Origin of the sequence: Aeromonas lacus, assembly GCF_000764665.1 — a bacterium.
Lineage (GTDB): Bacteria > Pseudomonadota > Gammaproteobacteria > Enterobacterales > Aeromonadaceae > Aeromonas > Aeromonas lacus.
In genome coordinates this window covers 1-48,189 of the sequence record NZ_JRGM01000149.1, presented here as the reverse complement: position 1 = coordinate 48,189, position 48,189 = coordinate 1, and the positions used below count along the sequence as shown (strand labels likewise).

General features: G+C 61.6%; 40 protein-coding genes, 1 tRNA gene and 1 pseudogene. 24 read left to right on the top strand and 18 right to left on the bottom strand.

From position 1 onward, the window contains the following. Positions 1-199 precede the first annotated feature (199 nt). Together dbpA and LG31_RS0116770 are read left to right on the top strand one after the other, a co-directional pair. Positions 200-1,579, top strand: a complete 1,380-nt coding sequence (gene dbpA / locus LG31_RS0116775) for an ATP-dependent RNA helicase DbpA (RefSeq protein ID WP_033115578.1) — start codon at positions 200-202, stop codon at positions 1,577-1,579. A gap of 81 nt (positions 1,580-1,660) precedes the next feature. Then, positions 1,661-1,951, top strand: a complete 291-nt coding sequence (locus tag LG31_RS0116770; RefSeq protein ID WP_033115577.1) for a YkgJ family cysteine cluster protein — start codon at positions 1,661-1,663, stop codon at positions 1,949-1,951. Here the strand turns inward: LG31_RS0116770 and LG31_RS0116765 are convergent. Continuing rightward, entirely contained in the window at positions 1,944-2,360 is a 417-nt protein-coding gene (locus tag LG31_RS0116765) for a hypothetical protein (protein WP_033115576.1), read from the bottom strand. The two genes, LG31_RS0116770 and LG31_RS0116765, sit on opposite strands and share 8 nt — an antisense overlap. 267 nt (positions 2,361-2,627) lie before the next feature. On the opposite strand from LG31_RS0116765, the gene LG31_RS0116760 reads away from it, so the two are divergent. After that, positions 2,628-4,022 (top strand): PepSY-associated TM helix domain-containing protein, encoded by a 1,395-nt coding sequence (locus tag LG31_RS0116760; RefSeq protein WP_033115575.1) that lies wholly within the window; start codon positions 2,628-2,630, stop codon positions 4,020-4,022. Positions 4,023-4,095: 73 nt separating this feature from the next. Here the strand turns inward: LG31_RS0116760 and LG31_RS0116755 are convergent, their stop codons facing one another. Further along, entirely contained in the window at positions 4,096-5,001 is a 906-nt protein-coding gene (locus tag LG31_RS0116755) for a 1,4-dihydroxy-2-naphthoate polyprenyltransferase (RefSeq protein WP_033115574.1), read from the bottom strand. 207 nt (positions 5,002-5,208) lie between these two features. Here LG31_RS0116755 and LG31_RS0116750 point away from each other — a divergent pair, with 207 nt between their 5' ends. The 8 genes and pseudogenes from LG31_RS0116750 to LG31_RS0116715 form a co-directional block, all read left to right on the top strand. After that, positions 5,209-6,528, top strand: a complete 1,320-nt coding sequence (locus LG31_RS0116750; protein ID WP_033115573.1) for an isochorismate synthase — start codon at positions 5,209-5,211, stop codon at positions 6,526-6,528. 32 nt (positions 6,529-6,560) lie between these two features. Then, positions 6,561-8,309, top strand: a complete 1,749-nt coding sequence (gene menD / locus LG31_RS0116745) for a 2-succinyl-5-enolpyruvyl-6-hydroxy-3-cyclohexene-1-carboxylic-acid synthase (protein ID WP_050513481.1) — start codon at positions 6,561-6,563, stop codon at positions 8,307-8,309. Next, on the top strand, positions 8,269-9,063 hold the full coding sequence (menH, locus tag LG31_RS0116740) for a 2-succinyl-6-hydroxy-2,4-cyclohexadiene-1-carboxylate synthase (RefSeq protein ID WP_033115572.1): 795 nt from the start codon (positions 8,269-8,271) through the stop codon (positions 9,061-9,063). Before menD ends, menH begins: the two co-directional genes overlap by 41 nt. Further along, a complete protein-coding gene (gene menB, locus LG31_RS0116735) occupies positions 9,056-9,916 on the top strand; it encodes a 1,4-dihydroxy-2-naphthoyl-CoA synthase (RefSeq protein ID WP_033115571.1) in 861 nt (286 codons plus the stop codon). The genes menH and menB overlap by 8 nt, the downstream gene beginning before the upstream one ends. Continuing rightward, complete coding sequence (menC, locus tag LG31_RS0116730) at positions 9,916-10,845, top strand: o-succinylbenzoate synthase (RefSeq protein ID WP_033115570.1); 930 nt, start codon at positions 9,916-9,918, stop codon at positions 10,843-10,845. The genes menB and menC overlap by 1 nt, the downstream gene beginning before the upstream one ends. Continuing rightward, positions 10,838-12,238 (top strand): AMP-binding protein, encoded by a 1,401-nt coding sequence (locus LG31_RS0116725; protein WP_033115569.1) that lies wholly within the window; start codon positions 10,838-10,840, stop codon positions 12,236-12,238. The genes menC and LG31_RS0116725 overlap by 8 nt, the downstream gene beginning before the upstream one ends. Positions 12,239-12,498: 260 nt before the next feature. After that, positions 12,499-15,246, top strand: coding sequence for a collagenase (locus tag LG31_RS0116720; protein ID WP_033115568.1), 2,748 nt, complete (start codon positions 12,499-12,501; stop codon positions 15,244-15,246). Between the two features lie 176 nt (positions 15,247-15,422). Further along, a pseudogene (locus LG31_RS0116715) lies at positions 15,423-16,205 on the top strand (SanA/YdcF family protein); the annotation flags it as partial. Between the two features lie 105 nt (positions 16,206-16,310). On the opposite strand, the gene LG31_RS0116710 reads toward LG31_RS0116715, so the two are convergent. Continuing rightward, the gene (locus LG31_RS0116710; protein ID WP_033115567.1) at positions 16,311-17,327 is read right to left on the bottom strand and encodes a chemotaxis protein; all 1,017 of its coding nucleotides are present in this window, start codon (positions 17,325-17,327) and stop codon (positions 16,311-16,313) included. 204 nt (positions 17,328-17,531) lie between these two features. On the opposite strand from LG31_RS0116710, the gene LG31_RS0116705 reads away from it, so the two are divergent. Continuing rightward, positions 17,532-18,251, top strand: a complete 720-nt coding sequence (locus LG31_RS0116705) for an SDR family NAD(P)-dependent oxidoreductase (protein WP_033115566.1) — start codon at positions 17,532-17,534, stop codon at positions 18,249-18,251. On the opposite strand, the gene LG31_RS0116700 is transcribed toward LG31_RS0116705, so the two are convergent. Beyond that, positions 18,238-20,304: a tRNA(Met) cytidine acetyltransferase TmcA gene (locus LG31_RS0116700; RefSeq protein ID WP_033115565.1), complete on the bottom strand. Its 2,067-nt coding sequence runs from the start codon at positions 20,302-20,304 to the stop codon at positions 18,238-18,240. The two genes, LG31_RS0116705 and LG31_RS0116700, sit on opposite strands and share 14 nt — an antisense overlap. Then, positions 20,301-20,612, bottom strand: a complete 312-nt coding sequence (locus LG31_RS0116695) for an HlyU family transcriptional regulator (RefSeq protein WP_033115564.1) — start codon at positions 20,610-20,612, stop codon at positions 20,301-20,303. Before LG31_RS0116695 ends, LG31_RS0116700 begins: the two co-directional genes overlap by 4 nt. Positions 20,613-20,749: 137 nt before the next feature. Between LG31_RS0116695 and LG31_RS0116690 the strand changes: the two genes are divergently transcribed. The 3 genes from LG31_RS0116690 (at position 20,750) to LG31_RS0116680 (ending at position 22,147) form a co-directional block, all read left to right on the top strand. Next, positions 20,750-20,956, top strand: a complete 207-nt coding sequence (locus tag LG31_RS0116690; protein WP_033115563.1) for a bacterioferritin-associated ferredoxin — start codon at positions 20,750-20,752, stop codon at positions 20,954-20,956. Positions 20,957-21,039: 83 nt separating this feature from the next. After that, on the top strand, positions 21,040-21,516 hold the full coding sequence (gene bfr, locus LG31_RS0116685; protein WP_033115562.1) for a bacterioferritin: 477 nt from the start codon (positions 21,040-21,042) through the stop codon (positions 21,514-21,516). Positions 21,517-21,688: 172 nt separating this feature from the next. Further along, positions 21,689-22,147, top strand: a complete 459-nt coding sequence (locus tag LG31_RS0116680) for a methylglyoxal synthase (protein ID WP_033115561.1) — start codon at positions 21,689-21,691, stop codon at positions 22,145-22,147. A 268-nt stretch (positions 22,148-22,415) separates the two neighbouring features. On the opposite strand, the gene LG31_RS0116675 is transcribed toward LG31_RS0116680, so the two are convergent. Then, positions 22,416-23,567: an iron-containing alcohol dehydrogenase gene (locus LG31_RS0116675; protein ID WP_033115560.1), complete on the bottom strand. Its 1,152-nt coding sequence runs from the start codon at positions 23,565-23,567 to the stop codon at positions 22,416-22,418. A gap of 143 nt (positions 23,568-23,710) precedes the next feature. Further along, entirely contained in the window at positions 23,711-24,166 is a 456-nt protein-coding gene (locus LG31_RS0116670; protein WP_033115559.1) for a hypothetical protein, read from the bottom strand. 465 nt (positions 24,167-24,631) lie between these two features. Between LG31_RS0116670 and LG31_RS0116665 the strand changes: the two genes are divergently transcribed. Next, positions 24,632-26,104: a C69 family dipeptidase gene (locus tag LG31_RS0116665; protein WP_033115558.1), complete on the top strand. Its 1,473-nt coding sequence runs from the start codon at positions 24,632-24,634 to the stop codon at positions 26,102-26,104. Between the two features lie 61 nt (positions 26,105-26,165). On the opposite strand, the gene LG31_RS0116660 is transcribed toward LG31_RS0116665, so the two are convergent. The 3 genes from LG31_RS0116660 to LG31_RS0116650 are packed head-to-tail and all read right to left on the bottom strand — an operon-like array spanning position 26,166 to position 27,691. Then, a complete protein-coding gene (locus LG31_RS0116660; RefSeq protein WP_033115557.1) occupies positions 26,166-26,912 on the bottom strand; it encodes an SDR family oxidoreductase in 747 nt (248 codons plus the stop codon). Between the two features lie 57 nt (positions 26,913-26,969). After that, on the bottom strand, positions 26,970-27,215 hold the full coding sequence (locus LG31_RS0116655) for a DUF3624 family protein (protein ID WP_033115556.1): 246 nt from the start codon (positions 27,213-27,215) through the stop codon (positions 26,970-26,972). Continuing rightward, the gene (locus LG31_RS0116650; protein WP_033115555.1) at positions 27,212-27,691 is read right to left on the bottom strand and encodes a GNAT family N-acetyltransferase; all 480 of its coding nucleotides are present in this window, start codon (positions 27,689-27,691) and stop codon (positions 27,212-27,214) included. The genes LG31_RS0116655 and LG31_RS0116650 overlap by 4 nt, the downstream gene beginning before the upstream one ends. 186 nt (positions 27,692-27,877) lie before the next feature. On the opposite strand from LG31_RS0116650, the gene LG31_RS0116645 reads away from it, so the two are divergent. After that, positions 27,878-29,320, top strand: a complete 1,443-nt coding sequence (locus LG31_RS0116645) for a RimK family protein (protein WP_033115554.1) — start codon at positions 27,878-27,880, stop codon at positions 29,318-29,320. 27 nt (positions 29,321-29,347) lie between these two features. Then, positions 29,348-29,881, top strand: coding sequence for an MgtC/SapB family protein (locus LG31_RS0116640; protein WP_033115553.1), 534 nt, complete (start codon positions 29,348-29,350; stop codon positions 29,879-29,881). Positions 29,882-29,954: 73 nt separating this feature from the next. Here LG31_RS0116640 and LG31_RS0116635 read toward each other — a convergent pair whose 3' ends face one another. The 3 genes from LG31_RS0116635 to LG31_RS0116625 form a co-directional block, all read right to left on the bottom strand. Continuing rightward, positions 29,955-31,583 carry an alpha-amylase family glycosyl hydrolase gene (locus LG31_RS0116635; RefSeq protein ID WP_033115552.1) on the bottom strand — a complete coding sequence of 543 codons (1,629 nt, stop codon included), beginning with the start codon at positions 31,581-31,583 and terminating at the stop codon, positions 29,955-29,957. Positions 31,584-31,692: 109 nt separating this feature from the next. Further along, positions 31,693-33,660, bottom strand: a complete 1,968-nt coding sequence (locus LG31_RS0116630) for a TonB-dependent copper receptor (RefSeq protein ID WP_033115551.1) — start codon at positions 33,658-33,660, stop codon at positions 31,693-31,695. A gap of 245 nt (positions 33,661-33,905) precedes the next feature. Beyond that, the gene (locus LG31_RS0116625; protein ID WP_033115550.1) at positions 33,906-34,163 is read right to left on the bottom strand and encodes a DUF2442 domain-containing protein; all 258 of its coding nucleotides are present in this window, start codon (positions 34,161-34,163) and stop codon (positions 33,906-33,908) included. A 259-nt stretch (positions 34,164-34,422) separates the two neighbouring features. Between LG31_RS0116625 and LG31_RS0116620 the strand changes: the two genes are divergently transcribed. Beyond that, positions 34,423-36,417: an LTA synthase family protein gene (locus tag LG31_RS0116620; RefSeq protein WP_050513480.1), complete on the top strand. Its 1,995-nt coding sequence runs from the start codon at positions 34,423-34,425 to the stop codon at positions 36,415-36,417. Between the two features lie 39 nt (positions 36,418-36,456). On the opposite strand, the gene LG31_RS0116615 is transcribed toward LG31_RS0116620, so the two are convergent. Beyond that, positions 36,457-36,927 (bottom strand): Lrp/AsnC family transcriptional regulator, encoded by a 471-nt coding sequence (locus LG31_RS0116615; protein ID WP_033115549.1) that lies wholly within the window; start codon positions 36,925-36,927, stop codon positions 36,457-36,459. A 143-nt stretch (positions 36,928-37,070) separates the two neighbouring features. On the opposite strand from LG31_RS0116615, the gene LG31_RS0116610 reads away from it, so the two are divergent. After that, on the top strand, positions 37,071-37,589 hold the full coding sequence (locus tag LG31_RS0116610) for a phosphatase domain-containing putative toxin (protein WP_033115548.1): 519 nt from the start codon (positions 37,071-37,073) through the stop codon (positions 37,587-37,589). 1 nt (position 37,590) lies between these two features. Here LG31_RS0116610 and metA read toward each other — a convergent pair whose 3' ends face one another. Next, on the bottom strand, positions 37,591-38,538 hold the full coding sequence (gene metA, locus LG31_RS0116605; protein ID WP_033115547.1) for a homoserine O-acetyltransferase MetA: 948 nt from the start codon (positions 38,536-38,538) through the stop codon (positions 37,591-37,593). Between the two features lie 144 nt (positions 38,539-38,682). Between metA and LG31_RS0116600 the strand changes: the two genes are divergently transcribed. The 4 genes from LG31_RS0116600 (at position 38,683) to yidA (ending at position 43,994) form a co-directional block, all read left to right on the top strand. Next, on the top strand, positions 38,683-39,927 hold the full coding sequence (locus LG31_RS0116600) for an HD-GYP domain-containing protein (RefSeq protein WP_033115546.1): 1,245 nt from the start codon (positions 38,683-38,685) through the stop codon (positions 39,925-39,927). A gap of 54 nt (positions 39,928-39,981) precedes the next feature. Further along, a complete protein-coding gene (locus LG31_RS0116595; protein WP_033115545.1) occupies positions 39,982-41,145 on the top strand; it encodes a CinA family nicotinamide mononucleotide deamidase-related protein in 1,164 nt (387 codons plus the stop codon). Positions 41,146-41,402: 257 nt separating this feature from the next. After that, positions 41,403-43,070, top strand: a complete 1,668-nt coding sequence (locus tag LG31_RS0116590) for a FapA family protein (protein WP_033115544.1) — start codon at positions 41,403-41,405, stop codon at positions 43,068-43,070. A gap of 114 nt (positions 43,071-43,184) precedes the next feature. Next, positions 43,185-43,994, top strand: coding sequence for a sugar-phosphatase (gene yidA / locus LG31_RS0116585; protein ID WP_033115543.1), 810 nt, complete (start codon positions 43,185-43,187; stop codon positions 43,992-43,994). A gap of 83 nt (positions 43,995-44,077) precedes the next feature. Here yidA and LG31_RS0116580 read toward each other — a convergent pair whose 3' ends face one another. The 3 genes from LG31_RS0116580 to LG31_RS0116570 form a co-directional block, all read right to left on the bottom strand. Continuing rightward, positions 44,078-47,161, bottom strand: a complete 3,084-nt coding sequence (locus LG31_RS0116580) for a transglycosylase domain-containing protein (protein WP_033115542.1) — start codon at positions 47,159-47,161, stop codon at positions 44,078-44,080. A 209-nt stretch (positions 47,162-47,370) separates the two neighbouring features. After that, the gene (gene tmaR, locus LG31_RS0116575; protein WP_033115541.1) at positions 47,371-47,688 is read right to left on the bottom strand and encodes a PTS system regulator TmaR; all 318 of its coding nucleotides are present in this window, start codon (positions 47,686-47,688) and stop codon (positions 47,371-47,373) included. Between the two features lie 308 nt (positions 47,689-47,996). Continuing rightward, positions 47,997-48,073, bottom strand: a tRNA-Asp gene (locus LG31_RS0116570). Between the last annotated feature and the right edge of the window lie 116 nt (positions 48,074-48,189).

The following is a 48,189-nucleotide window of genomic DNA, read 5'->3' as shown; positions in this document are numbered from 1 at the left end:
TAATTAAAAACACGTTTAAAAAATGCCTGCTATTTATTCCCGGTCTCTCGTGTTTGTTACTTTGGCGACAAATGACCCCGAAATGACCCGATGCGGGCAAGTCGTTCAAATTTCCGCCACATCCTGCGCCGGATTCTGGTATGATGCGCGCCCCTGGCGCCATGGCGCTGCCCGTTTTTCTCCGAAATAGAGCCTTTTTGTGAACAACAGCGAATTTAGCAGCCTGAACCTCTCCCCCGCCCTGCTCGAAAACCTCACCACTCTGGGTTATCTGCAGATGACCCCGATCCAGGCTCAGAGCCTGCCTCTGGTACTCGACGGCAAAGACTTGATCGCCAAGGCAAAAACCGGCAGCGGCAAGACCGCAGCCTTCGGCCTCGGCCTGCTCTCCAGCCTCGACGTCAACCGGCTCGAGGTACAGGCGCTGGTACTCTGCCCGACTCGCGAACTGGCGGATCAGGTGGCGACCGAGATCCGTCGTCTCGCCCGCACCCTGCCCAACGTCAAACTGGTGACCCTGTGCGGCGGCACCCCGACCGCACCGCAATCCGCCACCCTGAGCTTTGGCGCCCACATCGCCGTCGGCACCCCGGGCCGCATTCTCAAGCATCTGGAGCAGGGCACTCTGGAGCTGGACAGCCTCAAGACGCTGGTGCTGGATGAAGCGGATCGCATGCTGGACATGGGCTTTGGCGAAGATATCAACCGGGTCATCAGCCATGCCCCGCGGGATCGTCAGACCCTGCTCTTCTCCGCCACCTATCCCGAAGGGATCGCCCAGATGAGCCGCGGCGTGCAGCGCAATCCGGTCGAGGTCAGCGTAGAGGCGCTCCATGAAGAGAGCGCCATCGAACAGAAGCTCTATGAAGTACCGGCCGGTCAGCGGCTCGACGCGCTCACCTGGCTGCTGAGCCACTATCAGCCAGGCTCCTGCGTGGTGTTCTGCAACACCAAGCGGGCCTGCAACGATGTCGCCGACCATCTGGCAGCCAAGGGCTTCTCGGCACTGGCGCTGAACGGCGATCTGGAGCAGCGCGAGCGGGATCAGGTGCTGGTGCGTTTTGCCAACGGCAGCGCCACCATTCTGGTCGCCACCGACGTGGCGGCCCGCGGTCTCGACATCAAGGAGCTGGGCGCCGTCATCAACTACGAGCTCACCTATGACCCGGAAGTACACGTACACCGTATCGGTCGTACCGGCCGCGCCGGTCAGCAGGGTCTGGCCCTGAGCCTCTATCAGCCGAATGAAGCGCAGCGGGTAAACGTCATCGAGGAGTACCAGCAGGCACCGATGCCGCTGGGGGATCTCGAGGCCATCGGCCGTGCCATCAAACCGCTGGCGCCGCAGATGGTGACCCTCTCCATCGATGCGGGCCGCAAGACCAAGGTGCGCGCTGGCGATATCCTGGGTGCCCTGACCGGTGAAGGCGGCATTGCCGGTGCCGACGTCGGCAAGATCCAGATCTCCGAGCAGTACTCCTACGTCGCAGTCAAACAGAGCGTGGCCAAGGCAGCTCTCAAGCGGCTGCAGGAAGGCAAAATCAAGGGCCGCAGCTACCGCGCCCGCAAACTGGGCTAAGGTTCATCCTGCCCGGACACAGGCGCCGTCACGGCGCCTGTTTCATATCCATCAACGCCGCTATCCGGCCAGAGAGACAACATGCCCCGGACAACCCAGCCAGTCGTCAGCTGCCAGAATTGCGAAGCCTGCTGCTGCCGTCTCGAAGTGATGATCATTACCGATACCGGCGTGCCGGATCGCTATATCGAAGAGCGGGAAGGCGAGGTGCCGGTCATGCACCGACTGGAAGATGGCTGGTGCGCGGCGCTCGACCGCAACACCATGATGTGCCGCATCTATGAAGTTCGGCCGCTGATCTGCCGCGATTTCGAGATGGGGGAGCCCGACTGCATCGACGAGCGGGACAAGTGGTTTATCAACCTCAGTTGACGTGAGTGACTCGGCTGTTCACTTCGCAGAGCGATAACTCCTGCTCCAGCCAGCGGATGGCGGCCCCCTCCTGCTCGAAATAGCTCACCGCCCGAAACGGCAAGCCTTTGAAGATTTGATCGGCCAGATAGCGCTTGAATTCCCCCGACAACACAACCGCCAGAAAGAGACAGCCGTTCTCGGCGCACCAGCCAAACTGGCGGCGAAAACGGACCAGCACCTCGGGCCCGGCAGCTTCAAACTCGGTCTCTACCTCGACGATTCCCCAGGGATGCGCCGCCACCCCGGTCAGCTCACGGGCAAAGTGCGCTTCATAGCCGGCTGCCCCCGCCAGATTGAAGGGGCCGCTCGGCCGGCAGATCATCATCTGTCCCCTGCGCTCCATCTCGAACTGACCGTGCGGCTGCATCCTTGCGTCCCTCTTTTTATTGGCATCCGAAATCTGATTGTTACCATAACGTAATAATTTATATGGGAAAGTCCAGATAAATCCCGCCACCGTCCAGCCCTTGCAGGCCATGTTCTGTCGCGAATATCGCGCCAGCAGCACCGTCTCGAATGGTCAGACGAATAGCCAGAATGTGTGATTGCAGTTAACAAAACGTTGCTGCTATTATCCGCGCCACCACAAACCTTCCACCTACAGAAATGTTTGATCACTCAACAAGGACGGGCAATGAAAAGCAGGGATTCTAACCATTACCAGCGGATCTGGCGCTGGCACTTCTATGCAGGGCTCTTTGTCGCCCCCTTTCTGATCCTGCTGTCACTGACCGGGATCGTCTATCTGTTCAAACCCCAGCTCGACAACCTGATGTATCCCGAGTTAATGAAGGTTGCCCCTGTCAGTCAAACCCTGAGTGCCGACCAGCTGCTGGCCAAGGCGATGATCGCCATGCCGGACGCCAGCCTGCGTAAATACCTGCCGCCCGCCAGCCCGGATGCCAGCGCCCAGTTCATCGTCAATCAGGGGGAGCGCGAACTGACCCTGTTTCTCGATCCCGCCAGCGGCGCCCTGCTCGGCACCATGGATAACAAGTGGAATCTGCAAGCGGTCGCCCGAGCGCTACACGCCGAGCTGCTGCTCGGTACCACCGGAGATCGGCTGATCGAACTGGCTGCCGGCTGGGGCATAGTGTTGCTGCTGAGCGGCCTCTATCTCTGGTGGCCGCGCAAGGGGCCCGGCGTGGGCGGGATTCTCTGGCCCAGAGTCAGCCAGCGCGGCCGCCTCTGGTGGCGCGATCTGCACGCCGTAGTCGGCTTCTGGGGCGCAGGTTTCCTGCTGCTGCTGCTCTTGAGCGGCATGACCTGGACCGGCTTCTGGGGCGACCAGTTTGCCGCGGTCTGGAACCGCTTCCCGGCCGCCATGTGGAACGAGGTACCCAAATCGGCACCGCTGGCCCGCAGCCTGAATCAGGCCCATGAGCAGACCGTCCCCTGGGCGGTGGAGAACACCCCCATGCCCAGTTCGCAGCCGGTTGATGAGGGACACGATCACGGCGCCATGAACCACGGCGAGCACGAGGGAATGGTGATCGCCAGCCAGCGGATCCCGCTGCAACAAGTGGTGGATATCGCCAGTGCCCGGAAGGTGAGTCCGGGGTACAGCATCACCCCGCCGGTCGGCACCACCGGTGTCTATACCATCGCGATCTTTGCCGATGATCCGCACAACGACGCCACCCTGCATATCGATCAATACAGTGGCAAGGTGCTGGCCGATGTGCGCTGGCAGGATTACGGCCCGGTCGCCAAGACGGTGGAGAGTGGCGTCATGCTGCACATGGGCAAGCTCTACGGCTGGCCCCACCAGCTCGCCATGCTGCTCATCTGCCTGATGGTGCTGGCCAGTGCCGTGAGCGGCCTCTGGATCTGGTGGTGCCGCCGCCCGCAGGGCCGTCTCGCCGCACCGCCGCTGCCCGCCAAACTCCTGCCGATGCGTGGCGCCATCGCTCTGCTGATCCTGCTGGGCATTGCCTTCCCGCTGGTGGGCGGCTCGCTGATCGCCATCTGGCTGCTGGATACCCTGCTCTTCTCCCGCCGGACTCCGGCGCTGGCCAAGGCCAGCTGAACTGCGTCGATAACGATCAAAAAGGGCTCCCGTTCGGGAGCCCTTTTCATTTATCGCCGTTCCATCCAATACGTCAGGAGAGCGCCAACCCGATGGAGAGCAGCAGGCTGAACAGAAATGCGCTGATGGCGGTCTTCTTGAGCGCACCGGTCAGCACCTCGCCATCGAAGCTCTCGCGCAGGGTTTTGGCGGCATCGGTGAGCGGCTTCATGGCGGGCAGGAAGATCCACGGCCAGAAGCTGGCGGGCAAGGTCAGGATAAAGGCGATGGTCGCCAGCAGCGCCGCCCCCAGCAGAACCCAGTGATAGGCGATGGCACGATTGCGGCCAAGGCGTACCGCCAGAGTGATCTTGCCGCTGGCGGCATCGGTCTCGATATCGCGCACATTGTTGATGTTGAGCACCGCGGTCGCCAGCAGGCCACAGGCTGTCGCAGGGAGCAGCAGATCCAGCTCCAGTGTCTTGGTAAAGAGGTAGTAGGAGCCGAGTACCCCGAGCAGGCCAAAGAAGAGGAACACCGAGATGTCGCCAAAACCGCGGTAGCCATAAGGCGTCTTGCCAACCGTGTAGGTCACCGCCGCGACGATGGCCGCTCCGCCCAGCACCACGAAGGTGAGGATCTGTAACCACTGGCCACCAAAGGCGCAGCCGAGCAGCAGCAGGCCGCTGGCCACCGCCGCCAGCGCGGTCAACGCCATCGCCACACACATCTGCTTGCGGGTAATCAGGCCGGAAACGACCGCCCGTTGTGGCCCGATCCGCTCACCGTTGTCGGCACCGGAAACCGCATCGCCATAGTCGTTGGCCAGATTGGAGAGGATCTGCAGCAGGATGGCGGTCAACAGGGAGAGCGCCATGATGGTGCCATCGAAGGCACCGCGGCTGGCAGCCAGCCCGGAGCCCAGCAGGATGGAGGAGCAGGCGAGCGGCAAGGTGCGCAAACGCGCCGCCAGCAACCAAACAGATACGTTATTTGTCATATTGTGATGGCCAAACTATCGGATATTGATCGGATTAAGGGTTATCGAACCGGATTTGGGTATACTTGGCCCCTGAGAGTGCAGCACCCTCGGGCGATTTACATGGACGAATGGGCAGATAATATATAGGAAATCATCGCCTTTGGCATAAACCTACGGCATCCCGCTGCGGGATCAGCCGTTACTATCCGGCTCAGACAAGAATCCATGTTGGCTCAGACCCATATCAAGCAACAACTGGACGCCCTGCGTCACAGCAAGGCCAGCGGCTTCGTGCGGCTGCGTGTGACGTTCGAGATCCGCTCTTTTCTGGGCTGGCTCGCGGCGCAAACCCTCTATCCGCGTATCTATTGGCACGCTCGTGGCCAGAGCAGCCCCGAATATGTCGCGCTGGGCGCCATTCAGGAGCTGACTGCGCCGGAAGATATCCGTCAGGTATGCAGCAACACGGCAGAGCCCCATGATGACAGCCCCCGCTACTATGGCGGTCTGGCGTTCGACCCGACCCAGCCGGGCTGGCAGGGCTTTGGCGCCTGCCGTTTCGTGCTGCCCCGCATCGAGCTGGTGCGCCGCGGCGAGTGCGTCAGCCTCTGCCTCAACCTCTGGCTGACCGGCGACAATCTGGAGCAGGAGCTGCACGCGGCCGAAACCGCCCTCGACGCGCTGCAACCGGAAGCACCGCTGCCCCCGCTGCAAAAACAGCGCTGGCATCGTCACGACTGCCCCGGCCCCGAGCACTGGCAGACACTGGTGGAGCGAGTCACCGCCCCCGACTTTCAGGCCAGCACCCCCAAGGTGGTGCTATCGCGCGAAAGCGTGCTGACCAGCCAGCACGACGCCGGCCAGATCAATCCCTGGGCCATGCTGGATCAGTGGGCCAACCACGCACAGGATTGCTTCCACTTCGGTTTTCAATTCTCCCCCGAGCAAGCCTTTATCGCCTGCTCCCCCGAGCGGCTCTACCGCCGCGAGGAGCGTCACCTCTTTACCGAGGCGCTGGCGGGCACCATTCGTCGCTCCGGCGACGAGGCGACCGATGAAGCGTTGGCCACCGAGCTGCTCACCGACAGCAAAAACCGGCTGGAGAACCGGCTGGTTCACGCCGACATCCTGAGCCGGCTGGCCCCGCTGGCCCACGATGCCACCCTGACCGAGCCGCGCATCCTTAAATTACGCCTGCTGCAGCACCTCAAGTGCGATATCGAGGCCGAGCTCAAGCCCGGCGTCTGTGACTGGCAGCTGCTCGACGCCCTCCACCCGACTCCCGCGGTGGGCGGTGCCCCCCGCGAGGCGGCGCTCGCCTTTATCCGCGAGTTCGAGCCCTACGAGCGCGGCTGGTATGCCGGCGCCTGCGGCATGCTGAGCCGGGAAACCTCGGAGTTTTCGGTCGCCATCCGCAGCGCCCGCATCCAGCCCGGCAGCGTCACCCTGTTTGCCGGTGCCGGTATCGTCGCCGGTTCCGAGCCTGCCGCCGAATGGGCCGAGCTCGACAACAAGATCGCCAATGTGCTCTCCCTGCTGGGATAGTCATTTACCCTTTTCACGCCACGAGAGCCCCTATGCCCACCCGTAAAGAGCCAGCCAGCGAAGTGTTTGCCTGCCGCCCGTTTTCAAATCAGCACGCCACCTTCAACCACGTCTGGTCCTCCCTTTTGCTGGAGGAGCTCTTTCGCCTCGGCGTGCGCGATCTGGTGCTGGCTCCCGGCTCCCGCTCCGCGCCGCTGACCATGGCGGCTGCGGCACATCAGGGCTTTCGCCGCCACCTGCACTTTGACGAACGCGGCCTCGGCTTTATGGCGCTCGGGCTGGCCAAGGGAAGCAATCGTCCGGTGGCGGTGATCATGACCTCGGGCACCGCGGTTGCCAACCTCTGGCCCGCGGTAGCCGAAGCCCAGCTCACCGGCGTACCGCTCATCATTCTCTCCGCCGATCGCCCCCACGAGCTTATCGACAACGGCGCCAATCAGGCGATCGACCAGCAGGGGATCTTCGGCCGCTACCCCATCTATCAGCAGAACCTGCCGAGCCCCACCCCGACCATTCCAGCGGCGTTTGTGCTGAGCTCGGTGGATCAGGCGCTGGCCAGACAGGCACTCACCCCCGGGGTGGTGCACTTCAACTGCATGTACCCCGAGCCTCTCTACCCGGGCGAGCACTATCAGGATTTCTCCGACTATCTGGCCCCCCTCGGCAACTGGCTCAGCTCGCACAAGCCCTGGAGCCCGTGGCAGCAGAGCGAACCGACCTGCCCCCTTCAGGCGGAGTGGGAAAGCTTTCGGCAAAAACGCGGCATCATTGTTGCCGGTCGCATTACCGACCCGCAGCAAGCAGAGGCTGCCGCCGAACTGGCGGAGCGACTTGGCTGGCCGCTGCTGGCCGATATCCAGAGCCAGCTACGCTTCGATCGCCGCAATCTGATCGAACTGGATCTCGCCCTCAACAATGGTGCAGTGGCCGCCGAGCTGGGCCGCGCCGAAGTGCTGCTGCAATTTGGCGCCCGACTGGTCTCCAAGCGGCTTGGCCAGTTCATCAAGCAGCAGGCGTGGCACGACTACTGGCTGGTGGATCCGCAGCCGGCGCGGCTCGACCCCGACTACCGGCTGCGCAACCGCCTGCTCTGCAGTGCTGGCGCCTTTGCCTCTGCCCATCCGATCACGTCCAGCGAGGCTCCCTGGCATCGGCTGCACGCGCTGCTGCAACCAGTCGGTCAGGCGATAGCCGCCGCCTGCGATCGTTTCTCCGAGCTCGGGATCTGCCATCGCATCAATAACCTTATCGAGGGGCAGCTCTTTGTCGGCAACAGCATGCCGGCCCGGTTGATGGACATGCTCGGCGAAACGGGCAAGGGGCCGAGCCGGGTGATGACCAACCGCGGCGCCTCCGGCATCGACGGCCTCATCGCCACCGCTTACGGATTCGCGCAAAGCAGCAACCAGCCCACCACCCTGCTGATCGGCGATCTGAGCGCCCTGCACGATCTCAACAGCCTTGCCCTGCTCAGCAAGGCAAGCCAGCCGCTGGTGGTGATCCTGCTCAACAACGATGGCGGCAGCATCTTTCGCATGTTGCCGGTGCCCACTGAAGGGGAGCTGCTGGAGAGCTACTACCGGCTGCCCCACGGCCTCGGGTTTGACCATGCCGCCGCCATGTTTGGCCTCGCCTACCGCGCGCCGACGACCCTGGCCGAGTTCGAGCAGGAGTACGGTTTAGCCCTCAAGGGTGGCGTTACCCTGATCGAGATCAGGGTACCGAGCGAGCAGGTGGCCGATGATCTCAAGGCGCTGGGAGCGACCATCCGTGAGCTGTAACGACACACCGCTGGTTCTGCTGCACGGTCTGCTCGGCGATAGCAGCGACTGGCAACCGGTCATCGACCGCCTGCCCGGCCACCACTGCATTGCCCTCGACCTGCCGGGTCACGGCCTGCATCACGAGCTGCGGGTCAACGACTTCGAGCAAAGTCACCAGTGGCTGTGCCGCGAGCTCGCCAGTCGCGGTATCGAGCGCTACCTGCTGGTCGGCTACTCGCTGGGCGGGCGACTGGCCCTCTACCACGCCAGCCGTGAGCCGGCGGGGCTGTTGGGACTGCTGCTGGAGAACTGCCACCCGGGACTGCCAGCCGGTGAGCGGGCCGCCCGCATCACCCACGATGAGAGTTGGGCAGAGCGCTTCGAGCGCGAGCCCTTGGCTGACGTGCTGGCAGACTGGTATCGGCAGGGCGTTTTTGCCGATCTCGATGAGGCAACCCGTGCTCGCCAGATCGCTCGCCGCCTTGGCAACAACGGCAAGGCCGTGGCCGCCATGCTGCGCGCCACCTCCCTTGGCAAGCAGCCGGATCTCGCTTCCTGGCTGGCGCAAGGCGAGTTGCCAGTCACTTATGTGAGCGGCAAGCGGGATCACAAATTCCATCAGCTGGCTTGCCTCATGGCGAGTCAGCATCGCAAAATCAACCACTTGGAGCTGGATGGCGGCCACAACCTGCATGCCCACCAGCCCGAGGCTTTTGCCCGACTCCTTGCGGAGTGGGTCAACCAACAACAAGAAGAGAAGAGTCATGATTGAAGCAATGACTGAAGCGGAACTCTACGCACCTGTCGAGTGGCGTGATTGCTCCGCCGGTTACGAGGACATCCTCTATCACAAGTCCGGCGATGGCATTGCCAAGATCACTATCAACCGCCCCCAGGTGCGCAACGCCTTCCGTCCCCGCACCGTCAAAGAGATGCTGCAGGCGCTGGCCGATGCCCGTTATGACGATCAGGTCGGTACCATCATCCTGACCGGTTTCGGCGAGAAGGCCTTCTGCGCCGGCGGCGACCAGAAGATCCGTGGCGACTACGGTGGCTATCGCGATGACGAGGGGACTCATCACCTCAACGTGCTCGACTTCCAGCGCGACATCCGCACCTGCCCGAAACCGGTGGTGGCCATGGTGGCCGGCTATGCGGTCGGTGGCGGCCACGTGCTGCACATGATGTGTGACCTGACCATCGCCGCCGACAACGCCCAGTTTGGCCAGACCGGCCCGAAAGTAGGTTCCTTCGACGGCGGTTGGGGCGCCTCCTACATGGCCCGCATCGTCGGCCAGAAGAAAGCCCGCGAGATCTGGTTCCTCTGCCGCATGTACGATGCCCAGCAAGCCCTCGACATGGGTCTGGTCAACACCGTCGTGCCGCTGGCGGATCTGGAGCGCGAAACCGTGCGCTGGTGCCGCGAGATGCTGCAAAACAGCCCGATGGCGCTGCGCTGCCTGAAGGCGGCCCTCAACGCCGATTGTGACGGTCAGGCAGGGTTGCAGGAGCTGGCTGGCAATGCCACCATGCTGTTTTACATGACAGAAGAGGGTCAGGAAGGGCGCAACGCGTTCAACGAAAAACGCCGTCCCGACTTCTCCAAATACAAGCGGAACCCCTGATGACACTAGCCCTTTATCGCTATCAACTGCCTTTTACCCAGCCACTGACCTTTCACGGCAAGGTGGAGGTGGCGCGAGAGGGGCTGTTGGTGCGCATCAACGACGGCTGGGGGGAAATTGCCCCCCTGCCCGGCTTCTCGCAAGAGAGCCTGCAACAGGCGGAGCAGGAAGCGCTCGCTGCTCTGGCGGCCCTGGCCGCCGGAGATACCCCGAATCCCGTGCTGCCGTCGGTGCAATTTGGCCTCGACTGCGCACGCCGCAAATGGCCGGAGCAGAGCAACCCGCTGCCCGCGCCTTACCCTCTTATTCAGGGCTCGCCGCAAGAGCTGCTGAAAAACTGGAAAGAGTGGCTCCACAGCACGCCCAGCAAGGCCAAGCTGAAGGTGGCCCGCTATCCGATGCGTGACGAGCTGGCGCTGATCCGCCTGCTGTGCGATCGGGTGCCCTCTCTCAAACTGGTACTGGATGCCAACCAGGGCTGGACCCGCGAGGAGGCATGGACCTTCTGCGGCCATCTCGACCCGAACCGCATCGAGTATCTGGAAGACCCTTGCGCCGACTTCGCCGATATCGCCTTCGTTGCCAACCGCACCGGCATGCCGGTGGCGCTGGACGAACTCTTGGCGCAGGACAAGCCGTGGGAGCCCATCCCGCAGCTGAAGGCGCTGGTGCTCAAACCCACCCTGCTCGGCTCGCTCGCCAACATCGAAGCGCTGGTCAACCGCGCCCGCGAGCTGCGGCTCAAGGTGATCATCTCCTCCTGCTTCGAGTCGGGTCTCGGGCTGAATCAGCTATCCCGTCTGGCAGGTGAGTGGGCGCCGGAGCAGGCTCCCGGTCTCGATACCCGCCGCTGGATGGCGGGGGATCTGCTGGGGGAAGATGGCAAACCGGATCTGAGCCGACTGGAGCAACTGTATTACCGTGATTGACCCCTCCCGTTCACCCGAACAGACACCTTGCCCGGTACGCCACCGGGCAATCACAGCCCCGAACCGCATTGCCATCCACGCCGCCTCGCCCCTCAGTTATCGCCAGCTCGATTCCCGCCTCAACAGCCTGTGCCAACAGCTGGAACAGGCCGGAGTGCGCCGTGGCGATCATCTGGCAGCGGTAGTGCGCGGCGCTCAGCAGGATGTGCTGCTGGCGTGGGCCTGCGTGCGCAGCGGCATCATCTTCTGTCCACTCAATCCCGCCTTTCCGCCGGCGCGGCAGGCCGAGCTGGCAACCCTGCTCGATGCCACTGCCTTCTGGTCGGCTGGCGAGATCCCGGCGGGCAGCTGGCAGTCCTTGCGCCTCGACTTCGTCCATGAGCAGGCAGCAGACGAAAGCGACTGCATGCTGGAGCCAGCCCGGCTCAACAACATGATCCTCACCTCGGGCTCCAGCGGTACGCCGAAGGCTGTGGTACACCGGCTGGCCAACCATCTGGCTTCGGCTCGTGGTTCAACCGCCCTTATCCCCCTCGATCAGGCGTGTGGCTGGCTGCTCTCGCTGCCGCTGTTCCATGTCGGCGGTTACGCCATCCTGTTTCGGGTCTTTCTGGCGGGCGCCACTCTGGTGCTGGACGATCGCAGTCAGCCGCTCAAGGCGCGGCTTGAACAGCAACCCATAACTCACCTCTCGCTGGTGCCGACCCAGCTCTGGCGCCTGCTGGCAGAGGGCTTTGACCCCGCCCGCACTCGCCTGCGCGAGCTGCTGCTCGGCGGTGCTGCCATCCCGCAGCCGCTGGTGAGCCGTCTCTGCGCCATGGGGCTCGAACCCAAGGTGAGTTATGGCCTCTCCGAGATGGGCAGTCAGGTTTGCACCACCATCCCCGGCAATGCCGGTGTGGTCGGGCACCCGCTGCCGGGACGGGAGGTGTGCATCAGGGAGCAGGAGATCTGCGTGCGCGGCGCAACCCTGTTTGTCGGTTACTACCGCGATGGAACTCTCGATCTGCCGCTTGATGGCGATGGCTGGTTTCATACCCGCGACAAGGGGCACGTCACCGAGAGCGGCGAACTGGTGGTAGAGGGGCGACTCGACAACCTCTTCATCTCGGGGGGAGAAAACATCCAGCCCGAGACCATCGAACAGCGTCTGGTGGATCACCCGGCCGTCGCCCAGGCACTGGTAGTGCCGGTGCCAAGCGACGAGTGGGGCCAGCGCCCCGCCGCCTTTATCGACTGGCATGGTGAGCCGGTCCCCTACCCCGAGCTGGCAACCTGGATCCGCGCCACCCTGCCCGGCTTTATGGTGCCCGACCGCTGGCTCCCCTGGCCCGTACAAGCTGGCGGTCTCAAACCCCAGCGCAAACTGTTTCAACAGTGGGCCATTGAATAACCGAAGAGCGGTGGTTGACCCAACCGACAGGAGTAACAGCGGTGACCGGATGTGATGTTGCTCCCGTTTTCGTGATTTCATCCCATACATGAAAATGTCTCATGTGAGCCTTTACTACTGCTGAAGCGCCCTCATACCACCCACCCTGAAAATAAATCACATCTTATTGATTTTTATCTTTTTTAAATCAATATTGATGTTCTTTTGAATCCCTATAAATTGCCTGTCGGTTACAACGCAGACAATAACAAGGGATAAAAATGAATCGTTCAGGTTCCGGGTGGCTGCTATTGGCAGCACCTCTGCTTTTTGCCTCCTCAACACAGGCCAACTACTCCCCCAGCGACTGGCAGCAGTATCAGCTGACCGGGGAGTCGAGCCGGCAACTCGCCGCGCGCATCACCGAGATCACCTACGAGCTCAAGGCTCGCAGCACCAGCGCTCCCTATCAGCAGCTCAGGGTCTATCGCCGCTTTGACTGGCAGGGAAGCGACCTCGCGGCCCTCGCCGAGCAGCAGTGTGGCGAGCCCCAGCTCAGGGTGGAATCCGGCTGGCAGATCCGCTTCGTCCGCTGCGAAGATCGGGTTCCGGCCGGCAAGCGGATCCCCGCCAGCAGTTATGACTTCGGCTATGGCATGAAACAGGGCCGCTGGGAGCAGCTGGCCGGGACGCCGACCGCCCCCCGCCAGGATCGTCTGCCACTCCCCTCAGCAGTGATCCTGGGGCAGAGCGAGCGCGAACTTGACCGCTGCGAGCTCAACGCACAGGGGCGCTGCGCCGAGCCGGAGTGGCACTACCAGCCACAGGATTGGCAACAGCTGCATGTGCTGGAAGAGAGCCCCAGCGAACGGGATGGTCGGCTGGAGCAGATCTTCTTCCGCCTGCAACCGAACAGCGGCTCTCAGGCGGCCGCTCAGGTGAGCGAGATCCACGTCTGGCGCCGTTATCAGTGGCAACTCGATCAGCTCACGCCACAGCAGGAGTGCGACGAACCGCAGGAGCGCAAGGAGGGGACCAACACCATCCGCTATCGCATCTGCCGTCAGGTCATCCCGGCCGGCAGCAACGTTGCCGTAACCCTCAAGGACAGTGGTTACCAATACTCGATCGCCGGGGCCGAGTGGCAGCCGCTGCCGGAAACCGACGAGTGGCAGGAGAGCCGGGTACTCAATCGCCCCATCATCCTTGATAGCAAGGAGGAGCAGCTGGAGTGCCGCCGCGCCAACGGCCGCACCTGCTCGGAGCCCGAGCAACCCGATACGGATCTGCTCGATGCCGACGCCGCCAAGCTGGTGGCCGATGTGAGCGGGCAGAACAGCCCCGCGTGGCAGCCGGACTATGGTCACGACGATGCCAAGCTGATGGCGGTGGTGCGCGGCATGCGTGCCCTGCTAGCGGCCAATCAGCCGACCCATCCGGCGATGGACAAACTGCTCTACTATGTGCGCGCCCACAACTATCACGGCGGCATCAAGCAGGAGAGCGATCTGGTTGCCCGCGCACTGGCGAGCGTCATGATTGACCTGCTCAACCACCCCTTGCTGCTTGGGGCGGAACCGCAGGATCAAGCGGGAACCGTGCTGGAAGCGTGGAGCGTGGCCGCTCAGGGGCAGCTGGGACAGGAAGCCTTCCGGCAAAGCGCAGCGCCCATGCTGGCCCAGCTCAATCAGGCGCTTGCCTATGCCGTGCAACATGCGGCACAGATCAATGGCCACAAACCCTGGGCTGACGGGCTGTTCGAACTGCTCAATCTGGTCGATCAGAGCGCATCCTATGGCCAGCAGGCGGACTTCACCGCCACCTTGCTGGCGCAGGAAACCGCTATCCGCCAGAACCTGCGCCTGCTCGGCATGAGCGAGCTGGCACTCTGGAAGCAGCGTGACGGTTCACGGGATCTATTTATCTTCAACAACATCCTCGATGCCCACAGCCGCCTCTATCAGATGATGCGCTACACCAGACCGGACGAGGCAAACAACTATCGCCAGCAACTCGACCGCGATGTCATCGCCATCATGCGCCAGCACGGCCTGGTTCCGGGAGGCAACCAGCCCGCGGCCCTGCTGGAAGAGGTCTCCCTCACCCTCTCCAGCTACTACCTCACCTACACGGATCGCACCAGCGAAGCCTGTGTCAGCGGCGAGTTTGCCGGGCTCTGCACCCCAATCCGCATGGAGGATATCCTGCCCTTCGAGCACACCTGTTCACCGACCCTGCGCTTGCGCGCCCAGGATCTTACCCAGGCTCAGGCCGAAGGGATCTGTCGCGAGCTGGGTGAGGAAGAGCAGCATTTCCACCAGCTGATGGAAACCGGCGAACAACCGGTAGCGGATGATCACAACGAGGCACTGGAGCTGGTGATCTTCAACTCCTCCGCCGACTGGAGCCGGTACGGCGGCGCCCTCTTTGGCGTCTCCACCGACAATGGCGGCATCTACATCGAGGGAGATCCGGCTCGCCCCGGCAATCAGGCCCGCTTCTTTGCCTATGAGGCCGAGTGGAAACGCCCTGCCTTCCAGGTGTGGAACCTGCGCCACGAGTACGTCCACTATCTCGACGGCCGCTTCAACCAGTACGGCAGCTTTGGCCACTATCCCCTCAATCGCACCACCTGGTGGGCCGAGGGGGTGGCGGAGTACATCGCCCATGGCCAGTGCTTTGCCAGAGGTCTGGACAATGTGAGCAACCGCCCCGCCAACCAGCGGCCGACTCTGGCATCCATCCTGCACCTTGATTACGACCAGGGGGGCGAGATGGTCTACTCCTGGTCCTATACGGTGCACCGCTTCCTCAACGATACCGGTCGCAATGCCAGCTGGCTGGCGATGACGCAGGCACTGCGCAATCCGGATCGGCAGCAGGCGCTGAGCGACTTCGAGGCGGAGCTCGACAAGCTGATCGCCAATGACAGCGCAGCCTATCAGGAGTGGCTGAGCCGGGATCTGCTGCCCTGGTGGCAAGCCAACAAGGAGTCGGAAGCCTGCAAGGCCAATGACTCGGCTCACTGAGCCGGGCCTGAAAACGTCGAGGGGCTGCCAGCGCAGCCCCTCTTTATATCCGTGATTTCCTGCGACAAGCTCTGCCCCAATGCGTCCCGCTACTGCTATCAAGCCTGACGCCAACAGCCGAGTTGTAATAGAATGCCAAAAGCCATTCCCAATTTCAGACCCAAACCGCATCGCGCATGAAGAAGTTTGCCAAGATCCTCCTCGCCTGCCTGCTGTCACTGCTGGCCCTGATTGCCTCGGTGCTGGCCTATAGCGAGTGGATCGTCTCGGATGCACGCCACTACACCTTCGACAAGGTGAGCGACGTGCCATACAACCGGGTTGCCGTGGTGCTGGGCACCTCCAAATACCTCTCGGGCGGTGGCCCCAACCACTACTTCAAATACCGCATCAAGGCGGCGGCCGAGCTCTACAACAATGCCAAGGTGGACTACATCCTGGTCTCCGGCGACAACGCTACCCTGCAGTACAACGAACCGCGCCAGATGCGACGCGCCCTGATCAAGTCAGGGATCCCGGCCTCCGCCATCTACATGGATTTCGCCGGCTTCCGCACCCTCGACTCTGTGGTCAGAGCCAAAGAGGTATTCGGTCAGGAGCGCTTTACCGTGGTCTCTCAGGGCTTTCACAACGAGCGGGCCATCTTTATTGCCCGTCACTTTGGTATCGATGCGGTCGGCTTCAACGCCGATGATCCCAGCGCCTATCAGGGCATCCGCACCCGGATCCGCGAGGTGTTTGCCCGGGTGATGGGACTGGTCGATCTCTACGTGCTGGACAAGGGGCCCAAGTTTCTCGGCGAACCCGTCCATATCGGTCTGCCGATCCCCTGCCTGTCGCTCAGCACCATCGGCACTGTGCAGCCCTGCATCAAACCGCCCAAGCCTGCCGAAGAGCCGGCCAAACCGGCTATCGAACTGCCGGTTGCCCCCTCTGCAGCCAGTGCCAGCGTTGCCTCCTGAGCGTGACGCTTGATCAGGAAAAACCTGCCTGACCTTCAGATAACCAGTGAAAACAAAACGGCCACCCCCTGGGGTGGCCGTTTTCTCTTGGCTAATCCGCTATCAGATATTGTTGGCGGGTGAAGGGAGCGCTATCCCCAGCAGCATATGATCCATCATCCCCACCATCCGCCCAATCTCGGGTTTGGTGATGGTATCGTTCGCCCCCAGTTGCAGCGCCTTCTGGCGGTTGTCATCGCTCATCAACGAGGAGAACATCACGATGGGCATCTCCTTGTAGGAGGGGGTCTCCCGCAGCCGCTTGAGCAGGTGCATGCCGTCCATGCGCGGCATCTCCACATCGGTGATCACCGCGTTGACGAAGCCAGAGACCGGCATCCTCTCCTCTTGGGCCAGACGATCGAAATCCGTCATCATCTCCAGCCCCTCTCCCCCGTCCTTGGCCGTTATCACGTTATAGCCGGCGGTGCGCAGGGTCGTTTCGATCATCTTGCGGATAAAGGCCGAGTCATCCACCACCAGAATGGTTTTGCCCTGACGCAGCGCCATCATGCGATCGTCGATGATCACCTTGCGATCCTGGGTGACGTCGTACTTCTCCATGCTGAGCTCGGGGTTGATGTCGGCGATGATCTTCTCGAAATCGAGGATCATGATGAGGTTGCCATCGCGCCTGACCACCGCCACCACGCAGTCGTTCTCCCCCGCCTCCAGAAACTGGCTGGGTGACTCCACATCCTCCCAGGAGACCCGGTGAATCCGGCTGACGCTGTCGATGAGAAAGCCATTGGCCATCTTGTTGAAGTCGGTGACGATCACCACCTTGTGGCTTGGGTCCGGGTTGGTCTTGATGCCGAGCCACCCCGCCAGATCCACCAGCGGGATGAGACGATCCCGCAGGGAGAATACCCCCACCATGTGGCGCTGGGCATTGGGGTAATCGGTGGTTTCGGGCACCCGGATCACCTCGCGCACCTTGGCGACGTTGATCCCGTAGTAGGCGATCTTCTCGCGCCCGTCCGGCAGCTGTTTCTTGAGGTGAAATTCGATGATCTCGAGCTCGTTGGTGCCGCTCTCGGTCAGAATGGATTTACGCTCTTCCCCGTCTTTGGCCATCATGGTGACTCTCATGCTCTGGTTGCGCAGGCAGCACTCCGCTGCGGTTTTCCCTCAGTATAGGAATGGAATTCGCCCAGCGGCTCGGATCTCGGCAAGATTGCAGCCTTAACCGCTTGATCCCGCAGGCTGGCACAATCGTATCTGCCAATCAGGACAAAATTTGCGTGATGGTGAACCCCACCATGCGCTCATAAGGAGCCTGAGATGAGTGAAGGTATCGTCGTGATTGGAGCTTCTGGCGGTATCGGGGCAGCTCTGGTGGCACACTGGTTGGCGGCTGGTGTCGGGCCAGTGATTGCCATCAGTCGTCAGCCCGCACCTGCTGGCCTCTCATCGCCGGCCTTGCACTGGCTATATTGTGATTACAGCGATGAGCAGATGACAGAAGTGGTGGCCCGCATCGCGGAATTGGCGCCGAGACCGCATCGGGTGGTGATCTGCAACGGCATCCTGCATCAGGGGGAGATCCAGCCGGAGAAGCGGCTCGAAGCACTCAATCTCGCGGCCATGACCCACCTCTACCAGACCAACGCCTTGCTGCCGCTGCGCTGGATCAGCCAGTTGTTACCGCTGTTTGGCCGCGAGCCTTGCACTCTGGCCGTTCTCAGCGCCCGGGTCGGCAGCATTGGCGACAACCGCGCTGGCGGCTGGTATGGCTATCGCACATCCAAAGCCGCCCTCAACATGCTGCTCAAGTGTGCCGCCATCGAGCTGGCCCGGCGGGCTCCTGGCGTCAAATTGCTGGCCTTCCATCCCGGCACCGTGGATACCCCGCTCTCCCGCCCGTTTCACGCCAATGTACCGGCGGGAAATGTGCAGAGTCCCGAGCAGGTCGCCGGCCATCTGGTTAACCTGATGAGCCGGCTGCAACCGGATAGTGAACTGAGCTTTCTCGACTGGCAGGGCAAACCTATCGAGTGGTAGGGGAGCTCAAGAGACGCGCCAGCAGTGCCCGCAGCGCCTTGATAACTGCGGGCTTGCCCGCCAGTTGCAACCTCGCAGCCAGCGCCCCCCACTCTGCGTATTGCCAGATGGTGGCGATCAGCAGATACCGCTCGTCAGAAGTGAGTGAAGCCAGCCGAGCCAGATGGCGTGCCAGCCACAACTGCAGGCTGGATTGGCTCAGTTCGAACGGCTTGTGATGCAGGGCAAAGCACTCAATCTCGTCGCGCTCGAACTCGCCAAGCTCCGGCTCAGTGACGGTACTGCCTTGCAGGCATTGCCATACCAGCTCGGGATCCAACGCGCTCAACTCACCCGCCAGCAGGGTCGGCAGCTGGCGTACAAAACGCTGCTGCCACTGATCCAGCTCGGGCTCATACTCGGGTTTCAGCGCTTTGAGCAGCAGGGCGGCGTGGCAGCCGCTGGCGGCATCCCGCTGCAAACCGATGCGCAGCACCGTCAACCCGGCCTTGCGCCAGAAGGGGAGCAGGTCAGCGCTGGCCGAAAAGGCAGAGCCGAGGTAGTCGATACCAATCTGGCGATAGTGCTTCTCAAGCTTGCCAAGCAGCAGCGAACCCAGACCGTGGCGATGCAGCTCGGGATGGATGGCGATACGCATCGCCCGGGCGTAACTGCGCGCCCCCGCCGTTTTGAAACCGGCATGGGCCAGCAACGACTGGGGCAGCAAATGGCCACGCGGACGGCGTCGACCGGCCCAGATCGCCTCGGCAAGTTCAGGGTCTATCCCCCCTTCCCGCGCCACCAAGGCCACTCCCAGCAGGCTCTCATCCTGCTCCAGCAGATGGATGTCGAGATCCGGGCTCTCCAGCAGGGATCGGAGATCGCTCGGCGTGGTCTGGTAGTGAGCCAGCACCAGCAGGCCGAACAGCTGGTTGAGCAACGCCTCGTCGCTCGCCAGCGCCTCCTGACTGACCAGACGCCAGTTCGGGCTGGTCGGCGGCAAGGGAGTTGCCACTTCGGCATTGAGACCGAGCAGGCGGAAAATCAGCGGCTCCAGCGGATCGCGCTCACTCCAGCGAATGGGCTCAGAGAGGTGGATCTCCTGCCACTCCGGGGTCTGGCTATCGAGCACCCGCTTGAAGCGCAGGTGAAAGCCGCGCCCCGTCCCTTCGTAACCGTGTTCGGTGGTGGCAAATACGATGCGGCTGTGACGGGCCAGCATGGCTTCAAGCAGCGGGGTAGGAATGGCGGCAGCTTCATCCACCAGCAGCAGATCGGGATTAATCGCCTCGTGCACCAGCCGATCCGGCGAGCAGTAGCTCAGCCCGGTCAGTTGTTCCGGCGTAGTATCTAACCCGCGAGCGGCATGGGCAAACAGGGTCGCCGCTGTCGCTTGTGAGGGGGCCGTCACCACTATGTTCAGCCCGGGCTGCTGGCGCAGCAGCTCGGCGGCAGCCAGCCCCAGCAGCGCACTCTTGCCCCGACCGCGGTCAGCGCTCAGCACCAGCGGCCGACGACGATGACCGTGCAACACCTTGTGGATGGCGGGCAGTGCCCGTGCCTGATCGCAGCTCAGCCTGCGCTCCGGCCCAAGCGGTTGCCACGGCTGCGAGCAAACCGGCGGCTCCAGCGAGAGGGCAGGATCCCCCGCCAGCAACCGCACCAGCCGGGCGATAAAGCCGTGACCGGCCCGACTCGCCTCCTCCGGCTGGGCCACCAGCCGAATCCGGTCGGGATCCGGCCATGCGGGCCACTGCGCTCTGGGCGGGGTCAGCAGCAACAGCAAGCCACCGGCGCGCAGAGTGCCCGCCAACGCCCCGAAGGCATCGGGATGAAAGCCGCTGAAGGCGTTGAACACCAGCGTGTCGCACTCCTGACCGAGCCGCTGCAGCGCCTTGGCGGCGGGTTGCGGGGCATAGCACTCGGGCCCGGCGCCCAGCCAGAAGATGTGCTCGCCGAGCAGGGATTGGGCGCGGGCAATGCACTCAGCCTCCTCCCCCTCCAGCCAGATCAGCCGCCGCTCGCCGGAGCGGGCCAGCGCCTCGCGCAGGCTGTTGAGCTCTGACGGCGTCATGAAGCTTGGCTGTCAGCCGGTTTGCGGGGCTCGAACATGCGATCCCCCATCTGATCGATAAAGGTGTGAGCCTTCTGCACCATGAAGCGCTCGGCATCGGCCGGGTTGGCAAACAGATCGGAGCGGATAAAGCGGTGGGTTTGCAGCACGCCGTCCACCTCTTTGGTGATGCGGCCTGCCAGCCGGTACTGGCCACCTTCGGCCATGGGTTCCGGATAGATGAGATAGCCGGCATATTCGGTGGGAGTGACTTCCGCAGCCTTGGCTGGCTCGCCCCCGAACAGGGCGCTGAACAGTTTCTTGAGCATGATGGTTCCCTCTGTATCAGGGCATTCTCCCCAAGGGGGTGACAAGTGGCAAGCGGGGGATCTTATTACCAATGGTTATTTGCATTGCGAACCACTCTCATTTAGATTTCACTCAATTTCATATGAGGTAATCCACCATGTACGTCTGTTTGTGCCGCGGCATCACAGATACCCAGATCCGCAAGGCGGTGCAGTCAGGTAGCAGCGAGTTCCGCCAGCTCAAGCAGTCGCTCGAGGTGGGCGCCCAGTGCGGCAAGTGCGTGCGCATGACCATGGAGATCATCGCCGCCGAGCTCGACAAGATGGAGCAGGAGCAAACCCCGCTCTACTACGAAGTGGCCTGATCCGCCACCATCCCGAAGTCGTCATGTTTCTCGACTAAGCTCTGATGATTGCCACCTCAGGCACGAACCAAGGAGCACTGTCGATGAAAGGAGACCCCAAGATCATTGCCCACCTCAACAAGGTGCTGGCCAATGAGCTGATAGCCATCAACCAATACTTCCTGCACGCCCGCATCTACGATGACTGGGGCCTCAAGGCGCTCGGGCACAAGGAGTACCACGAATCCATCGACGAGATGAAGCACGCCGACGAGCTGGTCAAACGGGTGCTGTTTCTCGAAGGGCTGCCCAACCTGCAGGATCTCGGCAAGCTGCGCATCGGTGAAACGGTGGAAGAGATGCTGCGCTGCGACCTCTCGCTGGAGATGGATGCCATCCCAGACCTGAAAGTGGCCATCGCCTACGCCGAATCGGTGCAGGATTACATCAGCCGCGACCTGTTTCAGGAGATCCTGGAAGATGAGGAGGAGCATGTGGACTGGCTGGAGACCCAGCTCGATCTCATCGATCGCATCGGGCTGGAGAACTACCAGCAGGCGCAGCTGCACCACGGATCCTGACCCTCCAAAGAACTCAAATGAAGAGACCCGCTGCTGGCGGGTCTCTTCATTTGGGCCACCATTGCCCGAAAACTTTCTGTCAGGATCACAGTTAATACGCCCGACACAGCATCTGTCATGGCTTTCGATTAGGATACGGCTCAATTCCAATCACAATGCTACGGATACCTTCATGGAACAGATTGCACGCGAGATGGCTCCCCACAAGCGGGTGGCACTGGTCGCTCACGACAACATGAAAACCCCTCTGCTGAACTGGGTCATGCGCCGCAAGGAGGAGCTCAAGCTCCACCACCTCTATGCCACCGGCACCACCGGCACCATGCTCGGCAAAAAGGCCGAGTTGCCCATCACCTGCCTCTTCTCCGGCCCCATGGGTGGCGACCAGCAGCTTGGCGCCCTGATTGCCGAAGGGAAGATCGACGTGCTGATCTTCTTCTGGGATCCCCTCAATGCGGTGCCGCACGATCCGGATGTGAAAGCGCTGCTGCGACTGGCTGCGGTGTGGAACATCCCGGTTGCCACCAACGAAGCGACCGCCGACTTCATCATGGACAGCCCCCATATGCGGCAGGCATTCAGCGTGCAGATCCCGGACTACGCCGGCTACCTCAAGGCACGTACCGAGTAACAGATCCGCCGGATACACCAAGGGCCGCAGCAAGCGGCCCTTGGTGTATCCGGGGATAGCCCTTGGTCAGCACGAATTAACCGGAAGATCGGCCAGCGGGATTTGCCAGCCCTGATGAAACAAGCCGCTGGCGTGGTCGCGCGACTATTTCACCAGCGCAACAAGCTAATTTTACAGCCAGCATTTCTTGAAACAATCTTGTTTAGCGCTGACGCCTGTCACTCTGGCAGTCAGACGAGAGCAACCCCCCGATCCTCCCTTTGGCCGCTCACAGCGCCCGGGCGAGGATCCGCGCCACCTGATCCGTATCGATATCCTGCTGCTCCCCGAGTGCGGTACGCCCGACCCGCTTGAGGTTGGAACAGACCGCCGGAATGCAGCTTTCGCTCAGACCATAGTCAGAGAGCCGGGTACCAAGCCCCATCTGCTGGAAGAACTGTTCGGTGCGGATGATCGCCTCTTCGATGCGCAAGGCATAATCCTCGCGGCTGGAGTGCCACACCCGCTCGGCAAACTGGGCCAGCTTCTCCTGCTTCTGCGCTGCCCGCTCCCGCAGCAGGGCGGGCAGCACCACCGCCAGACTCTGGCCGTGGTCGAGCCCGTAAAGCGCCGTCAGCTGATGGCCGATGGCGTGGGAGGCCCAATCCTGCGGCACCCCGCAACCGATAAGACCGTTGAGCGCCAGACTGGCCGCCCACATCAGATTGGCCCGCACCTGATAGTTGGTCGGCTCCGCCAGCGCTTTGGGGCCATTCTCCACCAGCACCTGCAGCAGCCCCTCCGCCAGTCTGTCCTGCACCTCGCCCCCCACCGGGAAGGTGAGGTACTGCTCGGCGATATGGACGAAGGCGTCCACCACGCCATTGCCGGTCTGGCGCGGCGGCAGGCTGTAGGTGGTGGTCGGGTCGAGCACCGCAAACTGCGGCTGCACTAGCGGGCTTCTGAAGGAGATCTTCACATCCCCCCGGCTCACCACCGAAGTGGGATTGCTCTCGGAGCCGGTCGCCGGCAGGGTCAGCACGCAGCCCATCGGCAGCGCCTTGTGCACGCTCGCCTGCTTGCCGCAGATGTCCCAGGGATCATCCCCCTCGTAGCAGGCGGCGGCCGCGACAAACTTGGTGCCATCGACTACCGAGCCGCCACCGACCGCCAGCAGGAAGTCGATGCGCTCGCGTTTCACCTGCGCCACCGCCTCCATCAACAGCTCGAATCTGGGGTTGGCGCTGATGCCGGAAAACTCCTGCCACGTCACCCCCTCCAGCGCCCGGGTCAACTGCTCATACACCCCGTTCTGCTTGATGCTGCCACCGCCGTAGAGCACCAGCAGCCGGCTGCCGGGCGGGATCAGTTCGGGCAGGCTGGCGATCTGCCCCTCGCCGAAACAGATGCGGGTCGGATTGGCATATTGGAAGTTGTACACGGCGGACTCCTCGACTGGCTCAATGCGCGGACATTGTGCGCCTGTGGGGAGGTGAGGTCAAAAGAGGTGGCAGAAGCTTGCCCATCGGCGGTCGACACTGGCCCATCTGTGCCGACCGGGTATCTCACACAACAGTGACGGGATCAGGCGGTTTTGGCCTCATCTTTGGATGAGCTCTTCTTGCCGGTCAGGCGATCCATCGCCTCTTTCAGCATCGCATCTTTCTGCTCGTTGAGCGGCTTGCTCTGCTCAGCCCGCTCTTCCGGCGTCAGCTTCTTGTTGTCGGCGATAGCCTTGAGTTTGTCTTCTATCTCGTTGAATTTTTTGCGATCAAACCCGAGCGCCTTGTCCACCAGCTGCTGCACCACGCCCCCCTTGTCGGAGCTCATGTCGAGCGCCGGCGGCAGCTTGCTGTTCTTGGCCAGATGTTCATAGGTGAGCACCTGCTGGGCCTGACCGGTCATGCGCTGGGTGGAGAGGCTGACCATCTCCTCCCAGCCACCACCCTGACCACCGCTACTGGCACTGTTGAGGGTGGCGAGGGCGCGGTTGTTGGAGGCGCTCTGGGCAAGCTGCTGGCTGTAGGGTTTGATATCCATGAAGACTCCCGTTCTGTGTGCCGACCCGCCGGAGCGGGCTGACTGAATGCGGCGGTATGGGGTCTGGCCCCACCTTTGACAATAAAACCAGCAAGTTACAGGCCAACTTGTCAGATTGGTCGAGATCCCCGCTCTGGCAAGCCTGCCAGCGGTTACAGCCCCGACGCAGCGTCAGAATCATGACTCATCCGCTGCTTTTACCCCGATTTCCGACACATACCGCTGCCCCAAAAACACTGCACCATATAAACCGCAGGAACGCTCCGTCGATCACAAAACAAACAACCAGCGAGGCATACAATTTTGGCGCACCATCGGGCAAGCAAGCAGCGTTATGGATGATATGTTTGCGAATTCAACCAGATGCAGACCTGTCTACCGTCGGATCTCCGACCCAGTCCGGTTACTCCCGGCCGCTTCTCCCGCCCCCTGACGCGCATCCACCGCAACCTTTCGGGCATAACTATGAAAAAACACACCTTGAGTCTTCTCTCCGCCACCCTGCTCACCCTGCTTGGCACCAGTGCCGACGCCTGTACCGGCCTTATCGTCGGCAAGGGGGCCAGTGCCGATGGCAGCGTGATGATCGCCAGAAACGAGGATTTTGGCGTCAACAACTGGAACAAGTACCTCGCCTTCCGGCCCGCGCAGCAAAATGAGGGCAAGGTCTGGAAACTGGGTAACGGGCTGGAAGTGCCGATGCCCAAGGCGTTTTTCGCCTACTCCGCCATTCGTGACTGGGATGCGACGTCCAGTGACCCGGACGGCAAGTATTACGAGGAGCGCGGCATCAACGAGTTCAACGTCGCCATCTCGGCCACCACCAGCGCCGAGGTCAACGACAAGGCCCAGAAAGCGGATCCGCTAATCGAGAAGGGAGTGATTGAAGCCATCATCCCGACCCTGATCCTGCCGCAGGCCAAAACGGCCAAAGAGGGGGTCGAGCTGCTTGGCCGCTATGTGGAGCAATATGGCGCCGGTGAGGGCAACAGCCTCTATCTGGCGGATGTGAACGAGGCCTGGCTGATGGAGATCGGCTCCGGCCACCACTGGATTGCGGTACGGGTGCCGGACGACAGCTACGCCATGGTGGCCAACGGCCTGCGGATCCACGGTGTCGCTCTCGACAGCGCCGATGTGCTGCACTCGCCCAAACTGCTGGAGTTCGTACGCGAGCACAAACTGCTGGATAACGCCGATCCGAAAGAGTTCAACTTCGCCAAGGCGTTCGGGGTCATCGCTGACCCGTATAACGTGGATCGGGAGTGGCTCGGCCAGAAAATGCTGACCGCCAGCCACCCGCAGCCGACCCGGCAGGCGCAATATCCGCTGTTCATGAAGCCGGATGCCCCTATCGCCGTGCAGGACGTGGCCAAGCTGCTGAGCGCCACCTATGACGGCACGCCACTGGCCGGCAAGGCGGAGCGGCCGATCCGCATCGATCGCCAGCTCGAATCCCACGTCATCCAGCTGCGCAAGGAGATGCCCAAAGAGCTGCAGGGATTGATCTGGCAGAGCTACGGCGTGCTGGCTGAATCCGTGATGGTGCCGCTCTACAACACCCTGGAATCCTACCCCCTACCCTATCGCACCGGCAGCGACAGCTACTCCGATGATTCCGCCTACTGGCAGTTCCGCAGCCTGACCGCGCTGGCCAGCGCCGATCCGGACAAGTACCTGCCGCTGCTGCGCGGCGTCTGGAGCAAGGAGAGCAGCAAGATTTACAAGGAGGTGGCGCTGCTCGACAAGAGCCTGAAACAGGCCTACGCCAGCGACAAGGCTACCGCCATCGGGCTGGCTGCCGACTACTCCTATGGTCAGTTGGAGCAGACCTATCAGATGGCCAAAACGCTGCGCTACAAGCTGATGACAGATCTGACCAAGCGCACCGAGAAGAAGTATTCGCCGGAGGAGTTCAAGAAGATCATGAGCCTGTAATCGGCTCGCCAACGCAAAGAGGCTCCCAAGGGAGCCTCTTTCGTTTCAGCCAATGCAGCGATCAGCGACGGCTGATATTGAGCGGGCCGAAGGTCTGCGCCACCGGCATGATCTCGATGCTGTTGATGTTGACATGGGCCGGTTGCTGGCTCACCCAGAGCACGGTATTGGCGATATCTTCCGGCTGGATCGCCTCCACCCCCTGATAGACGGAGGCCGCCTTGGCATCGTCACCGTGGAAGCGTACGTTGGAGAACTCGGTGCCGCCGCACAGGCCCGGCTCCACGTTGGTGACGCGGATGGCGGTGCCCGCCAGATCGGCACGCAGGTTGAGGCTGAACTGCTTCACGAACGCCTTGGTGGCGCCGTAGACGTTGCCGCCCGGATAGGGGTAGGTACCGGCGATGGAGCCGATATTGATGACGTGGCCGCGATTGCGCGCCACCATGCCCGGCAGCAGCAGGCGGGTGAGCAGGGTCAGACCGCTGATGTTGGTGGCAATCATCTGCTCCCAATCTTCCAGATCCGCCTTGTGGGCCGGCTCCAGCCCCAGCGCCAGACCGGCGTTGTTGACCAGCAGATCCACCTCGCGCCACTCGGCTGGCAGAGCGGCGATGGCAGCACGGGTGGCCGCCTTGTCCTGCACGTCGAACGCCAGCGGCAGGAACTGCTTGCCCAGCTCGTCAGCCAGCGCAGCCAGCCGCTCGGCGCGGCGGCCGGTACCGATCACCTTGTAGCCCGCCTGCACCAGCTGACGGCTGATGGACTCACCAAAACCGGACGAGGCGCCCGTTACCATTGCTATCATCTGAACCTCCATTATCTCAACCGATATTGTTATTTATGTTGTTGAAACGAATCTGATTTATTCATCGCTCAATTCACGTCCGGTCGCCTTGCGCCAGATAAATACCGCCAGATGGAGCAGCAACAGGCCCGATCCACCCAGCGCAAACAGCAGACCGGTGAGGGCGTTGACCGAGGTGTCGGCGCCACACCACCACCAGACCAGCCAGCCGACCAGGCCGATGGCAAAGGTCTGGCCGGCGCAGAGCGGGCAGCGCCCCAGCTTGGCCCTGATGGCGGTGGCGAGGCAGTTGTCGCAGCTCATCCCCTCTCCTCTTCTCTCCTCTCTCCGGCCAGCTTAAGCACCAGCCGATGGGCATGCTGACCCAGGCCATAGTAGTCGGGCAGCCGCTGGGTGGCTTTGAACCCCAGCCCACGGTAGAGCGCCAGCGCTTCGGCGTTGGCATCCGCCACCTCCAGCCGGATCGCCCCCCAGCCAGCCTCCTGTCCTTCGCGGATCACCTGCTCCAGCAGGCGCCGCGCCCAGCCCTGACGGCGGATGGTCCAGCGAATGGCGAGGGTCTGCACGATGAGGCGATCCCACCCCTTGTGCTCCAGCAGGCAGAGATAGCCCATCAGCTGCTCCTTCTCATCCAGCACCAGCAGGGTGCGGCCTCTGGCCTGGGCGAGCAGATAGTGCCAGCGACTGCGGCCAAAGGCGACCTCGGGAGGAAAACAGTAGCGTTCCAGTTTAACGATGGCGCCCAAATCGTTGGGTCGGGCGGCGCGGACGGTCAACACGGGGAGTCCTTGTTCGGTTATTTATCCTCAGCACCAAAAATGCGACTTGTATCACAAGTTACCAAGGCAGAATATTAGGCACTGTAACCTCTTGTTTCCCCTCGCGCCATTGTCGTGCTTTCCGGTGCATCGAAGCCCACTGGGGATCCTGCCGCTTAAGGCAGTTTCATCTGTGGAGCCGAAAATATGAGTACCTACGTCATCGTCGAAGAGCTGGGCGACTGGCCCTGCCATGCCGATTATCTGCTGACTGCCCGCACCTACCTGCAACACGGGGTGCCCACCACCGGCGGCCGCCCCCGCATCATCAACCTCTGCCGCAATCTGGAACACCTGAGCGCTGGCTACTACTGCTCACTGCTGGCCCAGGCCCGCGGCCACCACTGTCTGCCGGGTTTGCAGGCCATCAGCCAGTTGCAACCCCAACAGCCACCGGCCAAGCTGTGGCGAAAATTGCAGGGCTGGCTGGCCCAGCAGAGCGAGGACCGAATCCGGGTACGCGCCATCTTCGGCCAGTGCGAACAGAGCGAGCTGGCGGGGCTGGCCCGCTACTACTACGGCCTCAGCCAGCTGCCGCTGCAGGAGCTGACCCTCAAGCGCGGCCGCCACGGCTGGTCGGTGCGCCAGCAGCAGAGCCTGTCGCCGCTGGCGCTGAGCCCAAGCGAGAAAGAGCTGATGCTGCACCACGCCCAGGCACTGGTGGGGACCGGCGACGAGGAGCAGGCAGCGCCGCTCTATCAGCTCGCCATTCTGGTCGACCCCAACGACGGCCGCGCCAGCAGTGATGCAGTGGCGCTGGATCGCTTTATCAAAGCGGCCGCGGCGCAGGGGATCCGGGCAGAGATCCTGGCGCCGTCCGCCATCGAGCGGCTGCCGGAGTTCGACACCCTCTGGCTGCGCTCCGAGACAGCGGTCGGCCACTACACCTTCGAATTTGCCCGCCGCGCCGAACAGCTGAAGATGCCGGTGATCGACAGCTCCCGCGCCATCCTCGCCTGCAGCAACAAGCTCTATCTCTACGAGCTGATGGTACGCAGCGGGGTGCCCATGCCGCCCACCATGGTGGTGACCCGCCGCGGCCGCCACCACGTTGACGAGCTGGTGCAGCGGCTCGGCCTGCCGCTGATGGTGAAGGTACCCGACGGGGCGCAGGGGCGGGATCTCGCCATGGCCAGCGACGAGCAGCAGCTGGCTCGCCTGTTGGACGAGGGGCTGGGGAGATCCGCCCTGCTGCTGGTGCAGAGCCGGATCCCCGCCGAGTTCGACTGGCGCATCGGCTTTCTCGATGGCTCGCCGCTGTTTGCCTGCCGCCGTTTCCGGCCCGAGCCCGGCAACCGCATCCGCCGCCGCAAGCACCCCCTCGACATGAGCCGGATCGAGGCGCTGCCGCTCAATGAGGTGCCGGAGCGGGTGTTGCAGACCGCCCGCCGCGCCGTTCATCAGCTCGGCAACGGCCTGTTCGGGGTCGATCTGCGCCAGCAGGGGCGTGACTGCGTGCTGCTGGAAATCATCGACAATCCCTGGATACGTGGCGATATTGAGGACAGAGAGGCAAAGGACCTCTACGAGCGCCTCGCCCGGGCTTTCCGCCAGCGGCTGGAGAACCGGGGGCAGAGCGCGGCCGGATAACAACAAGCATCGATTGCAGAGGTGGATATGATGACGACTGATTGGTGGGACATTGCGCCCCTTGGCTGGGAAAACATCCTGGTCTGTCTGGTGTGTGGCACTCTGGTGGGGCTGGAGCGCCAGCTGCGCGGCAAGCCGGTCGGCATCCGCACCTCCTCGCTCATCATCCTCGGCACCTACTGCTTTCTCGCCATCGGTGCCGCCCTCAGCCCCCAGAGTGCCGATCAGGCGCGGGTACTGGGCCAACTTATCACCGGCATCGGCTTTCTCGGCGCCGGGGTGATGATGACCCGGGATGGTCAGGTACTGGGGGTCACCTCCGCCGCCACTGTCTGGATGTTGGCCGCCCTCGGCGCCCTCATCGGCATGCAGATGCTCCATCAGGCGCTGCTGCTCACCGGCGTCACCCTCTCCATTCTGGTCGGCGTCGACTATCTGGAGACCAGCTTCAAGAGCCTGCGCCGCGGGGTACACAACCGGCTGGAGAGCTGGCGCAATGGCAATGGTCACCCACCAGCCGCTCCCCGCCCGGATGATCTGGGCAGCGGCATCGAGAAGTAGGACGACGTCGCAACGGGCATCGCCATGAAAAAGGGCTCCGTTATGGAGCCCTTTGCATTGGGTCGTGGTCGCGCTATTGCAGCAACAGGAAGCGGCCGGTGAGGGGTGGCAACGCCACCGTCACGCTGCTGCCACCGATGGCCAGACTCTCGCCGCTCTGCAGATCCACCAGCGCACTGCCGCTGCGCAGTTTGCCGACCGGCAGTGCATAGCTCAGGGGCGCGCTCGAGACGTTGAGCAGGTAGACGATCTGCTCTGCCGCCGTCTCCTTGATGTCGCCATAGAGGCTCCCCTCGGCCACCAGCTTGACCCGATCCCCCTGATAGAGGGCGGGGTGTTTGGCACGCAGAGCCAGCAGCTGGCTGAGCCACTGCTTGAGTTCTGCCTGTTCACTGCCCGGCACAAAGCCGGTGACTGCGGGTACCTTGCCGTCGCTGCGGGCCACGTGATCGTCGCAAAGTCCCAACGCCGCGCAGTCACCGCCCACCTTGGCGGCAAAGCCAGGCACCTCGTCGCCAAACTCCTCGCCGTAGTAGAGGGTGATGGGGCCGGAGCGGGCAGCGAGGAAGCTGAAGGCGGCCTTGTGGCGCTGCCAGTACTCCGCCGGATTGAAGTTGCCTCGCTCCAGCAGATCGCCGAAACGCACCAGATCGTGGTTGCCCAGCATCAGGTTCGGCATGGCGTGGCTCGGGTAATTCTCCACCTTGTTCCAGCTGGCGTCGAGCACGCTGGCCCCCTGCCCGCCCTTGCCGGACTCCTCCACCGCCAGCGCCTGCACCAGGCCATAGCGCAGCGGGAAGTCGAACGCCGAAGAGAGCGCCGGGTTGTCGCTGCTGCCGTAAGCCTGGGCGCGGATCTCGTCGGCCCCCTTCCACACCTCGCCCACCATGTAGCCGAGGGTGCCCCACTGCTGACCGGCCGCCTTGCGCGCCGCGCTGGCCAGCTCCACCTCGCGGCGAATGGCGCGCCACTCATCGAGGTTCAGCTGATAGGCCTGATCGAGGCGCCAGCCATCGATGCCGTACTGCTCGATCCAGTAGCGGGCCACCTCCTTGAAGTAGGCGAGACTCTGGGGCTGACTGTAATCCACCAGCTGACCCGGATAACCGGCACCGCCGCTCTTGAGGGCGGGCAGCAAGCCGGCCGGTGAAGGCTTGCTCACCCCCACCTTGTTGACGTGGCCAAACACCCCGTCGAGGAAGACGTAGAGGCCGCGCTGGTGCGCCCCGTCCACCAGCTTTTTCAGCTGGGCATTGCTGCCGAAGTTGGGATCGACGTTGAAGAAGTCGCAGGCGAAGTAGCCGGTGGCATCGAGCTTGTCATCACCCCCTTGCCCTGCGCAGGAGTCGAACACGGGGGTGAGCCAGATGGCGTTGACGTTGAGGCTCTTGATGTGGTCGAGGCTGTCGATGATCCCCTGCAGATCACCGTTGTGGCGGGAGGGGCCGTAACCGACGCCGTAGTTGGCGCTGCCATCACCGTCGACGAAGGACTCCACCATCACCTGATAGATGCGCAGATTGCAGGCGAGTTGCTCATCGCCGTAGCAGGCCCGACTGGCCGTGGCGACCGGAGGGTGAGTGACCGGCGGATTGACGACGGGAGGCGTACTCCCCCCGCCAGAACTTCCACTGCCGCCGCAAGCGGCGAGTAACAGGGCGGCCCCGATGAGGCCGCCATAACGCAACGTTCCCTGTTTCATTGTCATGTTCCCGCTGTGAGCACAAGTGTCTGAATGCACCTGCTTTTCGCCATGATAGCGAGCGCTCGCAGAGGGGTCTGTGACTGAAAACGTTACCCGCTCGTCTTGCTCAGAGCACGCCGTCGGAGGCAAAACGGTAGTTGACCGAGATCCAGTAGGCACGACCCGGCTCGGGAATGCGGCCGCTCTGCTCATAGCCCAACCCGGCCTGACTGCTGTGTACCGACTTGGAGAGGTGCTCGTAGTAGAAGGTGTCGAACAGGTTGTCTACCCCGGCCGAGAGCTGCCACCCCTTGGCAAACTGCCAGGCGCCGCTCAGGTTCATGGTGAAGAAGCCCGGGGTCTCGCCCTGATCCTGACCGGCGACCGTGCCGGAGCCCACATCCACCCGATCCTGCGCCGCCACGGCGCGCCCCAGCAGGGTGAAACTCAGCGCTTCGTCCGGCTGCCAGCCCAGCGCCAGCTTGCCATCGAGGGGCGGCATCTGGGCCAGCGGTTTGTTGTCGCTCTGGTTTTCGCCGTAGACCACCGCCAGACCACCATCGAGACGCCACTGCTCGGCAAACTGCCAGCGCCCCTCCAGCTCGCCGCCCCGGGTCTGGGCATCGATGTTGCGCACCTGGTTCGACTTGCTGTTGTAGAGCAGGTAATCCTTGATGTTGGCGCTAAAGAGGGAGAGGGTCAGATCCAGCTCGCGGCTGCGCAAAGCCAGACCCGCATCCCACTGGCGGCTGCGCTCCGGGTTGAGGGTGAACGGGGTGCTGTCCTTGTTGCGCTCCCAGTAGTCCGGCGCCCGCTCTGCCTGTCCCCACGCCAGATAGCTGGACCAGCGGGGCGACCACTGATACTCGTAGCGACCAAAACCGCTGTCGAGGTGCTCGGTCTCGCTGTAGAGGGTCTGATCACCCGCACCATAACGGGTGGTCTCGACCCGATCCTGACGATAACCCCCCTTGTAGCTGTGGGCCCCCTGCTGGCGCCCCAGCTCGGCAAAGCCGCCCTGCTGCTCGAAACGCAGGGTGCGCTGGCGATCCTTGGTGGCATAGTCGACGCCACTCCGGCTGCGGTGCTGATCCCGGTTGCTGTCGAGCCCGGCTGTCAGCAACCAGTCGGCTGGCAGAGCGATGTCGTTGGCCCAGCGCCCACCGGTGTTGCGGCGATCCGGGTTGGAGAGCATCTTCATGCCGCTGCTTGGCCGCAGACTGAAGTTGTCCATGATGTGGTCGATGTAGTTGTCCCACAGGGTCAGCTCGCTGCGCTGCCAGTGAGTGGTGATCTCCTCCTGCTTGAGCTTCAGCCCGAAGGATTCGCGATCAAACATGGGGCCATCCATGGTGCGGTCCGCATAGGCGGCGCGGGCATTGCTGCGCTCGGCGGTGAGTTCCAGCCAGGTGTGCTCCCCTGGCGTCCAGCCCAACTGGGCGGTGCCGTTCTCGCGGCGATAGAAAGAGCGTACCTTGTTGCCATGGCCATCGCGGTAATCGTCGCTGTCGGAGTGGGTGAACTGACCGCGCAGATAACCATCGGTCGAGCCTGCCGTCATGTCGACCATCTGGTCATCGCGGCCGAAGCTGCCAAAGAGGGCCGAGGCGTCGCTCTTGAAGCCCGGCGCCATAAACTCGGGTTTGTCCCGCTCAAACAGCACAGTTCCCGCCAGGGTGGCCCCCTGCTCGAGGGATTGCGGCCCCTTGAGCACGCGGATCCTGTCAAAGGATTGGGGGAACACATAGGCGGTGGGCGGGTCCATGCGGCCGCCACAGCCACCAGCCAACATGCCGCCATCCATCTGCACGTTGAGGCGGGACATCCCCATCCCCCGCAGCACGGGATCGCCACCCAGCCCCCCCTTGCGCACCATGCTCATGCCGGTGACGTTTTTGAGATAACCGGCACCATCGGCCGCCGGCATGGGAGAGCCGGGTTTCTTGGGATCGAGGGTGACCTCCAGGGTGCTGGCGGGGCGACTCGCCACGACCACCATGGTTTCCGGTTGCTGAATCTGCTCCTGCCCGGCGGCGCCGTGACAGGCCAACCCTCCCACCAGCAGGGCAAGGGGTGTGCGCATATGACAAGCCATACATTTTCCTTATGTATTTGTTTGTTATGTTTTTTTCATCTTGCCAGCCAAACCTTTCAGCAAGAGAAAGGTTTGGACTCTGGTCGCAAAAAAGGCCTGCTGCATGAGTGCGGCAAGCCTTGATCAGACGAAACAAAGCCAGGTTGGCAAAATGTTGCGCTGTTTTTACCCAATTTGATTCAGGAAGGCAAACGCCCAAACATTCCAGTAACAGGAATCTGGCGTTGGCTCACAAAAAGCAGGGATTAGCGGAAGGCTTCCCGCTCGTCCATCGGCATGATGAGGTGATAAACCTCATGGGCGGATAGCGTGCAGCCGACCGGCCACTCCAGCTGGTGGTGGCGGTTGATGAAGACCCGGGCGCAATGACGTTCCGTCTCCAGCGCAGCAAACAGCGGCTGACCTCGCCACGGGGTCAGATCCAGCACGCCAGTTGTGCCATCCGACAACACCAGAAACAGGCGCCATCCCTGCAAATAGTCGACATCGATAAAGACCGGCATCCTTCGGCTCCATCCAGATAATTCGCGGCAATTATAAATAGCCGTCATGGCGCTATTCGCGTGCCTGCTCACACTTCCGGCAGCAGGTTATGCTGTGTGCAATGGCGGTCTGATGTCACACTTTTGCATAAGCAGCACGCAATTTATCTCTTTTACAGCGAGCGGCTCGCAACCTTCTCCCCATCTCCTTGTCATATCTCCCAACAAAACAAAAAAAGCATCTGTGGACAGATGCTTACAGGCTCAATCAGGAACAACCATGACAACTCTGAAACAGCGGCTAGGCCCGTTCTGGCCTTTTGCCGTCTTCTGTGCGCTTGCCCTTGGCTCTCTGACTCTCAGCCGTATTGCGCTGGGTCTCTGGCAACTGGAGCGGGTCGATGCCGTCGCCGGCTGGCAGGAGATGCTGCTGCAAGGGATCCGGGTCGATTTTGCCACTCTCTGCTGGCTCTGGGGTGTCCCGGCCATGTTTACCCTGCTGCTGGCCGGGCCTCACACCATCGGTCGGGGCTGGATGCAGCTGATGCGCGTCTGGCTGACCGTCGGGCTCTGGCTGATGCTTTTCCTCGAGATCTCCACCCCCTCGTTTGTCACCGAATATGGCGTGCGTCCCAATCGCCTCTATGTGGAGTACCTCATCTATCCGAAGGAGGTGCTCTCCATGCTGTGGGCGGGCCGCAAAGCCGAGCTGCTGCTGGCGGTGGTCTTCAGTGGCGCCGTGCTGACCGGGGGCTGGTGGCTGAGTGGCCGTCTGCTGCGCGATCTCAGCTTCCCGCGCTGGTACTGGCGGCCCGCCTTCGCCCTGCTCATTCTGGCCATAGGTTTTCTCGGTGCCCGCTCCAGCCTGGGCCACCGCGCCCTGAACCCGGCCATGGTCGCCTTTGCCGAGGATCCGCTGGTCAACTCGCTCACAGTCAACTCCGCCTACTCCCTCTTCTTTGCCATCAAACAGATGGGCGCCGAGGAGGATGCCGGCCAGTTTTACGGCGAGATGGCAGACAAGCAGATCATCGAGCTTGTGCGTCAGGAGAGCGGCCGGGCCGCCCATGAGTTCAGCTCCGACACCTTGCCGAGCCAGACCTTCAACGAAGCCAGCTACAGCGGCAAACCGAAGAATCTGGTGATCCTGCTGCAGGAGAGCCTCGGCGCCCAGTTCGTTGGCTCCCTCGGTGGCCTGCCGCTCACCCCCAACATCGATGCCTTGTCGAAAGAGGGTTGGGCCTTCGAGCAGCTCTACGCCACCGGCACCCGCTCGGTGCGCGGCATCGAGGCAGTGCTGACCGGCTTCACGCCGACCCCGGCGCAGGCCGTGGTCAAACTAGGCAAGAGCCAGACCAACTTCTTCACCATCGCCGATCTACTCAAACAAAGGGGCTACGACACCAGCTTTATCTACGGCGGCGAGAGCCACTTCGACAACATGCGCAGCTTCTTCCTTGGCAACGGCTTCACCACCATCGTCGAGCAGAAGGATTTCACCAACCCGGTCTTCAAGGGATCATGGGGCGCCTCCGACGAAGATCTGATGAGCAAGGCTGACGAAACCTTCAGAGAGCTGCACAAACAGGGCAAGCCTTTCTTCAGCCTGGTGTTCAGCTCCAGCAACCACGACCCGTTCGAATTTCCCGACAATCGCATCGCCCTCTATGAGCAGCCCAAGCAGACTCGCAACAACGCGGCCAAGTATGCGGATTACTCCATTGGCGAGTTCTTCAAGAAGGCGAAACAGTCCGAATACTGGAAGGACACCCTGTTCCTTGTCATCGCCGATCACGACAGCAGGGTCGGTGGCGCCAGTCTGGTGCCCATTCCCCGCTTCCATATTCCGGGGGTTATCGTGGGCGACGGCATAGCGCCGAGAAAGGATCCGCGCATCGTCAGCCAGATCGACATGGCACCGACCCTGCTCTCCCTGATGGGGATCAGTGCCGACTATCCGATGCTTGGCAAGGATCTCACCCGCATGCCCGCCGACTGGCCGGGGCGCGCCATCATGCAGTACGACAAGAACTTTGCCCTGATGCGCGGCCAGGATGTGGTGATCCTGCAACCGGAACGTCCGGCGGAAGGGTATCGTTATGACGACGCCACCGAAACGCTGACGCCGGTGGCACAACCAGCCGCCATGAAAGAGGCAACGCTGGGGCTGGCGCTCTGGGGCAGCCTGGCTTATCAGAAGGGACTCTACCGGACGGCTAAAGATGAGCGAACAGCCGCTGCCGAGCAGGCGCCATCAACCAGCGAAACCAGATAGAAAAAAAACCGCCGAAAGGCGGTTTTTTTCACACTGGCGTTATGGCTGGGGGAAACAGGGCAGCGAGCGGCTGAACCTGTGCTCGAACACCAGCGAGGTCTCGAGGTGCACCACCTCTTCGCGGGAGGTGAAGTGATCGAAAACGAAGTTGCGCAGGTGCTCGGTATCGGCCACGCAGAGGTGCACCAGGAAATCATCCTTGCCCCCCATGTGGAACAGGCTGATCACCTCGGGCAACACCAGAATGGCATCGCGAAAATCGTCGATGATCTGGCGGCTATGGCGGGCCAGTTGCAGGGAGACCATGGCCTGAATGTGACCACCGAGGGCCTGATAATCGACCTCGCAGTGCGCCCCTTTGAGCACCCCGTCCTGTTGCAGCTTGCGTACCCGTTCCAGACAGGTGGAGGGAGCAACCCCCACCAGCGCGGCCAGATCCTTGTTGGTCATGCCTGCATCCCGAAACAGATGGGCCAGGATATCCAAATCCAGTTGATCCAGATTTCTCATCTTCACTCCTCTAACCGCTCAATTTTTTAGACTCTGCCCGTAAACCGGGCCAAACACAACGGCCATTGACATCCCCCCCGCCCTGCCTATGCTTGGCGCCATTCGCCGGGCTCGGTAAACCGGCCACCACACGAGGATCCGCCATGCACCCGTTTCATCCCTTCTGGAGCCTGGAGCTTCCCCGCGTCGATGGTCAGCTGCTGCTGACCCCCTGTCCGGGCACCCAGCAGGTGCCGCTGACTCTCGCCCTCGACCAGCTGCGACTGGCCGGTGCCCACGCAGTCATCACCCTGATGACTGACACCGAACTGGCTCGCTTCGACCTCGCCCACCTTGGCGTGCAGGTAGAACAAGAGGGAATGCGCTGGTTCCACCTTCCCATCGAAGATGATCAGGCCCCCGACTCCCGTTTCGAGCAGAGCTGGCAGCAACTTCTGCCCCGGCTGATCGAGCTGCTGCGCGATGGCAAGCATCTGGTCATCCACTGCAAGGGGGGAAGCGGTCGCACCGGACTGCTGGCCGCCCTTCTGCTGATCTCCCTTGGCCAGCCCCTCGACGAGGCAATGGCCACCGTCAAGGCCCACAGGCCCAAGGCATTCACTCTGGATACCCACCGCCACTGGCTGCAACAGCAGGCCGAACGGCTTGAGAGCAACGCCTGAACTACTTGCCGCTCTGGTCGTAGGTAAAGACCTTGCCGATATCCTCCACCCTGTAGCTGGTGAGCTGATAGACGTAGTAGTTGAGCCAGTTGGAGAACAGCAGATGGCCGTGGCTGCGCCAGCTGGCGCGCGGGGTCTGGCTCGGGTCGTTGTTCGGGTAGTAGTTGACCGGGATGATGGGGTCGAGCCCCGCAGCCAGATCCCGGCGATATTCACCGTCGAGGGTCAACGCATCGTACTCGGGATGGCCGGTCACGAAGACCTGACGACAATCCTTGGTGGCCGCCAGATAGACTCCCGCCTCTGCTGATTCAGCGAAAATCTGCAGATCGGTGTGAGCGCGGATCAGGTCGCAGTCGAACGCAGCATAGCGGGAGTGAGGCGCTACAAACTCATCATCAAAGCCGCGCAGCAGCGGCTCGTGTTCGTCAAGGCGGTGGTGATGATAGACACCGGAGAGCTTCTCGCCCCGGGTCTGCTTCTCCATGCCATACAGGGCTTTAAGCGCCGCCTGCACTGCCCAGCAGAGGAACAGGGTGGAGGTCACATGCTGATGGGACCACTCGATGATCTCGACGATGCGCGGCCAGTAAACCACCTCCTCGAACTCCACCAGCCCGAGCGGCGCCCCGGTGATGATCATGCCGTCATAGTTGTTGCCACGCACCTGCTCGAAGTCGTGATAGAAGTTCTCCAGATGCGCCTGCGGCGTGTTCTTCGACTCCCGATCGTCGATGCGCAGCAGATCCACATCCACCTGCAGCGGCGAGTTGGAGAGCATCCGCATCAGCTGGATCTCGGTCTCAATCTTCTTGGGCATCAAATTGAGGATCAACACCCGCAGCGGGCGGATGTTCTGGGTGACGGCCCGTGATTCCGTCATCACGAAGATGTTCTCCTGCCCCAGCACTTCGGCGGCGGGTAACTGGTCCGGGATCTTGATCGGCATGCTTACTCCCTGTACTGCATCGGTAAATATGTCTGGACATCCAGAAGCCTATAATAAAGCGCTCACCCTGTCATCAGATACCTTTTGTATTCACCCTCGCCTTTGACTAGCATACGGCTCAGTATCTCCCCTGCATCCAAGATAATGACCGGTATCAAGATTTCCGTAGATCGACTGCAAGTCGGCAACTATGTATCCCTGCCACTGGGGTGGCGCGAACACCCGTTCCTGTTTTCCAGCTTCAAAATCAAGAATGAAGAAGAGATCGAACTGATCCGTCGCTTGGGCCTGAAACTGGTGACCATCATTCCCGACAAGAGCGATGTACCGCCCAAGCCGCTCGACCAGGCACATGCCGCCACCCAGCCATCGGAAAACGCCGACGCAGCCCAGCGTCAGGCCCAGATGCAGCAAGAGAAGGATCGCCGCATCGAGCAGTTGCAGCTCTATCGCCGCAATCTGCAGCAGTGCGAAAAGCAGTTCCAGCAATCGCTGGCGCAGGTGCGCAGCGTGATGAGCAAGATCCAGTCACGCCCCCTCAACGCCATCGGCGAGGCGCAGGAGCTGGTCAACGCCATGACCGAGCAGCTGCTCTCGGTAGACGAGATGGTGCTCCATCTGGTCTCTGACGGCGAGGATGGCAACAACCTCTACTTCCACTCCCTCAATGTGAGCGTACTCAGCATGCTGCTGGCCAAGGAGTGCTGCATGACGGCCGACGAGATCCGCCAGGTCGGCATGGGGGCCCTGTTCCACGACATCGGTAAATTGAAGATCCCGAGCCAGATCCTGCGCAAGACCGAGCCGCTGACCAAGCCTGAGCAAAACCTGATGGCCCAGCACCCGCGCTACGGGCTGGATCTGCTCAATCTGGCCAAGGATTTTCCGGCCGAGGCCAAGGGCATAGTGCTGCACCACCACGAATATCTGGATGGCAGCGGCCCGGAGGGGCTCAAGAAGGGGCAGCTCGATCCGCTCACCCAGATGGTCTCCCTCATCAACGAATACGATAACCTCTGCCACATGCAGGCCAAGGTGCCCTACTCGGCCCTGAGCGGTCTCTACAAGCAGCGCAAGGCCCAGTTCAATCCGGAGTACCTCAGCATGCTGATCCGGCTGATGGGGATCTACCCGCCCGGCAGCGTGGTGCAGCTCTCCAACGGTCAGGTCGGGCTGGTGATGTCGGTCAACGCCTCCCGTCTGCTCTACCCCTCGGTGCTGGTGTACGATCCGCGTATCCCGCGTCAGGAGGCGGCCATCATCGACCTGCAGCAGGCCGAGCTCTCCATCGCCAAGGTGATCCATCCCAAGCGGTTGCCGCCAGCGGTGTTTGAGTACCTCAATCCGCGCACCCGGATCAGTTACTACTTCGAGCACAACAAGCCCTGATCCCCGCAGGCCAGTAGCCATCTCTTTTCCCCGTTTCAGCACAAGGAGCCCGCCATGCGTATCGAGATCATCAGCACCGGAGACGAGATAGTGACGGGACTGGTGGTGGATACCAATGCCGCCTGGCTCAGCGCCCTGCTGCTGGAACAGGGCTGGCAGGTGCGCCGCCGCCTGACGGTGGGGGACAACCTCGCCGACCTGAAAAGCGTGCTTCAGGAGAGCGCCAGCCGCGCCGAGGTGGTGCTGGTGTGTGGCGGACTCGGCCCCACTGCCGACGATCTCACCGCACAGGCTGCGGCCGAGGCTTTCGGCCAACCACTCACCCTGTTTCCGGACTGGCTCGCCACCATCGAAGCACGCTACGCCAGCCGGGGCCGCCCCATGCCAACCAGCAATGCCAAACAGGCCTGGCTGCCACAGGATTGCGAAATCCTCGACAACCCGGTCGGTACTGCCTGCGGCTTTGTGGTGACGCACACTGGCCATCAGGGTCTAAGCCAGCTCTTCTTCACCCCGGGCGTCCCCTTCGAATTCAAACAGATGGTGCGCGAACAGATCTTGCCGCGCCTCAAGGTGCTGGCTGGCGCCCGGACCGACACCGAGCTGCGCCGTTTCTACACTTTCGGCGTCTCCGAGTCAGCCCTCAGCGATATGCTGGATTCGGCCCCTTGGCCCACCGGGATCGAGCTAGGCTACCGCTCATCGATGCCACTCATCGAGCTGAAACTGATCGGCCACGGCGCCAGCACGGCAGACATGGATGCAGCCGAAGCGCGACTGCTCGCCACCATCGAGCCTTGGCTGGTCGGCAGAGGGGATATCGAGCCGGCGCAGCAGATCCTCGCTCTGCTGGGAGAGAAAGCACTCACTCTGTATGAATGTGAGAGCCGGGGGGCCTTGCTTGCCATGTGTCATGAATACGCCGCGCTGGAGGCCAGCTTTAGCAGCACCTTGAGCTGCGAGCTTGCCCAGCTATCGGGCACTCTCCATGGAGTGAGTCTGACCATAGGCCGGGCAGGGCCGGACGGCGTGCCGCTGCTGCTCTGCGCCGATGGGCAACCGTTTGGTCAGACCCTCAAGGTCAACCACCCGGATCCCGAGAGCCGCCGCAAGATCCTCGCCTTTGCCGCCCTCGACATGCTGCGCCGCCATCTGCAGGGATTGCCGGTACTGGCCGATTACCTCACCCTGACCAGAATGGCCCAGCTCGGCGACTGACCTACGCTGCAAACAAATCCTGAATCTTCTGCACCGCACAGGCTCGTTTCCATGATCCGGCCTCGGGCCGGGTCATCTCCAATCAGCACTGTCATTTCTTACGATCCCGTCACCCATTTGCACTCAATCCATTGACCTTCCAGCAGAAATATCCAAATACTGCACACTCTTCGGCTCAGTGATTCGCTTTATCCATCATTGAGAGATTTAATGACAGTAGAGGGGCACTTCCCTCTCCCACCCAGCAAGGAGAGCCGGTGTTAAGCAAAGAGTGGCTGCTGCTATCAAGTGACATGGATCAGGTCTGCCTGCGCATCGCGCCGGGTCTCACCAAACCTGTCACCGAACAGGATGTGCAGACCTTGCTGCTCGCCTCCAACTGCCGCCGCTATCAACCTCTGACGGAAGGGATCAAGCAGTCGGTAGCCCTGCTCAACATGCTGCAAGGCAACCCTGCCACCTCTGTTCCAACGACTCCCATCCCCATCGCCAAGCGGCACGATGCCAAGGTGCTTATTCTGGTCGAGAAAGACCGGATGAGTGCCAGCGCCCAAATCACCGCTGACTGGGGTGGCAAGTATCTGACCCTCGAACAGCTGCAAGAGGCGATCTCCATCAGCGAGGTGAAGCAGGGGGTCAGCGAGGCTCTGCTTGCTACCGCCATCCTCTCCGCCAAAGAAGCGGCCCCCGGCAGCATGCTGAAACTGGTCATCGCCCGCGGCCAGGCCGCCGTCAACGGTCAGGATACCCGCTACGAGCGGCTGGTAGAGACTCCAGCCGAACGTATTCTCAAACCTCAGGCGCTGGATCATGGCCGGGTCGACCTGAGGGATCTCGGCTCCATCGTCACCGTCAAGGCAGGTGCCCAGCTGATGCGCCGTCACCCGGCAACTCAGGGCGTCCCCGGCTTCACCGTGACCGGTCAGGAGCTTCCCGCCAAGCATGGCAAAGACAGCCCGATGAGCGCCGGAGAGGGCACCTTCTTCTCGCCCGATGACCCGGACCTGCTGATTGCGAGCCGCGCAGGTCTCCCCTGTCAGGAGAAGGCGGGAATGAAGGTGGATGAGGTGCTGAGCGTGAAGCGGGTGGATGCCCGCCACGGTCACATCACCTTTGAGGGAGGACTCATCGTCAATGATGATGTCAATCCGGGTATGAAGATCTCGGTCAGCGGTGACATCGTCATCGGTGGCTTTATCGAAGGGGGCTGGATTGAAGCGGGGGGAACTATCACGGTGCGTCATGGCATCATTGGTCGGCGCAATGAACAGGGCGAGTACCTCTGCCAACTCAACGCGCAGGGGGAGATCCACGCCAGCTATGCTCAGTATGCCCAGCTGGAGGCCGGCGGCGATATCCAGATCCAGACCCAGCTCAGCCACTGCTACAGCCGCAGCGGTCAGGACATCAAGGTAGGTGACGGCGGGATGCGCAAAGGGAACCTCCTGGGAGGGCTCGCCATAGCCAACCGGCTCATCATCTCTCCTGTGCTCGGTGCATCGGCCGGCAACCATACCAAGCTGCAGATCCTCGGCGGCTACTTTACCCACAAGGAGCAGGAGCATCAGCTCAAGCAGCAGCAACAGCTCTGTCAGGAGCAGCTCGACAAGATCAAGGAGCTGGTAATGCGGCTGGTGCAACTCCCCACTGAAAAACGCAATCCCGATACCCTGCGCAAACTCAAACCAATCCGCGAGCGCCATCAGCAGGAGCTCCGCCAGCTGGAAGAGCAGCTGGCCGCCAACCACGAAGAGCTGCAAAAGCTGATGGCAGAGATGGACATCATCGCCACCCAGCATCTCTTCCCCGGTGTCGAGGTAGAGATGGCCCATCACCACAACCGGGTCGATATCGAACACGGCCCCATCCATTTCTGCATCCGGGAAGATCAACTTCAGATGATCCCCTATGAGGCGCATAAATAGGTCAAGCTGACCCTATTCATATCAGTAGCAACCGTGATCCGGCCGCCGATTTTCGCTACACTCGCCACTTCCCAGGCCCCATTGGGCGGGCCGCCCAGACTCAGGTAGTGAATGATGTACAAGCTGATCGCATTGGATATGGATGGCACCCTGCTCAACCCGCAAGGCCAGATTACTCCCCGCACCCACGCCGCCATCACGGCTGCTCGTGCCAAAGGTGTCACCGTGGTACTGGCCTCTGGCCGGCCGCTGGAGGGGATGAGTCGTTATCTGGTCGAACTCGGCCTCACCGGGGAGCATGACTATGTCATCTGCTACAACGGCGCCTTGGTACAGCAGGTTGCCGATCAGCGCATCATCCGCAGCCAGCTGCTGACCGGCAGCGATGCCAGCGCCGTCGCCAAACTGGCCGACGAGCTGGAGGTGAACGTCCACGGCTTCTCCGTCACCAAGGGGCTTATCAGCCCGCGCGTCAGCCGTTACACCGAGCATGAATCCCGTCTGATCGGCATGCCGATTAATCTGATCGATTTTGCTACCCTGCCGGCCGACGAGCAGATCATGAAGGTGATGATGATCGACGAGCCCCCCCAGCTCGCCCGCGCCATAGAGCGCCTGCCCGCAGAGCTCTATGAGCGCTACACAGTGGTGCAGAGCGCTCCCTTCTTCCTCGAATTCATGAACAAGCAGAGCAACAAGGGGACAGGGGTTGCCGCACTGGCCGATCACCTTGGTCTGACCGCCGAGCAGGTGATCTGCGTCGGGGATGCTGGCAATGACCACCATATGATCGAATACGCAGGACTGGGTGTCGCCATGGGTAACGCCACCGATGAGATCAAGGCGCTGGCCCAGCATACGACGGCTTGCAACGATGAAGATGGCGTGGCTCAGGTGATTGAACAGTTCATCCTGAACGCCTGACGAGTCAGCGAGAACGCTGTATTCAATAAGAAAATAAAACGGGGAGGCTTCACAGCCTCCCCGTTTTTATCTCTGTCAGCCACTCACTGAGTGGCCAGACACTGGGTATGGGAACCCGGTTGCAGATAGGGGATCAGCAGCGGCGCCATTCCCTTGAGCACCTGCACCGGCAACGCGGAAGTGAACCGGAACTTGTCCGATTGACTGCCCGGCACATAAGCCGTCAGCGTGCCGAAGTGATCATCCCCCAGATAGAAGACGAAAGTCGCGGTACGGTTGCGAGCCTGTGAGCTGGTCACATTGCCATAACGCCCGACCGTCTCGATCCGGTTGTCACCGGTCCCCGTCTTGCCGCCCATTGCCAGCAGGGTGCCATCTGGCATGGTAAAGGCGCCGGCAATCCGCTTCGCCGTCCCCCCTTCGACAACCTTGGAGAGTGCATTGCGCAGCGCTGTCGCCACCTCGGCCGGCAAGACGCGCGTTCCTTCGGTATGAGTCGGATCGAACTCGGTCTCGAAAGGGGTTCCTCTGGCAAACGAGAGATGTTCGATGCGCAGCGTCGGTACCCGGATACCGCCATTCTGGATAATCCCCATCAACTCGGCCAAGGCTGCCGGACGATCGCCTGAGCTGCCCAACGCGGTCGCCAGCGACGGCACCAGATGGTCGAACGGATAGCCCAGCCGCGCCCAGCGTTGATGGATATCGAGGAAGGCCTCAACCTCCAGCATGGTGCGGATACGGCTGTCACGGGCACTGCGGTGACGGGTCTTGAACAGCCAGCTGTAAACCTCCTGGCGCTCGTCACGGCTTGCCGCAACCGCATCGGCAAAGGTCGCCTTGTCAAACTCCCTAAGGTAGGAGAGCAGCCACAGCTCCAGCGGGTGCACCCGCGCGATGTAGCCCTGATCAGGCAGTGAATACTTGCCGGGGCCGTAACTGACATAGAGCTGCTCGACCCGTTTTGCACTCAGCTTCTCATTTGGAAGTCGCTTGGCAATGAAGGCGGAGAAGGTCGCCAGGTCGGCATCCGGCATCAGATAGCGGTGAACCGCCGCCAGACGCACAGCACTTGGCTTCAACCCATCCAGGAAGGTATCGAGCTGATCATCGGCGCTCTTGCCGTGATACTTGCGCCAGAAGCGCAGCAGATAGGTCTGACCCTCCTTGTCGGCAAATTTCGCCAGATACTCCTGACGGCGGGGATCCTTGTCATCCTTGAGCAGTTGAGCACGGTTCCCCTCCTTGTAGAGGCTGTAACGCACGATGTCGCGCAGCAGGCGGACAAACGGCAGGTTGATGGACTCGCGCAGCGCATCGCGGATAGCCGGGATGCGACCGTTATCCTCTTTGCGGAAGTTGTTGAAGGTGTGCATGCCACCACCGGTAAAGAAACCTTCGCTGGGGCTCGCTGAGTATTGGCGATCCAGCGCGGCTTCCAGCATCAGGGGCAGGCTCTTGTCCTTCGCCGTCATCAGATAGGAGATGGCCCAACGGCTGAGGTTATCCTGAGACGCATCAGCCAGTTTGCGCAGACTCGCAGCCGGCATGTCGGCATAGTTGTCATGCAGCTCGGCGACTATCTCCAGATACGTGGTCAGTACCCGCAGCTTGGCAGTGGAGCCCAGCTCCAGCTTGGAACCTTCGTTGATGTCGAACGGCTGATCGGTGTTGTCGGTCTGAACCCGTACCTTGAACCCTTCCGGCGACTTCTCGAACAGGGTGAAGCTATAGCGCACATCACCGGTCTTCTCTGGCGAAAGCAGGCGCTCACCAAACAGACCAACCTGTGCCGCAAAAGTGGGGTCGGCGAGCTGCTGCAGATAGTGAGAAATCTCGTTCTGCAACGGCATATTGAGGCTGGTCTCTGCGGTCAGATCCATCCGGTCGAGATCGTAAAGTTGCACCCCGAGCTGTCGGCTAAGACGGGTACGCGCCACCTGCAACCCCTTGCTGTTATTGACCTTGGTCACCGCCGGAGATTGCAAAAAGTCACGGAAAGTCACCTTGGCCTTGAGGGCAGCTTCCATCAGCGGAGGCGTAATCATCCCCTCCTGCACAAACAGGCGCAGATAGCTGTCGGTCAGCGTCGCCAGTGAGCTCCGTCCCTGAGCCAGATAGTAGGAGGGACGACGGTGGGCGATCATCAGAGACACCACCTGACGCAACGCAAGCCCCTGCTCTGCCAGCGAGGCATTCTGGTTGCGAGCCGGATCCAGCAGACGGTTCACATCCTCGACATTGGCACCAAACCAGACCCAGAGGCCATCACCCAACCCATGCACCTCGCCGTAGCCGGGAGCTGCAGAAAGGGGCACCGAGTTGAGATAAGCCCATGCTACCAGTTTGCGCGCCTCCAGTGTTTCTGGCCCAAGACGATAAGCTCGCACGCTGGCAGATGCCATCTGGCGGATCTTCTCGGTGGGGGACATGGTCAAACCGTCAGGTGAGTGACGATACTTCTCCACCTGAGTTGCTAGGGTACTGCCGCCAGCAGATTGATCCTGCATATCCAGCGCTTTGCCTACCTGAGAAACTGCCGCTTTGGCAAAACGGGGCCAATCCACAGCCGGGTTGGCCAACGGCTCCTCATTGCTCAGCAGGTCGCGGTTCTCGATAAAGAGCAGCGACTGGATGATGAGCGGCGGGATCGAGGCAAAATCCGGATAGTGATGGGTCGGATACCGGAACTGGTAGAAAGGCTCGGCGCGACAATCATAGAGCGACAGCCCGGCCTGAACCTTCTCGGTATAGGGGACAAAGAAGCCGCGCTTGGCGTAGTCGTAGAGCGCATCGGAGAAATGCACTTGCTTGCTGACCTGATAGCCTCGCTGCAGTAGCCGCTCCTGCATCATTGGCAGTTGTACGTAGCCAAGTCGCTTGTCGAACGGGCCATCTTCAGGGAAAGCGATCTGCTTGCTCTGACCGGGCTCAACCTGATAGGTGAGCTTGGCGGCATAGCGCGAGATCTCCTGAGATTGCAGCTTCGAGGTTTTCATCTCGTAGCCAACCAGAGCGATCACAGCCCCAAGACACGCGAGGAAGAGGAAACAAAACAGCCAGCGCCACCAGGAACGACGCTTGCGCTTGGGGTTCCCGTCCGTGCTCTGGACAGATGAATCTTGAGATGCCACTTGTGTCAAATCCGTCTGTTCTGATGCGCCCATAAAAGCCCCACCATGGTTGCGCAATTTATTGTGTTTCAATCAAGCTTAGTCGTTTCAAGTCAATGGCTTGAAACTATTGACCGCTTTGCATTGATGGTAACAGGGCAACTCTAAAAAGGGGAGCCGATTGTTGCAGGAGTGTCAGAGATCAGAGCTGATAACAAAACACCGGCCAATGGCCGGTGTTGTTTAACAAGGTAAGCGAAGCATTACTTGTGGGAACTCATGCTCTTCAGCTTGGTGCTCAGCTCTTTACGCTCTTTGGAGAGCTCAGCATTCTTGATGATGTGGTCATCCACGCGCTCCTCATAGTCAGTACGCATGTTGGCGATGATGGCCTGCACTTCATCAATGCTCATACCCGGCTTGATATAGTCACTCAAGTTATCGAGCAGCAGTACACGCTTCTGGTTGTCACGGATCTTCTTCTCGTTATCCGCAATTTCACGCTTGAGTTTGTTCTGGCGACGGGACATACGCACATATTCCAGTACATCGCTGAAGGTGGACTTGTTTACTTGTTCCATATCGATACCACTAGCTTAAGGTTGATAAAAACTGGCCAAGTTACACCTGAAACCCGGCAAACTCGGCGCGGGACAGGCAAACTCAAGATGCCCTTACTCTACCGAGTTATAAGCGAGATACAACCCTAATCGCGCACCGCAAGCCAAAAGCAGACCAGTAAAAAGAAACAAGCAGGTTGAATTTACAGACGACAAAGCCCGGTTATGTAACCGGGCTTTTCTATCGATTCAGACATGCAACGCTGTGGCCAACGTGAAAATTTCCCATAGCAAAAAGGCCTTCCCATTCAGGAAGGCCTTCAAATTAGTGGCGGAGCGGACGGGACTCGAACCCGCGACCCCCGGCGTGACAGGCCGGTATTCTAACCGACTGAACTACCGCTCCGCTGTCTGGTTAGCATTTTGCTAAATTGTCTGCTGCTTCTTTTGAGGTGTCATCCTCGCAGCCAGTGATGTGATTCTTCACATCGCTGTTTAATTGTGTGCCTGGCAGTGTCCTAC

Excerpts from the sequence above, each read along its gene's own strand:
- LG31_RS0116620 (WP_050513480.1), top strand. The coding sequence starts at position 34,423 with ATGACAACTCTGAAACAGCGGCTAGGCCCGTTCTGGCCTTTTGCCGTC.
- LG31_RS0116615 (WP_033115549.1), bottom strand. The coding sequence starts at position 36,927 with ATGAGAAATCTGGATCAACTGGATTTGGATATCCTGGCCCATCTGTTT.
- menC (WP_033115570.1), top strand. The coding sequence starts at position 9,916 with ATGACACTAGCCCTTTATCGCTATCAACTGCCTTTTACCCAGCCACTG.
- LG31_RS0116670 (WP_033115559.1), bottom strand. The coding sequence starts at position 24,166 with ATGGATATCAAACCCTACAGCCAGCAGCTTGCCCAGAGCGCCTCCAAC.
- LG31_RS0116610 (WP_033115548.1), top strand. The coding sequence starts at position 37,071 with ATGCACCCGTTTCATCCCTTCTGGAGCCTGGAGCTTCCCCGCGTCGAT.
- menD (WP_050513481.1), top strand. The coding sequence starts at position 6,561 with ATGCCCACCCGTAAAGAGCCAGCCAGCGAAGTGTTTGCCTGCCGCCCG.
- bfr (WP_033115562.1), top strand. The coding sequence starts at position 21,040 with ATGAAAGGAGACCCCAAGATCATTGCCCACCTCAACAAGGTGCTGGCC.
- LG31_RS0116700 (WP_033115565.1), bottom strand. The coding sequence starts at position 20,304 with ATGACGCCGTCAGAGCTCAACAGCCTGCGCGAGGCGCTGGCCCGCTCC.
- LG31_RS0116600 (WP_033115546.1), top strand. The coding sequence starts at position 38,683 with ATGACCGGTATCAAGATTTCCGTAGATCGACTGCAAGTCGGCAACTAT.
- LG31_RS0116645 (WP_033115554.1), top strand. The coding sequence starts at position 27,878 with ATGAGTACCTACGTCATCGTCGAAGAGCTGGGCGACTGGCCCTGCCAT.
- yidA (WP_033115543.1), top strand. The coding sequence starts at position 43,185 with ATGTACAAGCTGATCGCATTGGATATGGATGGCACCCTGCTCAACCCG.
- LG31_RS0116640 (WP_033115553.1), top strand. The coding sequence starts at position 29,348 with ATGATGACGACTGATTGGTGGGACATTGCGCCCCTTGGCTGGGAAAAC.
- LG31_RS0116695 (WP_033115564.1), bottom strand. The coding sequence starts at position 20,612 with ATGCTCAAGAAACTGTTCAGCGCCCTGTTCGGGGGCGAGCCAGCCAAG.
- menH (WP_033115572.1), top strand. The coding sequence starts at position 8,269 with ATGATCTCAAGGCGCTGGGAGCGACCATCCGTGAGCTGTAACGACACA.
- LG31_RS0116750 (WP_033115573.1), top strand. The coding sequence starts at position 5,209 with ATGTTGGCTCAGACCCATATCAAGCAACAACTGGACGCCCTGCGTCAC.
- LG31_RS0116625 (WP_033115550.1), bottom strand. The coding sequence starts at position 34,163 with ATGCCGGTCTTTATCGATGTCGACTATTTGCAGGGATGGCGCCTGTTT.
- LG31_RS0116755 (WP_033115574.1), bottom strand. The coding sequence starts at position 5,001 with ATGACAAATAACGTATCTGTTTGGTTGCTGGCGGCGCGTTTGCGCACC.
- LG31_RS0116720 (WP_033115568.1), top strand. The coding sequence starts at position 12,499 with ATGAATCGTTCAGGTTCCGGGTGGCTGCTATTGGCAGCACCTCTGCTT.
- menB (WP_033115571.1), top strand. The coding sequence starts at position 9,056 with ATGATTGAAGCAATGACTGAAGCGGAACTCTACGCACCTGTCGAGTGG.
- LG31_RS0116770 (WP_033115577.1), top strand. The coding sequence starts at position 1,661 with ATGCCCCGGACAACCCAGCCAGTCGTCAGCTGCCAGAATTGCGAAGCC.
- LG31_RS0116765 (WP_033115576.1), bottom strand. The coding sequence starts at position 2,360 with ATGCAGCCGCACGGTCAGTTCGAGATGGAGCGCAGGGGACAGATGATG.
- LG31_RS0116710 (WP_033115567.1), bottom strand. The coding sequence starts at position 17,327 with ATGATGGCCAAAGACGGGGAAGAGCGTAAATCCATTCTGACCGAGAGC.
- LG31_RS0116595 (WP_033115545.1), top strand. The coding sequence starts at position 39,982 with ATGCGTATCGAGATCATCAGCACCGGAGACGAGATAGTGACGGGACTG.
- tmaR (WP_033115541.1), bottom strand. The coding sequence starts at position 47,688 with ATGGAACAAGTAAACAAGTCCACCTTCAGCGATGTACTGGAATATGTG.
- LG31_RS0116680 (WP_033115561.1), top strand. The coding sequence starts at position 21,689 with ATGGAACAGATTGCACGCGAGATGGCTCCCCACAAGCGGGTGGCACTG.
- LG31_RS0116635 (WP_033115552.1), bottom strand. The coding sequence starts at position 31,583 with ATGAAACAGGGAACGTTGCGTTATGGCGGCCTCATCGGGGCCGCCCTG.
- LG31_RS0116665 (WP_033115558.1), top strand. The coding sequence starts at position 24,632 with ATGAAAAAACACACCTTGAGTCTTCTCTCCGCCACCCTGCTCACCCTG.
- LG31_RS0116580 (WP_033115542.1), bottom strand. The coding sequence starts at position 47,161 with ATGGGCGCATCAGAACAGACGGATTTGACACAAGTGGCATCTCAAGAT.
- LG31_RS0116655 (WP_033115556.1), bottom strand. The coding sequence starts at position 27,215 with ATGAGCTGCGACAACTGCCTCGCCACCGCCATCAGGGCCAAGCTGGGG.
- LG31_RS0116760 (WP_033115575.1), top strand. The coding sequence starts at position 2,628 with ATGAAAAGCAGGGATTCTAACCATTACCAGCGGATCTGGCGCTGGCAC.
- LG31_RS0116630 (WP_033115551.1), bottom strand. The coding sequence starts at position 33,660 with ATGGCTTGTCATATGCGCACACCCCTTGCCCTGCTGGTGGGAGGGTTG.
- LG31_RS0116705 (WP_033115566.1), top strand. The coding sequence starts at position 17,532 with ATGAGTGAAGGTATCGTCGTGATTGGAGCTTCTGGCGGTATCGGGGCA.
- LG31_RS0116690 (WP_033115563.1), top strand. The coding sequence starts at position 20,750 with ATGTACGTCTGTTTGTGCCGCGGCATCACAGATACCCAGATCCGCAAG.
- LG31_RS0116660 (WP_033115557.1), bottom strand. The coding sequence starts at position 26,912 with ATGATAGCAATGGTAACGGGCGCCTCGTCCGGTTTTGGTGAGTCCATC.
- metA (WP_033115547.1), bottom strand. The coding sequence starts at position 38,538 with ATGCCGATCAAGATCCCGGACCAGTTACCCGCCGCCGAAGTGCTGGGG.